The organism is Nostoc sp. DSM 114167, assembly GCF_052692655.1.
This window is the reverse complement of record NZ_CP195116.1, coordinates 4,858,700-4,916,370: the sequence shown is the minus strand read 5'-3', so window position 1 is coordinate 4,916,370 and position 57,671 is coordinate 4,858,700. Positions and strand designations below refer to the sequence as shown.

Sequence of the window (57,671 nt, the reverse complement as noted above, 5' to 3'; positions counted from 1 at the left end):
TCCATGAATTGATGCGTTGTCTGATCCTGCCATAGCGTTCCGAATAGAATTGATCCGCTCATGTGGATGAAATGGAGCATAAAAAGGCAGCAAAGTATGGTTATCGATGAGTTGGTCAACTGTATAGCAATATTGGGGTGGTAAGTTCGCAACAAGATACCCAAGATGAGTAGGGAAATCTATAGGTGCTTTAACAAGAACTCCAAAGAGTTCTCTTCCTACAGAACTGTGAGTTGGATACTTTACTCGATCTTGGAAACGGGCACAGATACTATAGAGCAGTTCATCAGGATAGGGATCTGGAAATAAACCAATCATTTTTCTACTTCCTCCGGCAGGTATTCAGTAGCGGAACAAATGTAATTTTCTTGCTTGAGAGCTTCATAGGCAGCAATTCCTTGTTTTGCACTCAAATTCACAACCTCTACTAAGGCTTTTTTTCCTGTAGTAGTTTTATGACGTTTTCTCTGCCTCTTATTAATCTCACTTTGCAAAGGAGATTGAGTAGTAACATCTGTTACTTCGCCTGCTAACTCTGTCACAGGGGAATCAAAATTAGGATTATCAGGGCTAACTTTAACTTCTTGTTCAACCTCTACCAAGCTTTTCTGAATTATGGGTGAAGAGCTAATTTTGCCAACAACTTTTATACTATTTTGAGCTTCTTGTATGAAAGATGTAATATCGATTGGATGAACATCCTCAAAATTTTGAAGAAATTGGATATCACCATTTTTTAAAGCTAACATAATTGGTTGTGCTAGGCGCAGGCTATCCTTAGCAACTGACCGAATGATGCTCTCAGTAACGGTTTCTTTTCCAGTTGCAATTGCCCGCACTTGCGCCAGCATATAAATTTTGACTGCAAAGTCGGTAATCCCCTGAGTTACTTCATAGAGAGCGTGGCATAGTTCTGGTTTGAGTGGGCAAAGTTTTTTGAGGTATTGATAGCGCCAAAGCGATTCGACAAAGAATTCCCAAACATCATCGTCTGCCATCCTGTCCCAAACAAGATCCCCTTGACCACTACCCCGACGGATTTGACGAAACTCACCACTTAAAATAGTCATGGCTTTATAGGTTCCTACAAGAACAACAGGAATGCCAATAGTATTAATAAGCTGGACAAAAAAGTTGAGCATTTTTTTTGAGCCACCACTTTTAGCTTCGTTCAGATGTTGAATTTCATCGATTACCAACACCCCGATGCAATGTAGCGAAGCTACACGAGCCATGTACGGAATTAACTCATCTACAGTGCGCCTACCTCCTCCTGTATAATTTTTGGAATAGTCTGTTCTTAAAAGGTCATCAACGGCTTGAAAGAAATTTAGACACAGGCCTTTAATCGAACCATCATTAGGACACTCTAGTTTTAGCCATACAATTTGCATGAGTATAAAATCACGATCGCAATAGTGGCCATGAACTATTATTTGCGGATAAAGATCCAATATTGCTTCTACAGATGTGGTCTTACCCACACCGCTAATGCCAATAATTGTGAAGCCTGTAGCCGTTGACCTGAATCGATGATTTTGAGTGACCGTGGTCACTTCAGAACCGAGAACATCTAATTGCTTTTGGAAATTTCTCCAAAAATCAGCTTTTAATGGATTGCGTGCTTGATACCCTGCCCGAATCATGCGTGAAAATCGCTGTTCTAAATCAATATGAATTGGAAGAGGTTCAAAAAATTGCAGTGCATTCTGCACCAAATGTAAACGCAGATGGGATGGCAGTTGGCGTTCTCCCTCGTCATAATTGGGATAATTTGCCAGAAACTGCATAACTTCCTCTTCTGATAGAATTGGGGGTAAGGCCTCTATCAGTGGATTACCACGGTAGCTTGAAATTAGTGGATCACGGTATGAGGCTGGTACAACTGCTCCCTTCCCTACTAACAGTGATGGCGTCAAATTGGTACTAGTCATTTTTCCAGTTCCTCTCTCTTAGCTTGCGTAATTTATCAATTGGCTTGGGTGGAGCTACATAACCTTCGTTCTCTTCTTCGGGTTGAGTATTTAAAGGTATTGGAATTACTTGCCCTAGCTCCTGGGAATTTTCTTTGGCTCCCAATTCCCATGCTCCTGTTTCTCGCTCACTTTCACGCTCTGATTTGCGATTTTCTTTAATATTTTTGGTACGCGATATCGCTTACTTTGGCCAGTGAGCGCTTTTTCAGTCTGTTCTTTGGCTTCACCCACAATCTGGTCTACTTGAGCTTGGAAAGTAGCTTTGGAAGACTGTTGGCGAGTCATAGCAATTTCTTTGCCTTGTTTTTGTAGCTCAAAGTAGTCAACGGTTTCATACCAATTTCGCCCTCTGAATGTTGTCTCAGTCTCAATAAGCTCGCAAGGTTCCAAGTGTCTACTGTCATCAAGGCGCAGATATATGGTATTCAATGAGCGGATATCATAGGCTATTGGAATTTTCCATCTTCCCTTGATTCTTGCCTTTACAAACCATTGCTCACATAGAGCTAGTTGGCAGGTATATAACAATCCTTTATAATAGATACCTTGTGCAGTGACTGAAGCCTCTGCTGTTGGCAGCAGATTTAGTTTGACAATTTCAGATGCCATTTGGCGAAGATGACCAACTCGGTTTCTGATGCCCCAATTCCAAAGGTCTAGTGGGTAAGGGTCAACATAATCTTGGATCATGAACTCGTCCATTCGATACCATTGCATCCTGTGGTCTTTGTTATGGTCAAGGACGCAGTAAATCATCAGCTTGCGGAATTGGTTAAGGTCTAGAACTGCATCAAGCCTATAGTCCTTGTCACCTCTTTCTCGTTTTTGGTAAACAGCTCCAGGCATCCAGTGAATCATTTTGTCATTGCTTAAGCGAAAGTTTCGCTCAACAATTGCTTTCCAATCAGCTCGGTAGGGAGGTGTGTTGGATATCCCAATGTCAAGAGCATTGACCAAATTGTCAGCGTTGTATCCTTCTAATTCACCTCGGTCTGCTAGAATTTTTTCAGGAAGGTGATGACTTGGCCAATCTGCTTGATCAATTTGAATTCCATACTCTTGGCAAAAAGCTACTTTATCCTTCGTAGCATTTTCAAGAGCTAACATTGCACCTAACCAACTTGGACCTTCTAAACTGACACTAAATCCTGTAATGAGTCGGCTAAAGGTATCGATAATAAAGTAAATTACAGGGCGACCAATAATACGATTTCGGTCTAGAGAACTAACTAGATAAATATCGCCGATAGTGGCATCAATTTGGTAGACTGACCCTGGTCCATAAGCCATTTGGGTTGAACTTCCAAGTATAGCCCGATAAGATAAATTAAATCGACGCTGACCTTCACGAGAAATTTTTTCCCTACTAATATCACGCTCTTTGTCATACCAATAGCGGAACTGAGCAAATGTAGGTAGTTCGCTAGCAGGTGGTAATACAGGCACTAATACTTTATCTCGAATTTCATAACCCTTATGAAAAAACTTTTTTAAGGTCTCGTCAAAGGCATTATTCAAAGTTATTCCCTGTTGCTTTTCATAAAATAATTTGATTCCACACTGAAAGCTGTGTCTTATTTCATCATCTACATTGACCCCTAGTGGTATATTTGTTACTTTTGAGAGCTTACTTGGGCGACCACGCTTACAATTAGAAGGTTTTTTTTCTTGCCCTTTTGCCCCACATCTATCAAACAAAGGAAGAAGGGTATTTTTTGCTTGTCCTCCCTGCCAGTAACGCCGCAAGTAATGATAAATAGTCTTTTTTATGCAACCTGTTCGTTTGACTGTATCCCTTATCAATTGACCACGAGTACGGGCATCAAAGATTAACTCTATTTCACCCTCAACTAGTGGGGCAATGACATTCCATGCATGGTCTCTATGCTGACGGTGATTCTCTGAAATAGCACTTTCGGGACGAAGTAACCCTGAATATGGATCAACTTCAAGGATACACATCTTCTTGGATATAATTGCTGTCTCCACCTCTTTGAATTTTTGCCATTTTGGGAGCGCTTTTGAGTTGTTAATCTCTATGGTCACCATGTCTTGACCAGACGGGTCAATCCACAGTACACGCTCAATTTTGTTTTCAGCCTCAGCGTTTTGCCATTCCAGCAGCATATTGACGAGAAGACTCATCCTACACCCTCTAATCCTTGATGTGATTGCTCTAACAGATTGGCCAGAAGAACTAAAGGCTCACTGGGTTGAATTGGTTTATTCATGTCAATCAACCACTTGCGGTTGGCAAGAAGATGACGAGCCACAGTAAGACAGATACCTGGTGATAGACCAAGTTTGTCATCACAATCAGCAGCTATTCTTGCTAATGATTGATTGTGTTTGACTATTCTCAGAGTTAGAGCTGTTTCAATTCGACGAATTTCAGATGCTGAAAGAGGTGATAGATTCTCAACTACCAGATAAGGGTGTAGCCACTCAACATTTCTGACTAATGCTTCAGAAATTTCATTTTCTGTGACGATTTTCCAATCGATACCTCTGGACTGCCAATATTGACGTTCAATGTCTAATTTTTGTAATGTCCTTTCTGACTGCAAATCTTGAGCATATTTGACTGTACGAATTTGCTCTACAACTCCAATTTTCTGGCGAACAGTAACACAAAAGTCAGTTGTCATTACAATTGGCTCTTGAGTTTTTGGGTGTTTCGGATGAGGAATTCCAGACTGTTCAGCGATCGCTAATGTTTCTTCTAAGGGTAGGAGGGGATACTGTTCCCGAATATCACAAACAATAGATGACCATTCCAGCACATAGAAATAGTTAAGTTCTAGGTTGCTGTGTAAATGATGAACTCTTCTGGTTTTCCAACCCTTAATTCTGGTAGCAAGACCTAGTGATGGTACATCTTGAATCAATAACCAGGGTTTGTATTCAGAAGCTATGCCTTGTCCACGACCTTCCTTGATGTACCTGTTGATAACTTCTGGATTTATAATTCTCTTCCGTTTAGCCATTCAATTGCCCTTCAATTAAATAAGTTGTGCTTTTCTTCAGCCTGTACGTCACATACATTGCCTTGTCGCAGTAACGATTAAGCGCTGCACCAAAAGCATTCTGCCTATGTACAAGTTCTGTCTGAAAAGGAAGGCTACTCAATGGCTTCTTCAAAGAGATGCTAAAAAATCTTTAATTTTTTTGAGTTGCTTTTCATCTAGAACTTGTTTGAATTTTTCTGCAACTATCTCCTTTTGTTCTGGCAAGGCAGACATAAGCAATGCTACCAGTTTGATGAAATCCTCCTCTTGAAAGGTTTTTTCAAGCTTCGTTGCTGCCCGAAGAGGATTTACAAAAACTGTTACTTGCTTAGTTCTTAATCCGGCTTGAACCATAGCAGCATTAACAGTTAACTCACCAGCCAGAACTTTAGCGTGTAATTCGGGATTTTTTTTACGAAGCTGGCGAAGTCCAGCTTGTTTGCTGGTGCCACTAGGTCTCTTTATCTTATCATAACTGTGTATATCATCAACAATTATTTCCTCACTATCAATCCTTTGATTTTTTTCAGGTGCTCCCGCTCCTCTCTGCACAGCACGGTCTAGCAAATCTAGAAGTAATGAGTCATGGGAGCACAGTCGCCAGAGTGTTTCAAAAGTTGTCCCTAGTCCTACTGGTGGGGAAGTTTGTATAAAATCAATAAAGGAATCAAATGTTGTAACCTGCTGTGTTTCTGGAATAATTCTTTTCCGCCATAATTCTTCTTCAAGGACTTGCTGAAGTAGTTCTGGCACGTTATTAAGCTCTAAAACTCCTTCAAAAAGTGCTGAATGAAGTAATGTAATGATTTGATTTTCGTCTAAATCCTTTCTTTTGGACATTTGGAATTTTGCTATTTTTATTTTTTGAGGACGCTCTTTTTATCTTCGCAATAGCAAGAAATATACGATCGCTTTGCTAGCTTCTCAATTGCTACCGAAACTACCGTTGACGGCTGAGACCAAAAATGTTTAGTGTTACATAACAAACAACAAGGATTGGAGGGATGAGCAAGTTTGGAGAAACAATCAGGCAACTTCGGGAGGCTCAAAATTTGGGACTTCGGGAGACGGCTACTATGGTCGGTATCTCGCCTGCTTACTTGAGTCGTATTGAGCGGGGTAAGGAGCATCCGCCAAAGCCAGAAGTTATAAAAGCATTAGCAAAAGTTTTAGCTGCTGATCCTGATGTACTATTTCGGCTTTGTCCTTCCACAGACCCAGATGTGGTGACTTTGCTGAAGGAAAGACCAAAGGTATTAGAACTGGTGCGTTTAGTGATGGCTCAGGAACTTTCTGATGAGCAACTTGGTAAAGTTGAGCATTTTATTAAGCGAGATATATTAGGAGAGCCATCCTCGGATACAATACTCGCTGTCTCTGAATAATAAAAGCCCACCTCTCCCTGCGGTAAGTGAGGAGGGGAATGAGGAAAATGTCATTAGCACATGAAATCAAAACAGTTGCCTATTCCTGATTTAGAAGTTGATACAGAAGATTTCACTATTTCTGATGGCTATATCCTTGACTTTATTAGTGGTGAGAAAAGTCTCAAAGATACGCCAAAAGAACAGGTGCGTCAACGGATTGCACGGGCGCTGTTTCACGAGTATGGAATTTCGGTGGAAGATATGGCGGCTGATTTTCCAGTTTCTATTAATGGGAAGCGGAAAAAGCTGGATATTGCCATTTTTCACCACGACCAGGAGCATACGGTTCAAAATTTAAGTCGGGTGGTGGTTTGTCGCCAAGAACCGAAGGTCGGCAGAAATGCGGTTAGGATTCGAGATTACGACCAAGCAGCGAAGGATTTAGAAGAACTAGAAACCATCATGGTGCATATTGACTCCTGTAAGTATGGTTTATGGACGAATGGTTTAGAGTTCTTTTATTTAGAGAAGCAAAAAACGCGGTTTGAAGACCGATTTGAGCCGATAGGAGATTGGCCCCCTGCTGATGAATCTTTGGACACACAGGAAGTAGTTTCTAGTGCGCGTACCCGCAAGGCTGATCCAGAAATGCTGCGTGTGGCTTTCCGGCGCTGCCATAATTTCATTCACGGGAATGAGGGAATGCCCAAGGATGCAGCATTTTGGCAGTTTTTATACTTGATTTTCTGCAAAATGCATGATGAGCAGAAATCGCCTCGCGGTCAACGGCGATTTTGGGCGGGGCCAAAGGAACAGTTTGACACAGAGGGACGCAAGGAAATCCGGAACCGACTTATACCGTTGTTTGAGGATGTGAAAAAAAATTACAGCAATCTTTTCAGGGGAAATGAGGAAATTACCCTTTCTGACCGCGCTCTTGCTTTTATGGTTTCTGAATTGGCAAAGTATGACTTTACACGCACAGATGTAGATGCTAAGGGTGGAGCTTATCAAGAAATAGTTGGTGCGAATTTGCGTGGCGATCGCGGCCAATACTTTACACCACGGGGTATTATCAAGCTGGCGGTGGCAATGCTTGACCCCCAGGAAAATGAGCGGATTTTAGACCCAGCCTGTGGAACTGGTGGATTTTTGGTGGCAGTGCTGGCACATATGATGAAAAAGTTTAGAAATGTACCAGTGGAAGATGAAACTACGGAGGAGTTTCTGTCTGTCAATAAACGCCTGCGCCAGTTTGCCGAGAAACAAGTGTTTGGTGCGGATTTTGACCCGTTTCTAATTAAAGCTTGCCAGATGAATATGGTGATGGCGGGAGATGGCAGGGGTCATCTTTATCACATCAACTCTGTGGATTTTCCCAATGGGCATTTAGACGGTTTAGAACCAGCTAAAAAAGAAATTCCTTTTGAATCAATTGATGTGTTGTTGACTAATCCGCCTTTTGGTTCTGATATTCCGATTACGGATCAAAATACACTCAAGCAGTTTGAATTAGCTTACGCTTGGGAACGTACAGAGGATGGTAGTTTTCGCAGGACTGGCAGACTTCAGGGGAGTGTTGCGCCGGAGGTGTTGTTTGTTGAACGTTGTCTGAACTGGCTAAAACCGGGGGGAAGGATGGGGATTGTTTTGCCAGATGGCATTTTGGGCAATCCTGGAACTGAATATATCCGGTGGTGGATTCTGCGTCATTCTTGGGTATTAGCTAGTGTAGATATTCCAGTTGAGGCATTTATTGTAGAGGCGAATGTAAATATCCTCACAAGTTTGCTGTTCCTCAAGAAGAAAACCAAAGAGGAAATTAGGGCTGAGGATTTGGGAGGTAAGACGGACTATCCTGTATTTATGGCAGTGGCAGAGAAGGTAGGATTTGACCGTCGAGGAAATACGCTTTATAAACGGACTCCTGATGGTGAAGAAATTGTGGTGGTGAAAGAGAAAATAGAAAGAATTCGCATTGGGGAACGTATTATTGAACGTCCTTTAAAACGAAAAGAAAAGATACTTGATGATGACCTGCCTGTAATTGCCGAAAAATATCGAGAGTTCCGCCAAGAATATCCAACTCCAGGTATATGATTTCTCGAATAGAAGCTTTTAATTATCGCTGCTTTGAAAGGCTTGATATTAAACTCGGTCAATATCATGTTTTGGCTGGTGCGAATGGCACGGGTAAAAGTACGCTGCTTGATATTCCTTTATTGTTAAGCGAAATTCTATCACAGGGATTAGTATCAGCTTGTTTGGAATCTCCTTCTATTGGCGGCAGTCCGAGAGCGCAAAATTTACAAGAATTGCTGCATTATGGCAAAGGGAATTATTTTGGTTTTGCCATAGAAGCTGATTTGCCTGAAGAAATTATTGTTAAATTGCTTAAATATGCACCATCCACAGTTATAGAACATAAAAATAGATATCCTCGGAGTATTAGGTATGAAATTCGGTTTCAAATTTTTAATAAGATTGAGCTTCATGTAACTGATGAATTTTTATATATTGTTCCGCAGAAGGTCTCTGAACCCAAAGAAGGCTGGGGAATAGGAGGTAAACGCCCTCGTTATTGGCAAACAATTATTGTGCGGGAATCCGGTTCAAGAACAATTTTTAAACAAGAAGACCGAAGCCGCTCTAAAATTAACTTGCGACTGGAACCTCAAGAATTAGCTTTAGCAAATTTACCTAATGATATTGATAAATTTTCTGCATCTATTTGGTTCAGAAATCTTTTAGAAAAAGGCGTAATGCGTTATGAACCAAGTTGGTCAGTGCTGCGGAAAGCTTGTCCGCCTGGTCAGCCTAAAACTTTGCGTAAAGATGGTTATAATCTGCCTTGGTTAGTGCTGAATTTGCAACAAGAACAGCCAGATTTATTTAAGTCTTGGGTAGAACACGTCAAAATGGCTTTGCCTAATGTTGTGACAATAAAAGCCATTCAACGTGAAGAAGATTATCATGCTTACCTCAAATTAACCTATTGGGGTAATCATGTTGTTACTTCTTCAGGATTATCTTATGGAACTCTGCATATTTTGGCGTTAACTATTTTGCCATATCTGCCTCAACCGCATAGTCTAATTTTTTTGGAAGAACCAGAAAATGGTATTCATCCCAGAGCAATTGAGGTAGTATTACAATCTTTGAGTTCGGTGTATGATTCTCAAGTTTGGGTATCTACACATTCTCCTGTAGTGTTGGCATATACTGAACTAGAATCAGTGATTGTGATGCGAAGTAGTAAAGAAAATGGTGCAGAGGCAATTCCCGGAAATAAACACCCACGTTTACAAGATTGGCAGGGAAGTATTGACCTTGGTTCCCTGTTTGCAGCAGGGGTACTGGGATGAGAGATTGTATCTTTTTGCTGGCTGATAAAAATATGGAGGCAGCTTTTACGGGTTTTTTGACAAGAAAGCAGTTCCATAGAAGTTTGGGAATTCGGCAGTTTGCATTCGACCCACAACAGGACATTATTGTTGAAGCCGGTAGTGATCCAGGTGTGTATAACCGCGCCCATGAATTAATTCGCCTTTACCAAAAAACTCATCGTTATGCTGTTGTGGTGTTAGATAATGCTTGGGATGGGTCGCCTGGGGTAGAAAGAATTTCTAATAATATTATGGAAAATCTTATTGAAACTGGTTGGGATGAAGAGAATTGTGCAGTGATTGTAATTGACCCAGAACTAGAGATTTGGATATTACAGGATAATCGTAACGTAGAAGAGGCTTTTCGATTTAAAAAAGATGTTCCTTTAAGAAAGTGGTTAGAAGAAAAAGGTTTATGGGATGCTTCTGCATTAAAACCTGCTGACCCGAAGAAAGCTGTTGAAGATGCTTTGAAATTCTCAAGAACTCCTCGCTCATCAGCTATTTATAAAAATATAACCAGCAAAGTCTCTGTCAAAGGATGTACAGATACAGCATTTGAAATGTTGTGCATTAAAATGCAGCAGTGGTTTCCATTTGAGGAGGATCAAGCATGAAAACTACCAAGCTAGACTTTCCAGTGATGTCCTCTTGGATGGAAAATAACGGGCGGCGTTTGGATTGTAACCCGTATCTTTCTGGGGCTTTTGAAGCGAAGGTGATACTTGAAAAACTGTCAGCCAAGAAACAGCCTTTGCATGAAGTTACGCAGGGAGGAATGAAAGGGATTTTTAATGGTCCCAGATTTGCTCGTAATTATGTTGAAGACCCAGAATACGGTATTCCTTTTCTTGGCAGTGTAGATATTTTGGCAGCAGATTTATCAAATCTTACTCTTTTATCTAAAAAACAAGTAGCTTCACATCCAGAGTTACTAATTGATGAAGGATGGACTTTGATAACTTGCTCTGGAACTATAGGTAGAATGGTTTATTCCCGTTCTGAGATGAGAGGTATGGCGGGTTCACAGCATTTTATGCGGGTTGTTGCAGACCCTGACAAGATTTTGCCAGGCTATTTATATGCTTATCTCAGTAGTAAATTCGGAGTTCCTCTTGTTATCTCAGGAACTTACGGTTCAATTATTCAAGGTATTGAACCTCAGCATTTAGCTGATTTACCAGTGCCAAGATTAGGTAAAGATATTGAAGAAGAAGTGCATAATTTAGTTTTAGAAGCTGCGAGAATACGAACAGAGGCAAATATTCAGCTATCTTCAGCTATTCATAAGTTGGAAAAATATTTTAACTTACCTCATCTACCCCGAACAATTAATAAAACAGAACCGGATACTTCTGTCACTTCCTCTGAATTGTTAAGCTCTCGTTTAGATGGATTATTTCACAGCAATTATCACAAATCTGCGCTAGAACCACTATTGAAACTTCCTGAGTCAATGAGGACAACTTTAGGTACTATAGCGGATGAGGTTGTAGAGCCATTAAGATTCAAGCGTACCCCAATTGATAATTCAGCTTACGGAATACCTTTTTTTGGAACTTCCACTCTAATGTGGCTTGAGCCAACACTCACATACTATATAGCTAAGAATAAGCCAGGAATTAAACAGTATATAGTAGATGATAAAACACTTTTGGTTCCTCGATCCGGTCAGCTTGCAGGCATAATTGGTCATGTTGTATTTCCTTATGGTTCTGTAGTTGGTGGAGCAGTCACGGAAGATGCTATTCGTATAAAGGCTAAATCACAAGCGATTGCAGGTTATCTCTTCATTGCTTTGTCATCTGAATATGGAAGACGACAACTAAAAGCACGAGCATTTGGTTCTTCAATACCACATCTTGATGTACGCATGATTAAAGCAACAGTTATCCCTCTGCTTTCAGAAGAAAAGATGCAAGAAATAGGTACTATTGGATATCAAATTTCCCAAGCAAGAAGCAAAGCTATTGAGAAAGAACAGCGAGCGAGAAACTTGGTAGAGCAATGGATTGAGTCTGAGGGGGTAGTTTAATGGTTGCTAAAGTCATTCGTATAGGTGAACCCGTCAACGACTCCGAACGCCAAGCAATTAAATTCCTCCGCGATAACTTACCCGATACTTACACCATAATTCATAACTTTGAAATCCCTCAAGGCAAAGAAAAATATGAAATTGATCTAGCCATCATCGCCCCTCACAGCATTTTTATTGTTGATGTTAAAGGTATTCCCGGACTAATTGATATTTATAATTCAAAATGGTATCCAGAAGGACGAGGTAATATTGGTGCGCCATTAGCAAAGTGCAGACAAAATGCTAGGGTTATCAAATCTTTAATTTGTGATACTCATCCCACCAAAACAGACCTCAAACAAATTCACGTCCACGCTGCGATTTTAATGACAGCCCCTAACTCTCATGTTGATGCTCATGGGAGTTCTGATGAAGATGATATCACTTACCTCAATCAAAAATGCCTGACTTATTTCAAAGGCAAAGGTCATATTCCTAGCCATCGTTCACAGGATATTCGTTCTTTTCACACTAATATCGAACAAGCAATTGTCGGGAAAGCCCGTCCCAAGTCTGCGCCTATTATTTACCGTGAATGGCAAATAGAAGAAGAACTGGGAGGAACCCCAGATAAATATACAGAATACCGCGCCAAGCATATTTTTCTCGGTAAACGCGGGGGAATAGCCCGACTGCGCGTTTATGAAGTTGACCCCTACCAAGAGCATAGCATTCGCGATCGCCAACGGAATCTGATTAGCAATGCTTATCGTTCAATGGTGCAGATGCCTGGCCATCCAAACATCTTAAAATTAACAGAATTTTTCCCTACCGAAGCAGAAGAGAAATTCATTTTAGTTATAGAAGATATCGCCGGAGAACCCCTTAGTCAGCACATTAGAAAACCCAATTTAGCACTTACTTTTGACCAGAAAATTGGCATAATCAGCGATATTCTCTCAGCCCTTGACCACGCTCATAAATACGAAGTAATTCACCGCAACCTTACACTAGATGCCATATTAGTCACTCCTGATGGCAATGCGCGGCTAACAGCTTTTGACTACGCTAGGGTGACAAAAAACCGCAGCAGTACCATTGCAGAAGATATTGTAGACGAGCTTGACTATAACTACCAAGCACCTGAGTGTTACCGCGACCCCACCCAAGCCAGTATCGCCTCAGATTTATTCTCGGCTGGGTTGGTCTTTTACGAATTATTAACGGGACAAACGGCTTTTGGGAATATTTCCCAAGTTTTTGACTGTGATGGTATTTTTCCAGAGAAAGCATCCGCCTATAAACCAGACCTCCCAGTAGGTATCGATGAATGGTTGCAAAAACTTTGCGCTTTTGACCCTGAAGAACGCTTTATAAGTGCAGCAGTTACACTGGTGGAACTCAACAATATCATTACACCCAAATCACCAGTGATACCTCCATCTAATACAGAGGAAAATCCTAAATCTTTGGCTGAAATAGACTTGTGTAATTTACCAGCGGATTATGTTCTTGATGAGCTATTTATTATTCAAAAGCGCCTTGGTCAAGGTGGATTTGGTGTAGCCTACAAAGTATTTGATTCGATGGGAGATAGGGATTTAGTAATGAAACTCATCACCCGTGACAAACAATCAATTTACCAACGTTTAATACGAGAATACAAAACACTGCTAAATATTCCCGAACATCGTTATATTGTGAAAGTCATTATTGCTGGTAAATTGCCAGATGATACACCATACATTCTATTTAATTATATTGATGGTGAAGATGTAGAAAAACTCCTAGAAACAGAAGCCCTTTCCTTGGAAGATGCAGTAACAATTGCACTGCAAACTGCCGAAGGGTTAGCACATCTGCACGAAAATCGTGTTTATCACCAAGATATCAAGCCTTCTAATCTCCTGTTGACAGACAAGGGAGTTCGCATCATTGACTTTAATGTTGCTGTCTCAGAAAGAGATGAAACCATGACAGGCGGCGGAACTAGGGCATATATCCCACCAGATTTTGACTTGACTCTAGATTTAGACCAAATTGATCAAGCCGAAAAAAGCGATCGCGACCTCTATGCACTGGGGATTACCTTTTATGAGTGCATTACAGGTAAATATCCTTTCGATGATCGAGATCCGAAGCTAAGGCGAGATAAACTACCCCACGATCCACGAAATTTTACTGCGTCTAAGGATTTGAGTGACGAATTAGCACAATTCTTGATGAAGGCTATTTCTCCCTACAGGGTTGATAGATTTTCTTCTGCTAAGGTATTCGGCGAAGCATTGGATGTAATCAAACACCCAAGAAAAATTTCCCAACCCACTCAGCTAACAACTGAATCCTTACCATCGGCATTAACAGATACTTCTAAACCTAATTTTAATCCCTTTGTTAGCCATTTGCTTACCCTGTACAGCCAAAGTCAGCAAACCAATGCAGGAACCAGAGGATTAGATAAAATAGGCAAGTTAACTTATGTCCCCACACTGTTAGACCAAGCATTGCAACCTGCAATTTTAGCAGGTGAATTTAGCTTAGTAATGATTTCCGGGAACGCAGGTGATGGTAAAACCGCTTTTATTCAGCAACTAGAAAACTATGCACAAGAGAAAGAAAACGTTCAATTAAAACGAGGATTAAACGGTTCCGAGTTTCAAATAGGAGGACGAACTTTCTTTACCAATTATGACGGTAGTCAAGACGAAGGCGATAAAGCTAATAACGATGTACTTTTAGAATTTTTAGCATCTTTCCAAGGGTCAAATACAAAAACTTGGCAAACCAACGAAACGCGGTTGATTGCGATTAACGAAGGTCGCCTAGTTGACTTTTTATCTGAACATGAAAACCGATTTCCCAAACTCGCCAAAATAGTCAAGAATGGCATAAAAGGTGCAGATCCAGAAAACGGTGTTGTAGTCATCAACCTCAATATCCGGTCAGTTGTCGCCGATTTAGGTCAAGGAAATCACTCAATTTTTGATAGATTAATTCGCCGCATGACTGAACCGCGCTTCTGGGAAGCTTGCGGTAGTTGCGACCTGAAAGAAAGATGTTACATTTACCACAATGCCCGCACTTTCATGGATGGCACAGCAAGTCCGAAAGTGATTGAAAGGCTTAAAACCCTATATACTATCACCCACCTACGCGGCCGCTTGCATATTACCTTGCGGGATTTGCGTTCAGCCTTAGCCTTTATGCTGGCGGGAACGAGAGATTGTGACGGCGTTCACGAATTGTATCGCCAAAGCACCCCCGAAGCACGACAACACATCCTTGATGGATTTTATTTTAATTCTTGGATGGGAGGTATGGGTGGTTCAGGCGATCGCTTAATTTCTCTGCTGCAAGAAATTGATGTTGGAGAAACCAGCAATCCTAGCCTTGACCGCAGCTTTGCCTTTTTAGAACCCGGTGCTAAAGAAATGGGGCGGTTTAACTTCTCAGACCGTAGCCGCAATGATGACCATTTGTTACAAAAGACATTTGAAAAACTACTTAATGACTATCGAGGTAAAATTGAAGATGATCGTCAAAAAGCATACAAGAAATATATAGCTATGCTACGACGGCGGCAATACTTTGAACGCCGAGACTCAGGATGGCAAGAAATGCTACCTTATTCTTATTTTGAAGATTTTCTCAGGCTAGTAACAGCAGAGGAAGACCTAGCCAAGGAAGTGCAACCTCTCTTACGAGCTATTAACAGGGGTGAAGGGCTAAGAAATCCATCTCGTCTTGGCAATAAACTAGCCCTACGAGTTCACCAAGTCAACAACGGTACTATCCGCAGTTACCGTATATTTGATAGTAATAGTTTTGGCATTCAACTTGGTAAAGCTGGGGGAATAACTCGCTTTATAGAATTTTTGCCACAAGCATTCTATCTTCAGTATCATTCTTTAATGAGACAGGATGCAGAGTTAAGTATAAACTTGGACGTATATGAGATGTTGAAAAGACTTGATGCGGGTTATCGTCCCAGTATTGAAGAACAACAGGGGCTTTACCGGAGTTTAGCTGTATTCAAGAATATCTTGGCTTCAGCCCCTTATCAAGAAGTTTTACTCACAGAAACCGGACAAGACTTTTATAGTATCAGCCGCGATGAAGTTGGTAATTTATCGCTGACGCAAGTCCAAGAGGGAATTTAATGGAACTGGATAAAAAAGACAAAGCCTTTGCACTTGGCAAAATAACTTATGTTGACTACACACATATTGAAATCGACAGGGCTTTACTCAATTTCTTTCCTAGACTGAAATTTGATGGCTATCCCGGTAGAGTTAGAAGTTCCAGCACTATATTGACTATAGATAAATTTTTAGAAGATTTTATCGAAGAAGAAAATCAGGATAAGTTTGTTGGCTTTGCAGCTCATCAAGATATCGTTTATAAGTGGCTAGAAACTGATTTATTGGATTTAGTTAATCGAGGAAAATCAAACCAAGCTGTTGTATCGCCTCGACCACTACACGGTAATGCATACAAATATAGAAATACAAAACACGCTAGAGATCATGGTTCATCTGAGCAAATTTATTGGATGATTTATTATGCCCGTAATGGTTTGGGTCAAGCTGCAAGGGATGCGTTGAAGGATTTTATTTTTGCTGGGCTTGACCAACAAACTGACCGTATTTTACTTTCAGACCAAAGAATTGATGTAGAAACTCAGGCAATTCTACATTTTGATAAGCAAGTCAAAAAAGACGCTGAAGACCGTTCCAAAGAACTTGAGAGATACTCACCCCTTTGTATTGGTCAAGCAGACTTGCTAGCAGACGATATTCTCCGTTTACTAACCTATGAAAGTTATATGCCTCGATCAGTTCTGGTGGATTACCTGAAAACGCTGTTGTCATTCCACTTAGGGCTGTACCACCTGCGCCTGATGAAACTTTTACCAGCGTTAGTAAAGCGGCGTGGAAGTGACCCAACGTGCGATCGCTGTCCTGTAAAACCCAGAATATCTTCACCGCATGGTGAGTGTCCGCACCGTATTGAGTTACTGGTTGATATGGGCGACCCTACCAATCCTCACATGACAGAGTTAAGTTGTCAAAGTGCAGATACCCATTACCGTCGTATCCAAACTTATATTGAAGCTCATTTCATCACCAAAAAATTAGATGAAATGGCTGAATATTTAAAAAAAAGAAACAAGTTATCACCTGCTGGAAATTATTTCTCTGTTGGAGAAGTTTTACAACTTTTGCATCCTTCTAAGAATAAAGAACGGGAGGATTATTTTAAATCAAGATTAACGGGACTTATAGAAAGATATCAGGAAGGAGGAGCAGAATCTTCAATTCCTCCAGAAGTTCAGCGCATTATTAATATGAATTTGGCAGAATTTGATACTTTTATAGAAATAATAGTAGCTTTAAAAGGCAGGAGTCATAGGGAGGCTATTACCAAATGCTTGGATTCTTTTTTCGTAAAAAATAGTGCTTCAGGTTTGCTACGTCAATTTCGTCCTAAGGGCAGCCCTCGCTGGTTTGCTTTAGGAAGTCGATTACTTGAAGTACTATTGCAAATTGCTGTTTTGGAACCCAATGGAACAAGCTTTGTGACCCGTGAAATTAGGGTTGATGAACTGCTTATATTTCTGCGCGATCGCTATGGTCTCTACATTGATCGTTTACCTCCTGCTGATGGCTTCGGACAACCCAGCATTGTAGATCAGCAGGCACTGCGGAAAAATGTTACAGCTTTCAAGACTCGTCTGCGAGAAATTGGATTTTTCCAAGACCTATCGGATGCCTATGTTACCCAAACAGTGACTCCTCGTTATACTATCAATACTGAGAATTCCAGAGGTAACAAATGAGCCAAGATTTTAAAGAGCTTCAGCATGAGGAATTAACTCAAGCTTTAGAATCATTATTGTTACCGCGCCTGAGAGATATTCTTGCTTCACGCAGTAAAGGTCATTGTATGCGAGTCGCAGATTTGGACTCACATCTGATGATAATACTGACGCGCAGCTTGCGTCGAGAAGTTCCAGAAGCGCAAGTTTTTATTTTGAATGGTAACGGACAAAATACTGACAACCCAGATTTATATATTTCGTCTACCAAGTTAATCGAACTACGTAACCCTTTACCTGATGGTTCGTTACGACCACCATTACTTATCTTTTTACCATCAAATCTGCAAACAAATGCAGAAGATTCCTTCAACGTTGCGTCGTTTGAAGAAATTTCTCTGGCTGATGTTTATCAGCAACTAGTTCAGAAACTCATTCAGCAAGTTCCGACACCTTTACAAGGTTATATTAAAGAAATTTTGAAGTATTTAACCCAAGAAAAATGGCGTTGGGCTAATGCAGTAAAGCAAGCGCGTTTTTTGCAAACCGCAGTTATAAATGGGATTGCTGGGGATACCCTTGGTGCTGCATTGTATGAATTGGGTTTGGTTCCAGATTTTCATTTGTTTGATCAACCTACAAATACCACTTTCAAAATTAGCAAGAATTTAGAATCGATGAAAAAGCTTACCTTAAATTTTGACAAATCGATTTTGGGTAGAGTTTTAGATTTAGAGTTAACTGATAAATCAGTTCAAAATAAATTAAATAAATATTTAGTTGAAGTAGGTGTAGAAGACCCATACGTGTGGACTAAGCAAGTTATATTAAACCGCAAAAATTGGGATATATCTTTTGACAAATGGAAGTTTCAGGAAGATGTTAGTCCTGATAAAATCTTAATAGAAGTTTTGGATATTGGACTAAGTTTTGTAAAAGATGATGAAACCAATCAAAGTTTACAAAGCCTAATTGGTCAACAAGTATTAGTTCCCAAAGAGCAAAAAAAATTCAAAGTTGAGTTTAAGGTAGACCCCCATCCTCAGCAAATAGAGGGGTTAGACCACTTTACTGTCCAAATTATGACGCAAGATGGTTGTACTGTTGGAAGTGCTAAAAAAGTTAAAGTATGGAAAACAAGAAGCCAAAATAAAAATGTTACTTTAGATAAACTCGATAAATTTGAATTTGAAGAAGGCTGGCATTTTGTTAGGGTTTTACCTTGGACAGAGAATGATGATTCAATACCTTTAGCTGAACCAGAGAATAGTTCAACTCTTGCCCAGATAAAGCCTTATGAAAGTGAATTATTTTATGTACTTCCCAATGCTGAAATTGATGCAGAACCACCAGAAATCAAGTTTTCTGAAGAAATTAGCTTAGAACACGCAAAACTAAGACTCCAGTTTAAGGCGATCGCTGAGGGTCGCGACCCCAATGTAGTTACTCTCAAAAATGTAGTTTGGGCTGAAAAAAGTAGCAAAACTCGCAGCACAGCCCAAGAAGCCTTAGAAGTAAAATTTGGTCGTGACGGCAAATTTCGTATCCCCATAGCGCAATGCTTAAAGGATTTAGAATTTGCAATATTAACATCTCCACAAAGTCCTGTAGGTTGGAAATTACAGGTCAAAATGGGTCAAGTTGGTTCGCCTTCAACAGATATTATTGATTTTCCGAAATCAGCAGTAGCATTAAGTTTTTTATCAACCCGTGCTGATTATTTCGCCGACATTCTTTCGGGAGATAAAAACCTTATTTCTCAGGCGGTTAATTTTATTGCTTTGAAAGACGTTGCTTATGAGTACGCTGCGGCATATCGAGAACTGTTAGTTGACTTGTGCCGTAAAGTAGAAAAAAGCAATGCTTCAGACTGGCAATCTCTCAGTGACCTGAAAAAAGTACTGTTGGTAGATACAGTGCGCTTGGAGATTACAGACTTCCGTGGACAAACACGGGAAGCTATATTATTAGGATCAACCCATCCACTACGTGCCTTATGGCTGACAACATGGAGTCAAATTGCACAATCTTGGGTTGCTGCTACCTACAATGGACAAAAAAAATATGTGGTTTCTGCGAGAGATGGCATTTTACAGGGGTTTCTACCTTTAAACGTACCTCCAACTTTGCCCCTAACTGACGGCAGAGTTTTTATCACGGTTGATAATATTAATCCATTCTGGTCGCTGTATGCTCCATCAACCGAAGAAAACACACGGGGCTTATTAGGGGAAGTCTGTGCTGCTTTAGGACTAACAGAACCTACTATTGGCGCTGCGGTCAATGCTGAAGTCTTAGCTTCTCGGATTGAAAGTTATTTGGCACAAAATCCATACATCCGCACGCTCAGTATTAATGCATTTAACTCAGGTCGTGCGACTGTTCTTGCAGATGCCCTTATTTTATTGCAAAAGCAGGAAGCATTTAGAGATTTACGGTATGACATTCGCTTATTTGTCCCTGATCCAGAAGCGCCTGGGGTTGGTGAAGCTATAGAACAGCTCCTTACACCAATTTCCACCGTAACGTCAGAGGTAGTTGATGCTTTTTCTACATCTAGCGGAAATTACTTGTTTCCTAAATTAAATCTGGCAGTTCATTCCGTTAATGATTTTCGTAACCCAGAATCAAAAAATAAATATCAAGCTCACATTAGTATATTAGTAGATTTATTTCCCGCAAAAGAAATCGGTTCAGCACCACCCTTCCGCTCGAAAGAGATTGCATCCTTATATGGTCTAGTTCAAGATTTTGTTGTCGAATTTCAAGATAATGAGAATGGTACTTTCTGGCGGCGACAACCCCGTCATGGCGAAGCGCGTTCTGTTGTTGGTGCAGAAAACTTGATTGATTTATTGGCTGAGTTGCCTAAAATAATGTCCGGCGCAACTGCTACTGTCGCTACAGGGGTACCAGCTTTTGAAAAACGTCCAGTGGTAACGTTAGGTCTAAATGCAGAACAACGGGAATTATTGCATCATATTCATAATGTCTGTGATTGGGTTTTCACCATTGATCGTAATATTGGCATTGAATTTTTCGACCACGGCGGTCAGAGCGATCGCCCACCTTACTTAGTTGACTATGTTCCTAATACTGCTGCTAGTCTTGGACATCGATTGGTGGTTACTTCGCGCTCTTTATCAGAACTGGAATCAGTTTTGTCGCAAGTTTTAGAGCAATATGGACTTAAGGCTGAAGGAAGTCATGCAGGGGTTATTCTTGAACAGCTGCGATCGCTCTCTGGACGACTAGCATTAAAACTAATCTCATCTGCTAATCAGCAAGCAGAAGCTCTTGGACTAGCTTTAGCTCGTCTATTTTTGCATTACCAAGGAGCATTATCAAACCAAATTATACTTCCTCTGGATGCCCATGTAGAATTGTTTCAAAAAGCGAAGCAGCAAGCAGATGAATTAGGTAACTCAGTCAGTTTGCAACGTACAGATTTAGCGCTTTTTGATCTCAATGCTAAAACTCGAACTATAGTTTGCAACCTAGTTGAAGTTAAATGCTATGCCCAGGTAGGAAGTATTAGCAGTTTCAATCGATTAAAAGAGCAAATAGCAGAACAAATTAATCAATCTCAAAACGTTTTATGCCTACACTTTGAGGTACAGCCAAGACCAGACATATTATTAAAAGTTCGTGAATTTGCGACTCTACTTGAATTTTACTTAGAACGAGCTTTGCGCTATGAAGTAATTGAGAAGGATGCCGCAGAAGAAGCAAGAATCTTAATCACAACACTAGAAGATGGTTACACGCTTACATTTACGCGAAGTGCGCTAGTTTTTGATTTTGGAAAAGCAGGCACAGAACCACCGGAATCTGACCAAGGAATTGAATATCATCGTATTGGTATTGATTTAATTAAAGAATTGATCGCTTTAGCAAAACCTATCGTAAAAATCACTCAATCTTCTGAGGGGAAAAATATTAGAAAAGAGTCACAGCCAAGGGATATTACAGACTCAATCCCTCGTTTGATATCAGCCGCTTTTCTTGTCCCATCAAGGAAACATTCTATAACTTGGGATAATTTGATAATGGATGAGCAACAAAGTCTTATTTTAGAAGAAGAACATCCTGAAACTTCTACTCCAGTAGTTTACTCTTCAGTAAATTCTTACGAAATCCCCTCAAGTATCAGTGAAGAGATAGAAGCTTCCGCAGTAAACAATCAAGAAACACAAGAGGTTCAGGATGTCTTAAAATCTGTTGAAGTTATTAACTCACAGCCACCAGATAATTTTGCCTTACCTTTACCATTACAGGTTGAAACTGATGAAGCACCTAAAAAGGAACTGGTTTATGATGTAATGCTTGGCGTTCAATCTTCAACCCCCCAGTATGGAATTCTAGGAGAAACATCTGGACGTAAGGTTGCTTTAGACTTGAATCAAACTCACACTATCAGCCTTTTTGGAGTTCAAGGAGCAGGAAAAAGTTACACATTAGGCAGTATTGTTGAAATGGCTTGTATACCTATTTCAAATATCAACATTCTACCAAGCCCCTTAGCAACTGTAATTTTTCATTACAGTCCAACCCAAGATTACAAACCTGAGTTTACTTCAATGGTTTCACCCAATTCCGAGCCTATTCAAGTAACTTTGTTGCGTGAAAGATTTGGGGCAGAACCAGCTGCGCTTAAAGATGTTGTGATCCTCGTTCCCGCTTCAAAAGTTGAAGAAAGAAAAGCTGAGTACCCAAATATAGAAGTTCTTCCTCTTACCTTTGCGGCATCAGAACTAAAAGCTACACACTGGAGATTTTTGATGGGTGCTGTTGGTAGTCAAAGTATGTATTTGCGTCAAGTAAACCAAATTATGAGAAGGTTGCGCGATCAACTAACACTTCAAGAAATTATTCAAGGTGTAGAAAACTCTTCTCTATCAGATCACCTAAAAGATTTAGCCAGAACTAGGCTAGAATTTGCGGCTGAATACATTGATGATACGCGTCGCTTAACTGATGCTGTTCGTCCTGGTCGCTTAATTATCGTGGATTTACGAGATGAGTTTATTGAAAAAGACGAAGCTTTGGGACTCTTCGTTGTTTTATTACAAATTCTTTCCGAGGCAACTCATAATGGACAGCTATTCAACAAACTTGTTGTTTTTGATGAAGCGCACAAGTACATAGAAAACCCAGACCTAGTAGCTGGACTAATCGAGGTGGTTCGAGAAATGCGACACAAGGGAACTAGTATCATGGTTGCTTCACAAGATCCACCATCAGTCCCCACATCGCTCATTGAATTATCCTCACATATAATAATGCATCGGTTTAATTCACCAGCTTGGCTAAAGCACATTCAAAAAGCTAATGTATCGCTTAACAGTCTGTCTCCAGAAAATATGAGTAATCTAGGTGCTGGTGAAGCTTATATTTGGTCGGCTAAAGCTAGTGATAATGCATTTACCAAAGGAACCGTAAAAGTCAGGTGTCGTCCCAGGTTCACTCAACATGGCGGTAGTACAAAAACAGCAGTTAATCTTTAGTTAATAACCATCGGTTTTTTGCCCGAATTTCAGAGTTGATATTTAATTTTTCTATCCCATAAGGACGGAAGAGTCTTATTCTCCTTTTTCAATTGGGCTATATCCATAGCCACAGTACCTGAATTTTCCCGTTAAGTCTCGAAAACCTTGCTGGTAAAGGATTTAAGAAACAGCACAGTAAATCCAGTACAGTAATTGAAATCGGGTGCTAAAGGTAACAAGCAATGCTGGACTGGTGGGAGAAAAATTTTGCAACTTTAGAATTAGGCGATCGCCGATTAAATGAGCGTGCAATGTCAATCGGCTATGCTCTAAGTCTTGGATTTGGCAAAGCACTGTCGGAAGTTTTTAAAAGTGGAACCGTACTCAAAACAGATCCGTGAGTTTTTGCTAACCCAAAAGTGGAATTTTCCAGGGTGATTGAGCCGCACTGTCAAATGACGGCGGAAACTGTTGCAGAACGCGATGTAGTGCTGTGCGTCGGAGATACAAGTTTTCTTGATTATGGCAGTATTAAAGCTAAAACAGAAGGTTACGGGCCAATTGGTAAGGCAGGTAATGGTCTAATATTACACAGTGCCTTAGCCATAGAGCCTCAGAATGGTCAATCAATAGGTTTGTTGTGGCAAAAACTTTGGAATCGGGAGCCAAAGCCGAAACCACCACAAGATGAAACCCCAACACAGAAGAAGAAACGGCAAGCAGCAGCCCGTAAAGAAGCCCGAAATCGCCCGTTTGAACAAAAAGAATCGTATAAATGGGTAGAGGCACTCACAACGGTAGAAAATCTTGTGAGCCAGCGCACAAGAGTGATTCATGTTTTCGACCGCGAAGGTGATATTACAGAAGTTTTTGATAAACTTCGCCAACTCAAGCACACCAGAGTTCTTGTTCGGGCAGCTCATAACCGCAGTTTAGATTCTAATAGTGAGCGTCTATGGTCGAAATTAGAAGCACAACCTATCAGTTTTGAACAGAAAATTGAATTACCATCCACGAACCAGCGATCTGCCCGGCAAACCAAATTAGCTATCAGATTTTGTCAAGTTAATCTCCGTACACCTTATCGTTTTGATAACCGTGACCCACAACAGGTCTACGCTGTTTATGCCACTGAGATTGGTTGTCCAGATAGTGAATCACCCGTGGAATGGATGTTGCTAACAACGGAAGTTATTGCAGATAGTCAGATGGCTTCTACGATTTTACACTGGTACACGTAACGGAAAGCGTGTTGAAGAATATCATAAAATTTTCTCTTTCGGGATGTCAGGTAGAAAAATATCGGCTTGCTGCTGAAGGCATGAAGGCTCTGATTGGATTCTTGAGTGTGATTGCTGTAGAACTGTTGCAGTTAAATTATTTACACCGCACTCAACCCTTAGCCCTGGCAATTGAAATTCTCAATCCTCTTGAACTTAAAATTTTAAAAGCTAAGTCTCCCAAAGCACCCACAGTCCTCACAGTTAGCTGGGCCGTTGAAGCCGTTGCTCGTCTTGGTGGCTACTTAGAACATCGAAGTAAAACACCCATTGGTATTCAAGTACTGTGGCGAGGTTGGTTAAAATTACACGACCTCTGTCAAGGCTGGCAGCTTGCAAAAGACACTTAACGGGAAAAGTCAGCCACAGTACAAGTACTAACTATAAACTTATACACTAAGCTAAAGAGTAAAGACAGATGTGCCAGTTGGTTTCTAACTTTATTCTCTAGTTTCCAACTTTATTATTCAGTTTCCAACTTTATTCTCGTTTTACAAAACCTACAGTTGATAAGAAGCCGTCAAAGCCACTGCTAAAGCATCCGCAGCATCATCCGGCTTAGGAATTTCATCTAAATCTAACTCCCGCGCCACCGCTTCTTGCACTTCTGACTTATCAGCATTGCCATAGCCTGTTAAAGCTTGTTTAATTTGAGCCGGAGTAAACTCTACATAAGGAAGACGACGCTGCCCCAACACTAAAATGACTATACCCCGCGCCTGTGCAACCAGGATAGTACTTGACATCCGATAGAAGAAGAGTTTCTCGATTGCCACTAAGTCTGGTTGAAATTCCTCTATCAGGGTGTGTAAATCATCAAACAAGGTACATAAGCGCTGGCCCATTTCTACATCTGCTGACGTTTTAATTACTCCAAAATCCAGCATATTTACTGTAGTCTCTTGCACCTTTTTGAGATTTTGTGTACAGCTAATTGCCCCAAATCCTAAAATTGCCAGTCCTGGATCTAATCCTAAAATTCGTTTTTCCATTAAATTCACTTTTATCAAGCCAGGGTATTGTTTAACTAGAAATCCTGGCAATGTTCACGACTTGCTCTTAGTCTAATAGGATTGATAAATATAATAGTTTCACGCCTGGTTTTTTAAACCAAGCGGTGTAAATTTTCTGTTAATTATTGTTTGTAGCACTGCTCCAAATCAGGTATGTCAATTGGTTTTCTCAGACAAGCCCTCAACGCCCTGCAAAAGCAGTCGCGCTCTCGTACTTCCTATCGAGTTAACCAGTGGTTCAAATGGTTATCCCCTGGACTATCGGTAAAACGTTGGTTGTTAATTAGTGTTGGGGGTGTACTGCTGGCGAGTTTGGGGTTAGCCATTTGGATTAAGCTAACCCCAATTTTTTGGATGATTGAGTTGGTTAGAGGTTTCTTGGGAGTAATCACCAACCTCTTACCGAACTATATCAGTGGGCCTTTGGTACTGCTTGGCGGCTTGCTGTTAGTGCTTTGGGGGCAAACTCGGACTGTCGGCTCAATTACTAAGGTACTAAGAGCAGAAGGCGGAGAGGAACTCATTGATGTCTTGCTGGCCCATCGTCGATTGTACCGAGGCCCAAAAATAGTGGTAATTGGTGGTGGTACGGGACTTTCTACGTTGTTGAGAGGACTGAAAACCTACAGCGCTAATATTACCGCGATTGTCACTGTCGCCGATGATGGTGGATCTTCTGGGCGTTTGCGTCAAGAATTTGGAGTGCTACCACCAGGAGATATTCGTAATTGTTTGGCTGCACTAGCAGATGAAGAAAAGTTATTAACAGAATTGTTTCAATACCGTTTTCGGGCTGGAGATGGGTTAACTGGTCACAGTTTTGGCAATTTGTTTTTAACGGCAATGAGTGATATTACTGGAGATTTAGAACAAGCAGTTGCAGCCAGTTCTAAAGTTCTAGCGGTGCGAGGACAAGTACTACCAGCAACTCTCAGTGATGTTCGCCTCTGGGCAGAATTAGCCGATGGTCGTCGGATTGAGGGGGAGTCTAGTATTCCCAAAGCTGGCGGTAAAATTGTCAAAATTGGCTGCATTCCGGCTAATCCTCCGGCGGTGCCAGCAGCTATTAAAGCAATTAAAGAAGCTGATTACATTATTATTGGCCCAGGTAGCCTTTATACAAGCTTAATTCCTAATTTATTAGTACCAGAAATTGCCGATGCGATCGCTCAATCAGATGCCCCCCGTATTTATATCTGCAATATCATGACTCAACCAGGAGAAACTGAAGGCTATACTGTTGCCGATCACATCAGAGCAATTGATGCTGCTTGCGGACAAAGACGACTATTCGATGCTGTATTAATACACAAAAAATCTCCTTCGGAGCAATCACTTATCCGCTACGCCCAACAAAACTCTCATCCCGTTTTCCTTGATAGAGAAGCCGTAACTCAACTAGGGCGACGGATTGTTCCAGCTAATGTTTTGTATGAAGATGAAACAGGTTTTGTACGTCACAATCCGCAGAAACTAGCACAAGTGTTATTACGGTGGTACGGTAGAGGTCATCACTTAAGATAAAAAATTAGTCATTTGTTCTTTGTTTAGACTAATGACTAATGACTAATGACTAATTATGAAAATTTTTCTTGCAGATACAGAAGCGACGCTGCGCTTAGGTATTACTCTTGGCGAATCCCTGACACCTGGCAGCGTGATTTTACTAGAAGGTGATTTGGGCGCTGGTAAAACTACTTTAGTTCAAGGCATTGGTAAAGGTTTAGGAATTGCTGAACCCATTGTCAGTCCTACTTTCACGCTGATTAATGAGTACACTGAAGGACGCTTTCCCCTTTACCATCTGGATTTATATCGCTTGGAACCGCAAGAAGTCGCAACCCTAAATTTAGAAAGTTACTGGGAAGGTGTTGAAGTGATACTAGGAATTGTGGCAGTTGAATGGGCAGAACGATTACCCTACAAGCCAGATAGTTATCTGAGCGTGAGTTTGACTTATGGATATGAAGGCACTCGTCAAGTCGAACTCACACCATTCAATTGTGCCATTAGCAAAATCATTGCCGCAATTTAAGCTCATTTCCCGCCTAAAGTACGAGGGATTTTAGTTTTTTGACCGCAACACTCAAAAATTCCTGCAAATAATCGAGAGAGAACTTTACACTCGTCCTATCTGCCACTACCACGTTCGCCACCGTCAGTTTCTAACATTGTTATCTCAACCAAAACAAAAATATTTAATCAGCTTTTCTTCAATAGAAAACTGGTAGTCAGCTTTGCTGACACCTGCTCCTATAAATTTAGGAGAGTTCCCAACACACTGGCTTTCTTTAAAAGGGAGACTATTTTTTCTTTCACTCCCTCAAATCCAGGCGGGGTTATCTTATCCGAATAGTATTGAACCTAAAGTGATTCTTAACTAAATAGGATATATGAATCAAGCAAGTGTAAATAAACTGTTGTTGGGGTCAATGAAAGTTTTGAGAGAACTTAGTCAGCTTCGATTGAATCTGATTAGTTCCCTACGTGGTTTAAAAAAGGAATCTAGATTATTTAGCAGCGAATGCTAGTAAAAAAGTTAAACAATCATCAGTTTATGTATAATTTTAACTTTTCTCACACTTAGTATTCCCAAGTTAAGTTCACAATCTATACAAAAAAATAAAGTATTTTATAAATTCACAAAATTAGTTCTAATAATTTTAACTAGCAATAAATTCTTATATTCACATCTGTAATTAACACCGATTTCAATAAAATATTTAACTAAAATATCTCGTATTTATACATATTTTATCTAGAAATACAAGACACAAAAAAAGCAAACCATCTAAAAATACGGGGTTTTATCTGTAGACTGAACTTTTTGTTACACCTATCACTTCAGAATCAAGTAAAAATGCTTAATTTACGACTAAACGCCGTAGATTAAGCATTTTTGCAATGGGTAGAGTCTCAATGCTTGTCGGGTTTTGGGAGGGGAAAGAAAAAACCTTTAACCTTTAGCCTTTAACCTTTTCCCCAAATCCAATTCCGAGTTAAAAATCCACAAAGCGTGCAGTATTGGGTAGAGTCTTTTGTCGAACAAGTGCAGACTCTTAACTAGTTGATGCTACTTTTGTTACAAATCTTAACCAAAATTCTATTCCGATATATCGGAATATATCGCGATATATCGTATATTAGAGAAAGTTGATTTGAGATTTACTTATGTTTAGACATTTTCGGTCACGTTTTGGCGCACCTGCATGGGCAGGAGTTAGCGAAGAGGATTCATTGCTTGTCAGGTCTTGGTTTGGACATGGCAAGCATCATGGTAGACATCATGACAAACGCTTTGATAATGAAATGTTTGGTCGTGGTTGGGGAGATGAATACCGGACTCGTCGGGGTGACATCAAGTTCATTCTGCTGGAATTGTTATCTGAGCATCCTAGTCATGGTTACGACCTGATTAAAGAGATGGAAACTCGCTATGGTGGTTTCCGTCGCCTCAGTCCTGGCTCAGTGTATCCAACACTCCAATTGCTGGAAGAAGGAGGTTATCTCAAGAGCGCACAGGAAGGGGGCAAGCGGATTTATACGATTACGGATGAGGGTAAACAATTATTGGCAGAACGTTCCCAACAAGAACCTTCAGACACTCCTTGGGATACCTTCAAAAGTTTTGTTACAGGTAAGCCCCAAGAGTTTATTGAGTTGCGGAATGCCGCCACAGAGTTAGCTGCTGCGGTGGCGCAGGTGGCTCGTAGTGGCAATATGGAGCGGATAAATCGGGTGCGCGAGCTTTTAGAGCAAGTTAAACGGGAAATTTACGCGATTCTGGCTGAAAAATAAGTAGAGGCTCGTAGTAAGACTTTAGTCCTTAGTTTCTAAGCAGCAAATTGCTTACTACAAACCCTCTAGTACTTTGCTCACGCTGTCGATCGCATTAGCGTTCGCTGTCCAACATCTGCATTTGATGTCGATCGTAACGAGTGCCTGCGATCGCAGATGCAGGAATTGCTGCTTCAATACGGGTTAGTCTTCTGGGGATAGATTTACATGGAGCTAGGGGAAAAATAGTTAGACCATTGAACCAAGTTGGCGATGTTGAATTTTATTTTGGGTAGTCATATAGGGCTTCTCAGTTGTTTTACTACTAGCTTAGATTCAAAATTCTTCGCATCTTTGCGTAACTATACGCTGCCTGTAGGACGCACGATAATCTCATTCACATCAACGTCATCCGGTTGTTCGATTGCAAAGGCGATCGCTCTGGCGATCGCTTCCGCCGGAAGCGCAATCTTGCGGAATTCCTCCATACCTTTGCCAGCTTCGGGGTCAGTAATGCTATCGGCTAGTTCCGACTCCGTTACACCCGGTGAAATAACTGTAACGCGAATGTCAGTATTTTCCTGACGCAGCCCCTCCGAAATTGCCAACACCGCGAACTTAGTTGCTGAATAAACAGCGCAGGTTGGCCAGACAGCATGTCCGCCGATGGAGGACAAGTTGACGAACTGGCCAAATCCCTGGCGTTTCATCAGCGGTAGCCCAGCAGCGATGCCATTGAGTACGCCACGGATGTTCACATCAATCATCCAGTCCCATTCATCAACTTTCAGCGCTTCTAGCTTCGAGAGCGGCATAACGCCTGCATTGTTAACGATGACATCAATGCGGCCAAATTTGCTCTGAGCAAATTCTACAAAGGCTTGGAAGTCGGCGCGATTAGTAACATCAAGAGTCTGATACTCCGCCGAGCCTCCCTCAGCGCGGATTGTAGCCACGAGCTTTTCTAGCCGCTCCGTGCGTCGTGCGCCCAGGATGACGTGGATGTCCTTACGAGCGAGTAGACGTGCTGTCGCCTCACCGATACCGCTACTTGCGCCTGTAATTAGTACGACTTTCTGTTGGTTGGTAGTCATAAAACCGGATCTCCAAGTTGTTGTATTCTCTAGCACACTCTTAATCTAAGGGAGTCAAAGCTTGATGCGGTAATCTGAACCTGCGAAATTCTTGCCTAATCCTGCATTTTTATTCATGTTTATCATAAAAAGATAAACTGACCTCAGCGGCTAAATAGATTGCGGCTGCCCTGAATGTTAGTTTAATAAAGGATTTCAAACAACATTATGGAACAGACTGTTAGAAAGCAGCAGTCCGAGCTAGCCGCTCTGATTGCACAAAACAGTAATGGAGATGGTGTCCATCCCACAGCGATCGAGCGGTTATTCCTGATCCGTTCATTACAACCTACTGCCCCTCTCCATACCCTGCATGAGCCTGCCCTTTGCATCGTCGCTCAGGGCAAGAAACAGGTAATGCTGGCAGACAATCTGTATGTTTATGGTCAAGACCAATATCTGGTGGTGTCGGTCGATCTGCCTGTCGTTGGGCAAGTGATTGAAGCGACACCAAGCCTTCCGTATCTGTGTCTTCGGCTCGATTTAGATCCCGGAGAACTCAGCACACTGATGATGGAGGCAAAACTAGACGCTCCCACTAACCAACCACTAAAACCGGGTTTGTCTATTAATCCTGTTAGCCCACAACTACTTGATGCTGCAATCCGACTTGTACGGTTGTTGGAAACGCCCCAAGATATTGCCATCCTCGCACCTTTGATGGTCCGAGAAATTTTCTACCGTTTGTTATCTGGCGAACACAGTGCTAGATTGCGACAGATTGCTTTAGTCGATAAACAATTCCAAGCAATTAGCAGAGCGATCAACTGGCTGAAATGGAACTACGAAAAACCATTTCGGATCGATACGATCGCTCGTGAAGCGCGCATGAGTCCCTCGTCGCTTCATCATCACTTTAAGTCTGTCACCACCATGAGTCCTTTGCAATATCAAAAACAACTTCGGCTTCAACAAGCCCGTCGTCTGATGCTGGGGCAAGGTATGGATGCAGCAACAGCTAGTCATTATGTGGGTTATGAAAGTCCCTCACAGTTCAGCCGTGAATACAGTCGCTTGTTCGGCGCACCACCGTTGCGTGATATGGCTCGGTTAAAAAGTGGAGTTTTTGGGGATGGGGAGAAATCAATTCAAAATTCAAAATTCAAAATTCAAAATTCAAAATTAAAGAATTTCTGCCTTCTGCCTCCTGCCTCCTGCCTCCTCTTCCCCATGTCCTCAAAAATTAGAAGCGATCGCACTTAAATCTGGCTCGATGAGTGAGTTTAGCAATGTCCATAACTGCAAATCAGTAAAGTCTGGAATTGCCATAAATGCACCGACTGACTGCAAAATTTGCGGATCGTGGGTGGAGGCGATGCCAATGGTGCGGATATCTGCACCCACTGCTGAACGAATCCCAGAGGGAGAGTCTTCTAAAGCGATCGCTTCTTCTGCTGTAATCCCCAATTTATTCAGGGCAACTTGGTAGGGCACAGGATCGGGTTTACCTGCAATACAATCATCCGCTAAAACAACTGTATGGAAAGCTTCTTTTATCCCCAAAACCTCTAGCATAAATTCTGCATTTAATCTAGGAGCATTAGTTACTAATGCTCGTTTTAATTGATGTGTTTCTGTCCATGCTAGTAGTTCAGAAAATCCACTTAGCGGTTTGAGATGTGGGGCTAGCTTGCGGAAGAACGCCTCTTTTTCGTCTGCAAATTGTTGCCCTTCTGCTGCCGATAATTGTGGCAGAATGTCTTTAACAATTTCTGGATTTAGCCTTCCACTAATTCGGGATTTATAAAATGTTTCATCTATTTCTATGCTGTAATTTAACAGCATTTCCCGCCAAGCTCGGTAGTGTATAGGATCGGTATTGACAATAGTGCCGTCTAGGTCAAAAAGAATTGCAGCCAGCATGATTTTTGGGTAAAATGTAAATAATTGTTAACTTAATTTAAATAGTTTACATTGTTTTTTGCCTTTAGTGATTGTTCCTTTGTTAATACGGGGATTGGGGACTGGAGAAGAAAATTTCAAGAGTCACAAATTACTTTGCTAAATCCTAAAATCTATACTAGATAGGGCATATAAGGGTAGACAGGTAAAACCTCTGGGCAAACTGCCGTATAATTGATAACCTTCTTCGTAAGCAAATGGTAGCCGCCACAAACTTTTTTCGCGTTGACGATTTATTAGTGCAGATTTACAACTCTGAAGTCGAAATGGCCGAGGATGTTGCCGTAATCGTGCAAAAGTATTTACAGCAAGTTCTTAATCTTCAGGATACAGCTGCTGTATTGTTAGCTACAGGTAACTCCCAACTCAAATTTCTTGATGCTTTGATTGCATTGGGTGATGTAGATTGGTCGCGGATTATTGTGTTCCATCTAGATGAATATTTGGGAATTACTGCCGATCATTCTGCTAGTTTTCGGCGTTATATGCGAGAACGTGTAGAAAATCGGGTTAATCCTAAGAAATTTCACTATATAGAAGGTGATACATTACAACCAGTAGCAGAGTGCGATCGCTACACTAAATTATTGCAAGCACAACCGATTGACTTATGCTGTCTTGGTGTTGGCGAAAATGGACATTTAGCTTTTAACGATCCAACTGTAGCAAATTTTCAAGATCCTTACAGCGTAAAACTGGTAAAGCTGGATACTGTAAACCGTCAGCAACAAGTAAGTACAGGTCACTTTCCGAATTTAGAAAATGTTCCACAGTATGCTTTTACTGTCACCATCCCAACAATTTGTTCGGCTAAAAAAATTATCTGTCTTGCTCCAGAAAAACGTAAAGCGAATGTGGTAAAAGATATGCTGCAAAGCTATATCGGTACAGACTGTCCAGCTTCTATTCTTCGTCAACAACCACAAGCAACGTTGTTTTTAGATGTTAATTCTGCTAGTAGACTAGAATAAATTTTGACTTATTAACACCTAAATATTCCAAGCTAATTATTGCAGCGATCGCTGGAATTGCAATTCAGAAGCTTTGCAAAGTGGCAGATTTTTCTTAGCTGACATTCAAAACAACCAATAGATGCTATTGGACAAGCTATTCTATGTTTTATCGCCGCTCAAGGGGAAGGGGCTATAGTCAGGCGCCAAACTCTATTGCAACAGTTCCCTGATGCTGATATTATTTTCAACTTGCTGTTGCAACGGAAGTTAATTGAGGAAGTTGACGACGGCTATCGCTTCCAAGTGGAGTTTATTCGTCGCTGGTTTATTTGAATTATGTCTGATAAGTTAACTTCTGACAAATACTACTTGTGCTGGCGTAATTGCTCTACTATATAATCTTCTAGTTCTTGTTTTTCTCTGTTACTAGCATTTCGTTGATAAGTTCTTCCAGTTTCTTGAATAAACCTACGTTTCTCGCTGGGAGAAGATTTGAGTTTACCTCCAGTTCCTTGCAACTTTTGCTGTAATTCTTCCCAAGTTTTTTCACCCACACTTTCACCTAGTTTGACCAGTGCCTTTGGGAGTAACATTTTTGCTTCTCTTTGAAAATCTTCTTCTGTCTCAAGGGAAGCTAAATCTATATTGCTAAAGTCGATATCGATTTGAAACTTATTCATACGATTGTATTTATTTTGTTCAAAATTATTATCAAAATCCGGTAAAGATGGGTTTTCACTTTTCAGTTACGATCGCCAGATAGTATGATTGTACTGTTTGATGTTGGTCACTGTTGAAAATATCAATTCCGAAAGTTGATTTAATACTTCCGGTAGTATAGCCTTACTTAATCATTCATCACAAGATTCTCGGCTTATTGAAACAAGTGGGAAATCTCAGCCTTTTGGTTTTCATTTATAAAAGAAGATTGCTATATATTCAAAAAGAATACACATAACTAATGACCGTACAACCAAGTTAGCAATATTAGAAATGCTATCTTAAAAACAAGGTCATTTGCTCAGTTTTTGAGGATAATACTATGACTACAACGCTCAAAGAGCCTAATTCTATTGAGTCATTGCTAGGTAAAGAGGCTGAAGACCTGCTTACTTACAAAGCAAAAGTTTCTCGTGATTTAATACATTTGCCGGGCCCAGACTTTGTAGATCGCATCTGGCTCAACAGCGATCGCAATCCTCAAGTATTGCGTAATCTCCACTTACTTTACTCTACTGGTCGTCTGGCAAATACAGGCTATCTCTCGATTTTACCAGTAGACCAAGGGATTGAACACTCAGCTGGCGCGTCTTTTGCGCCCAATCCAATTTACTTTGACCCAGAAAATATTGTCAAGTTAGCGATCGCCGCAGATTGCAATGCTGTTGCTACTACTTTGGGGACATTAGGTATAGTTTCGCGCAAGTATGCCCACAAAATTCCCTTTATTGCCAAAATCAATCACAACGAATTGCTGACTTTCCCCAATCAATTTGACCAGGTATTGTTTGCGGATGTCGAACAAGCTTGGAATTTAGGGGCGGCGGCGATAGGTGCGACAATTTACTTTGGTTCGGAGCATTCTACCAGACAAATTCAAGAAATCAGCAAAGCTTTTAAACGCGCCCACGAACTCGGTTTGGCAACAATTCTCTGGTGTTATCTGCGGAATAACGCCTTTAAACAAGATAAAGATTACCACCTTGCGGCTGATCTTACCGGACAAGCGAATCATTTGGGCGTAACGATTGAAGCTGATATTATCAAACAAAAGTTACCCGAAAATAACAATGGTTACGGTGCAATTGCCAAAGCCAGTGGTAAGAGTTACGGCAAAACCGATGAGCGGGTTTACACAGAGTTGACAACCGATCACCCAATTGATTTAACTCGTTACCAAGTACTAAACTGCTACTCTGGGCGTGTCGGGTTGATTAATTCTGGTGGCGCGACTGGTAAAAATGATTTCGCCGAAGCAATACGCACCGCCGTAATCAACAAACGCGCTGGTGGTTCAGGATTAATTTCTGGGCGAAAAACCTTCCAACGTCCTTTTGAGGAAGGTGTAAAACTGTTTCACAACATTCAAGATGTTTACTTGTCGCCAGATGTGACGATAGCTTAAGAAGTCAAAAGGTAAAAGGCAAAAGTAAAAAGAAAAGAATCTTTTGCCTTTTTACTTTTTACTTTTCAATGCCCCATTGTCCTACTTCAAGCCTAGAATATTCAAGACTATATACAAGCCACCTGCGTATGTAGCAGAACCAAGCAGTACACAAACCGGCAGTGTCAGCACCCAGGCTAGGAGCAGATTTCTTAGAGTATCCATTTGCAAACCCGAATGGTTCGCCGCCATTGTACCCGCTACACCAGATGATAGTACGTGAGTGGTGCTGACTGGTAGACCGAAATAATCCGCAGCACCAATGGTTGTCATAGCTACTAACTCGGCGGAAGCTCCTTGAGCGTAAGTAAGGTGGTCTTTGCCAATCTTTTCACCTACTGTTACTACAATCCGCTTCCAACCAATCATTGTGCCAAGACCCAGTGCAATGGCAACGGCAAATTTTACCCAATTGGGAATGAATTTGGTTACTTTATCCAACTGCGTTTTATAACTGGTAAGCACCTCTTCTTGTTTGGTATTAGTTAATTTTTTCTGTTTGTCCAACTTTGCAATTGTTCCAGCTACTAGATACATATCAGTTCGTAATGAGCCAAGCTCATCCTTTGAAAGCTGCTTGAAACTAGTCTTATCAGCAAGCTTATCTTTGATTGTACGACTCTTAGCAGCAAGAGCTGGTAATGTTTTTTCGGTGGCTTCGTTACTTGGTTTGAGGTAGTCGGAAAGCTCATCTGAGACGTTTTGGTTGTTTAAGAATGTTCCAGGTAGTGGTTGTTGCAGCACTGAAATCACAGAGTTGGACGTAGCGGCCAACTGAGCGATCGCTCCTGCATTGGTATCTATATTCAGTGCAAACATACCTGGTAGAATGCCTACCAAGATGAGCATGATCAAACCCATACCTTTTTGACCATCATTTGAACCGTGGGCGAAGCTCACACCAGTACATGTCAAGATTAACAAAGCACGTATCCAAGGCGGCGGTGCTTTACCATGATCCGGCGCACGGTATAACTCTGGTCGTTTAATCAGTATCTTCGCTAGTATTAACAGCAGTGCGGCGCAGGTGAATCCAATAATTGGCGAAATCAGTAAAGATGTAAAAACTTCCTGTGCCTTTGCCCAATTCACGCCCTCACCAAAAATATGACCCGAAGACAACATTGAATTTGCTAAACCAACACCTATGATCGAGCCAATCAATGTGTGTGAACTGGATGCAGGTAAGCCCAAGTACCAGGTTCCCAAGTTCCACATGATCGCTGAAATCAAAAGTGCAAAGACCATTGCGAAGCCTGCACTTGAGCCAACATTGAGTACCAACTCAACAGGAAGCAGGGCAATAATGCCAAAAGCAACAGCTCCGCTTGATGTCAGCACACCAATTAGGTTCCAACAGCCTGACCAAACAACGGCAATATTTGGCTTTAGGGTGTTAGTATAAATGACCGTGGCAACTGCATTTGCAGTATCATGAAAACCATTGACAAACTCGAAGCCGAGTGCAAGACTCAGCGCCAAAGCCAGAAATAAATATTCCATTTAGCACTCCTAGTAAAAGACAAGAATGCACCCTGACTAAAATAATTTGTGTTGCAAAAAACTATTAAAACTGGGAAAAAACTTGGAGTTATTGCAATTCAGTGAGCTACACAAAAAGTTATAATTAGAAATACAACTTTGTGCTAAACAGATTTTCTGATTGCATCTGTTATTTCAAAATAAGAATAGGTTCTAATTACAATTAGAAGATTAGAATAAATAGGTTAAGGAATAAATAAGAAACAGTAAAAAAGAAATTAAGGAACTTCAAATCATAGTTATGGGGAGCAAGGGAGCAGGGGAGCAGAGGAGAAGTTACAGTAAGTTTTTCCCCTCTGCCCCTCTGCTTCTTTCATGCCCCATGCCCAATACAACTCTTGGAGAGCCTACGCCCTAAGCGTAGCTATGCCACAGGCTTTACGGCTTTGCTCAGTACAAGTCCCCAATGACAAATGACTAATGCCCCATTCCCGATTTTTATCTAACGTTTCTCAGTAGAAAATCTGGCTGACCACAACTTTTTTGCGATCGCTTCAAAATTTCGGCGCTACAAATACCAGGTTCGCCGTTTTTGGAATAACAAAAGAAGACTTCTTGCAAAAATCTTCCCGAACCAGAACAAAAAGGTGCTATACCATCAGCAGTAATTTGATTATTTGCACTCAAAAATGAATTTTTAAAATTTGTAATTGTGGTACGCACGGGTTTGGCCGGGCGATTGTAAGCTGCGGGAATAGCGATCGCATCTTTTAATTTTTTACTCAATCCCAAGTATTCCGCAGGAGTTTTCCCCGAACAAGTACCATGTTTTTCCCATTCATGATCGTAAAGTTTATTACTAGGATACAAATTGGGAAATTGCCGCTTTACTTCCGACGGTAATTTTTGCGTAGAACAATTAGCAGGATAACCAGTTTGATACTGCGGCCACAAACCATGTAGTACAAAACCAAGTTTCCTTCCAGAACCACACTGCTGCTTGTCACGGCTACCATTTGCCGCACAATAATCTGGCGACCAAGAGAGTGTCAGTACATAAAAATCAAATTTACCCGGAGTACCGCGATTTTGAGCAATAGCAGCATTAGGTATAAAAAGACCAGTAATTAACAGAGAAGATGCAATTAAAAGTTTCTTAATCTGCATAAAAACAACTAGTTTACCTAAAAATAAAGTTATACATAATACATGGTTAAGAGTCAATAATCAAACTGCTTTGCGGAGTTATTGGGCATTGGGCATTGGGCATTAGTTATTAATTATTCTCCCCTGCTCCCTGCTCCCTGCTCCCCTGCTCCCTGCTCCCCTGCTCCCCTGCTCCCTCATCTCCCCGATTTTCAACGAATTCAGAAAAAGCAAATCTTGGTAGGGATTCTGGGATATCCTTAGATAAGTGAAAGATTTGCCAAAAATAGTAAGAATGAAGCTGGCAGCAAGAGTAAGTCAGGTAACACCTTCATTAACCTTAGCGATCGCAGCCAAGGCTAAGGCACTGAAGGCGGAAGGAATAGATGTTTGTAGTTTTAGCGCTGGAGAACCAGATTTCGATACCCCAGCGCATATTAAAGCCGCAGCAGTCAAAGCTTTGGATGAAGGCAAAACCAAATATGGTGCAGCAGCCGGAGAACCAAAGTTAAGGGAAGCGATCGCCCATAAGCTTAAAATTGATAACGGTCTTGATTACAAGTCTGAGAATGTCATCGTCACCAATGGCGGTAAGCATTCTCTGTACAACTTAATGGTGGCATTGATCGATCCAGGTGATGAAGTAATTATCCCTGCACCTTACTGGCTAAGTTATCCCGAAATGGTGACTTTGGTAGGTGGAGTCCCGGTGATTGTGACTACAGATGCAACGACGGGTTATAAAATTACTCCCGAACAACTCCGTAAAACCATCACGCCGAAGACGAAGTTATTTATCCTCAACTCTCCATCTAATCCGACGGGGATGGTTTACACGCCAGATGAAATCAAAGCATTGGCGCAGGTAGTAGTTGATGCAGATATCTTTGTTGTCTCAGATGAGATTTACGAAAAGATTCTCTACGACGGTGCAGAACATATCAGCATCGGTTCTCTGGGGAAGGCAATTTTTGACCGGACTTTGATTAGTAATGGGTTTGCGAAGGCTTATTCTATGACTGGTTGGAGACTTGGTTATTTAGCGGGGCCTGTGGAAATCATTAAAGCAGCGAGTTCCATCCAAGGACATAGTACATCTAACGTGTGTACCTTTGCCCAATATGGTGCGATCGCAGCGCTGCAAAGTTCTCAAGATTGTGTCGAAGAAATGCGCCAAGCCTTCGCCAAACGACGACAGGTAATGCTAGACGGACTCAACGCCATTCCCGGATTGAGTACTGCAAAACCAGATGGCGCTTTTTATCTGTTCCCTGATATCAGCAAAACCGGTCTAAAATCCCTAGAATTTTGTGACGCTTTACTGGAAGAATATCAAGTTGCTGTCATTCCCGGAATTGCTTTTGGCGCTGATGACAATATTCGCCTTTCCTACGCCACAGATATGGCGACGATTGAAAAGGGAATGGATAGATTAGAGAAATTTGTCAAGTCGCGTATTTAGTCGGTTGTCATTTGTCACTTGTCACTTGTACTGAGCGTAGTCGTTGGCGCAGCCTCTCGTAGAGAAGTATTTGTCATTTGTGAGGAGCATTTCTCTACTCTTCAACTTTTTAACTCCACCTTTTCGACTCAGAACTGGTGGAGTTCATTTTTAAACCTCAAGTTTCGTGTTCTGAAGTTCAAGTTTCGCGTTCTGAAGCTCAAGTTCCAGGGGTTTTTAGTAAAACATGGCTGGTTTCATTGGCTCTATCTCATCTAAAAACAACTCACGGGATTCAAGATAATATAAGATGGCTTCAATAGGATCTCGTGCTTCGATTGGATAATACCTTTGCTCGTATGCTTTCACAAGCGTAGTTAAAACTTCCAAGCGGTCAAACTCTGGTGTATTTAGTTCTGCATCAAACAATCTTTCAATTTCATCAAGTGCAGCACGATAATCAGCTTCGGTGTGGATAAGATGGGTTTCAAGCATAGGTATTACTTCCTCAGATACTTATTGCATCTACGTTGTCATATTCTTTAAAGAATTATGCCCGTGAAGGCAATTATGCTGCCAACATCACCGAATATGAACAAAATAAACGAAATAACTTTATCTCTTTATTCATAAAATAATGAAAAGTTTGATACTGCCAAAAGTTTTGATTTTAACTTTTGTGTTGGTATTTTTAGATTAGGTAACAATCGGGGAGAACTAGGGGAGGCAAGTCTTGAGACTATAAGTCAATACAGTTAACTTAACTGTATTGAACTATACTTCAGTTTGATGTTTTGTGTTTCCAGCTTCAAGTTTTTGAAGTTCCGCATATTCACACAAACAACCGCGCTACAGTGCAAACAAAATTTGGTAACAGAGGTGAAGAGAGGTCATCTGTTGGGAATAATGTTGCTACTAATTTCAGAACTGCTTTTTCTCGGCGATACACTTCAACTTGTTGTAATTGCCAGTTTAAAATCCAATATTCTTGAACTCCTCTAGAAGCATATAATTTTAGCTTGACTTCGCGGTCGCGTCGCTCGTTTTGGACTCCAGGGGAAAGTACTTCTACAACCAGTTCTGGCGCTCCCGTTAAATGTCCTTCTTGGTCAAGTAAAATGGCGAGGCGTTCTTTACTTACCCAAACCACATCGGGAATAACGTTATCTGCATCACTAAAAATAATTCCTGGTGTTGGGACAGCTTCACCAAGACCTGTTGAGAGTGACCAAGTTCTTAATTCTGCATAAATATTACCAATAGCTTTTTGATGTCCCCAATGCGGTGCCCTAGTCACAAATAATTCCCCATCGATAATTTCGTAGCGATTACCGTTATCTGGCAATAACTCTAAGTCTGCACTTGTCCAGCGTATCCGTTCATCAATGCTTTGGCTCATCGAAACCTCTGAATTTGTCATTTGTTATTTGTCATTTGTCATTTGTTATTTGTTATTTGTTATTCTCCTCCATACCCAATGCCCAATGCCCAATGCCCTATATCAACTGCATCTCTTGCAATCCCTGGCGTAGTCTCTTCGCTTCTTCGGGATTATATCTTTCGTGAAGGGCGATCGCTTTTCTAAAAGCTGCTAAACTATCTTGATGATTGCCAACTTTCAGCAACACTACCCCCAAATTTTGATATGCTTCGGCATAGTTGGGATTTAAGGTAATTGCATGTTGATAATATACGATCGCATCTGCAAATAAACCCAAAGCCTTAAATGTCATCGCCAAATTATAATGTCCAAAAACAAAAGTGGGATCGATTTTCAAAGCTGTGATATAAGCAGTTTTCGCACCGTTGAAATCTCCTGCTGCTTTGAGTAAGTTACCCAAGTTGTTGTATGCTCCTAGTTTGAGCATAGGATAAATTGGCAATTTGATGGCAGCTTGATAGTGATAAATAGCTTGTGGGGATTTTTGCAAGCGACTGTAGGCAATGCCTAAATGATAATGGAGTTCATATAAAATATCGTAGTTGTCTTCAGCAACGGTGATTCCATGTCTGAGCAAATCCATACCTTGAGAAATTTTCCCAGTTTGCACATACAACGCTCCTAATTTACTGCAAACATAGGGATCGTTGGGATGAGTTGCCAGAAACCCTTCCATCGCTGTAGCGGCTTTGGCATATTTGTTATTTTGAGCGATCGCACTTTTTTGATATCCTGTGTGTACAAGGGCAACCCCAGGTAAATAACCTATTTGCCAGTGGGGTTCTCTGGTTAAAATTTCTGACACACTATCATCTACCAAGGCATGGTAAGGACGGTCAAAACGAATATCTGGATGATTGCGGAATAGCCTGGAAACCAGAGAATAGGGAGATTGTTCTGCACCAACTTCTTGGCGGACGAGGTTGAGGAGCAAATATTCATCTCTTGCGATCGCCTCTTGTAACTGCGGTACAATTGCTGAAGTCAGAGTTTCATCAGCATCTAATACCAAAATCCAATCACCAGTGACATATTTGAGAGCTGCATTGCGGGCAGCACTGAAGTCATTACACCATTTAAAATGATGGACTTTTGCACCGAGTTGTTGGGCAATATTGGGAGTGCGATCGATTGAGCCTGTATCCAAGACTATCATTTCATCCACTACTTTTCTCACACTGCTTAGGCATTTAGGCAGTGTTGCTGCTTCGTTTTTCACAATCATGCATAGACTCAAACTCATAATTTAAAACTTGGGAGTGGGGAGTAGTGAATAGAGGGATAAGGGAGATGAGAAAACAACATCTTTACTTCCTATTCCTTTTAACAGTGATAAACTCTGCATAATGGAAAATTTGCTTTGATTGTGAAATGTTACAATCAGGGCTTTTGTATAGACCAGAAATACTGACATGTAGTGTCAATAATGACAGTGTAATGGATAAACTGCCAATCTATGCCGATCCATCTGAGTTTACAGGTAATATAAAATTGCTAGCGTAGACGTAGCCCTTCCTAGACATTAGACTTCTTGGCATTTGTCGGGGTAAAGGTGAAGGGGAAAAGGATAAAAAAACTCAAAATCCTTTCCCTTTACCTTTTTCCCTTTACCCTGAGAGTGCAAAAATATATTTTTGCAAGAGGTCTATTGCATCAGGGAGTATTACCTGAATCTGGATTGGACTAACTATTTAGCTGTATTACCCATTTTTTATGATTATATAACTATAATACACATTATCTAAAAGTCATATATGTAATGAAAAACTCACTTACCAGAACATTCCAAAAATATTTGCGATCGCTTAAGCGTTGGTTTTCAGATACGCCAGAAAGGGCACTTTTAGAAGCTTATCAAGCAGCTCAGAGAATTAAAAACATTGAGAACGAACATTTTGATAACAAAAAAATATCTTTACAATCAGTAAATTATACTGAAAATGTAATGTCTTATTGGCAAGTGTATCTTAATAAGAACCTAACTATTATTAAGATCAGGCTTGCAGAATTTCAGCTTAGTCGGGGAATTATCAATATTTCTAACTCTGTTTTATTAGAAAAGTTGAAGATTATTGATGAAGTAGTAGAGAAGTATGCTATCAAAGATGAAGTAATTAATAAGACTTCCTTAGTGCCCACTTATCAGCCTTTAAACATTAATGATAACGAAATCAAAAAACAGCTAAATTCAGCTAATGTAAACGATCCTCAAATTAACCCTCCAATTCCAAAACCTAAATTGCCTAAGAGTTCTATCGGCAGAAGGATTAATAAAATTCAAGCAGATTTTGCACCGCAGACAGAAGAAGAATTTGTCAGGAATTATCGCCTTTCTAAAGGTAGAACAATAATTGCTCTGCGATTTTTGATAGTTCTCATTCTTGTACCGCTTTTAACTCAATATTTATCTAAAGAATATATTGTAAGTCCAATCCTAGAAAGGGTTAGAGGAGATAATGCAACTACAATATTCATCAATTCTGATATGGAAAAAGAAGCTCTCCATGAATTCCATAGTTTTCAAGAAGCATTGAGATTTGAATATTTTATTAATCAAGCACCAGCACTTTCTTCAGAGTTAACACAAGGAAAAATTAAAAGTAAAGCAATTGAAATCTCGGAAGAATTTAGGAGAAAAAGCAATAGTAGTCTTAGTAATGTTTTTGCTGATTTAATATCACTATTTTCTTTTGGTATAGTTATCGCCATGAGCAAAAGAGAAATTGCGATCCTTAAGTCTTTTATGGATACCATTGTCTCTGGTCTGAGCGATAGTGCCAAAGCTTTTTTAATTATTCTGTTTACTGATATATTTGTCGGATTTCACTCACCAGACGGTTGGGAAGTCCTGCTTGCAGGATTGGCAGAACATTTAGGTCTACCACCCACTAGAAATGTAATCTTTTTCTTTATTGCTACATTTCCTGTGATTTTAAATACTATTTTTAAATACTGGATATTCCGCTATCTCAGTCGTTTATCTCCATCGGCATTAGCTACATTAAAAGAAATGGACGAATAGTTTTTCAGTAAGAATTCAGCACTCAGATGGTCGCCGAGCGTTGGTCATTGAATTTCGACTACGCGGTAATCGAGCGAAGTCGAGATTCAATTACCGCGTAGCCGAAATGAGCCGAGGTGAGTCAGGAGTCAGAATTTATCAGTAATGTAGAATGATTAGTATTTTCCCAAAAATCAATTAATTACAAATTACAAATTATTTTCACGCATTTGTCTTTTGATTCGCTAGGCTATGTATATCCTGGTTTTTCCGAAGTATACTATGGATTTTGAAAGCAAAGCTAATGCCTCAACTCCTACAGAAAACATAGAGTTTGCTCAACCAACTACTACCCGTAAACCACTAGAATTGCTGCGAGATACTGAGGCTTTACTTCGTCGCCCAACTGTAGCAAAACTGTCGCCAATTTTGCCATCAAAACTGAGTAATAGATTTCAAGCAGCCTCATCTTTAGCGGATGACTCCTTTAAGGAACTGGCAGAAATTGACCTAAATACTATTAGTGATTTTGAACTGCGTTCTGCACGAATTTTTATTGGCTTGAGCCTTGTTGGTTTTGGGGCACTGATGATATTGATGCTGCTGCTATACTTAAATACATTGCATCCAAAAACTAGTACAGTTGTACAGATTCGGCAATATTGGTATCAATATATTTGGTTTGTCTGTTTAGGTATCACAGGGATGTTTATCTTGGGACGTGAAGCAATGCGTCCGATGCCAAAGCGACGGAAGTAAGTAGATGAGAATAAATCGAAGTAGATTAAGTAATGTAATAAATCTTGAGATTAGTTTGCAGAGAGGCTAAAGTCCTCACTACAAACTTTTAATTATTTACGTTGCTTTACTTAACTTTCAGGAATCAACGCTTCAAAATGTGCTTTTGTATTAAATAGCTGTTAGGAGATTTGATAGATGAATCATGATGCTTTCATTGTTCCACCTGGTTCAAAGATTTCTTTGAAAAAAAACTATGACCCAGCTTATAAAACTGATTTCCATCAAAAAAGTGATGCTGCAACCAAATTAAAAGTAGATATTGAACGACTAGCTAATTACCAAAATATTCTCTATGCTCAAAACACCTATGCTCTGTTGATTATTTTTCAAGCAATGGATGCTGCTGGCAAAGACAGCACTATTAAACACGTAACTTCTGGTGTTAATCCACAGGGATTTCAGGTGTTTAGTTTTAAGGGCCCCAGTGCGGAAGAATTAGACCATGACTACTTGTGGCGCTCAATGAAAGCTCTGCCAGAAAGAGGAAGAATTGGCATATTCAACCGTTCATACTATGAAGAAGCGCTAGTGGTTCGCGTCCATCCAGAAATGCTTCAGAAACAACAACTTCCTCACATTCCTAATGGAAATAAGATATGGAAACAGCGTTTTGAAGAAATCAATAACTTTGAAAAATATTTGGTTGATAATGGCGTAATCATTTTGAAGTTTTTTCTAAATGTCTCTAAGTCAGAGCAGAAAAAACGCTTTTTAGAACGGATTGACTCTCCTGATAAAAATTGGAAGTTTTCAGATAATGATGTCCGAGAACGAGCTTTTTGGGATGATTATATGAATGCTTATGAAGAAGTTTTTAATAATACTAGTACTAAATGGGCACCGTGGTATATCATTCCTGCCGATCGCAAATGGTTTACACGGCTGATCGTTGCCAATATTATCTGCACAAAATTAGAAGAACTAAATCTGCAATACCCAACAGTTAGTGAGGAACATAAGCAGCAACTTTTGAAAGCGAAATCTATTTTAGAGCAGGAAGATTAACCTGTGAATTTGATCGGTAAAGGCAAAAAATACTGAAGTAGTTAAAATATATTGTATGATATATGTAAATAAGAAAAAATTGCAACTTAATTAATGTAATACTATTTGTAACTAAAGAAGTTATGCAGATAGTCATAGGGGCAAAATCATGATTGAAATGGCAGAAAATGCCAAAAATCATCCACCTCACTTTACTAATGCTGTTTTTGATATAGTGGCGATCGCAGCCTCGGCAGGCGGACTGACTGCTATAATTCAAGTGCTATCGACTCTAAAAGCAGAATTTCCTGCCGCGATCGCCATTGTGCAACACTTGGCTCCGGAACATCCGTCGTTTATGGCAGAAATTCTCAGTCGGCGCACAAATATTACTGTCAAACAGGCACAAGAAGGAGATTCCCTGACCCCAGGAACGGCTTACGTTGCTCCACCCGATCGTCACTTGTTGGTTAATGGTGACGGTACACTTTCTTTATCACAATCTGAATTAGTACATTTTTTACGTCCTTCGGCTGACTTATTATTTGAATCGGTTGCAGCCACTTACAAAGACAGAGCGATGGCCCTTGTGCTAAGTGGAACAGGTAGCGATGGCGCAATCGGAATAGAAGCAATTAAAAAAATGGGTGGTACTGTCATTGTCCAAGACGTAAAAACCGCCGAATTTGCAGGGATGCCCTCCGCCGCAATTAACACTGGCAATGTAGATTTTATTCTACCTCTTGATGAAATTTCTACCACCTTGGTAAGTTTAGTCATGGCAAAATTTAACTAAACTGAGAGGCATAGGGACAGGGGAGTAGAGGAGATATGTATTAAAGTGCAACCAACTTAGTGTCAACATAGTTTAATGAGGCTTTGAACTCCATTAATGAAGCTCACAACTCCGTTAATGAGGCTTTGAACTCCATTAATGAAGCTCACAACTCCATTAATGAGGCTTTGAACTCCGTTAATGAGGCTTTGATACTCGTGGAAGCATAATGAACTCCACTCCTTTATTCCTGCCCCCTGCCCCCTTAAACTATGACTTCCGCAGAAAAAGATCCTAAATTTGAAAATTTATTGGTTTATCTCAGACAAAGCCGGGGATTTGATTTTACAGGCTATAAGCGCTCGACTTTGATACGTCGAGTACTCAAGCGGATGCAGTCATTAGCCATAGAAAGTTTTGAAGAGTATCAAGACTATCTAGAAGTTTATCCAGAAGAATTTAATCATCTTTTCAATACGATTTTAATTAACGTGACCGCTTTTTTTCGAGATTCATCAGCTTGGGAAGAGATAGCAGAGCAAATACTGCCTAATCTGATTAACAATAAACAAGCTGCCGATCAAATCCGTATCTGGAGCGCTGGCTGTGCTTCTGGAGAAGAAGCTTATACCCTGGCAATGTTGATGGCCCAAATATTGGGAGCAGAGGAATTTCGTCAACGAGTGAAAATCTACGCCACAGATGTAGATGAAGATGCTCTCAACCAGGCTAGGCAAGCTGTGTATTCAGTAAAAGATGTCCAATCTATACCAGATGAACTGCGGCAGAAATACTTTGAACTTGTGGGGAACCGCTATGTTTTCCGCCAAGACTTGCGCCGCTCAGTGATTTTTGGTCGTCACGATTTGCTTCAGGATGCACCCATTTCGCGTTTAGATTTATTAGTCAGCCGCAATACATTAATGTATTTTAATTCTGAGACTCAAGGGCGAATTCTAGCCCGGTTTCATTTTGCACTAAATGATAATGGCTATCTGTTTTTAGGAAAAGCAGAGATGCTATTGATGCATTCTAATTTGTTTATGCCGCTGGACTTAAAAAATCGAATATTTACTAAAGTATCGATGGTGAATTTACGCGATCGCCTCTTAGTTATGGCAAATCCTGCAGATGACGAATCTAGCAACCGTTTGGCTCGAAATCTCCGATTGCGAGAAATGGGTTTTGACACAACTCCAATCGCCCAAATAGTCATTGATACCAATGGCACTCTGGTAATGATGAACGAGCAAGCGCGGATTTTGTTCGGTCTTTTCCCCAAAGATTTAACTCGTCCCTTCCAGGATCTAGAACTTTCCTATCGACCTGTTGAATTGCGATCGCTAATTGAACGGGCTTATACCGAACGCCGCCCTGTGAGCATAACAAATGTAGAGCGCTATGTGTCTAACACAGAAATTCAATATCTAGATGTACAAATTACACCTTTACAAGATACAGATGGCAGCTTTTTAGGAGTCAGTATTTCTTTTCATGATGTCACCCGTTATATTAAACTCCAAGATGCCTTGAAACGTTCCCAACAAGAATTAGAAACTACCAACGAAGAATTACAATCTACCAATGAAGAGTTAGAAACTACCAACGAAGAATTACAATCTACCAATGAAGAGTTAGAAACTACTAACGAAGAACTCCAATCTACCAATGAAGAATTGGAGACGATGAATGAAGAACTCCAATCTACTAATGAAGAATTACAGACAATTAATAGCGAACTGAGCCAGCGCACCACAGAACTTAATCACACAAATATTAGTCTCATTTCTATTCTCAGAAGTCTGCAAACGGGAGTAGTGGTAATTGACGGCAGCTTTAATATCTCTATTTGGAATTACATGGTCGAAGATTTATGGGGCTTGCGGACTGATGAAGTGATCGGCAAGTCTATCTTCAGCTTAGATATTGGGCTACCCGTCGAGCAGTTGCGATCGCCTATTCGTGAATCCCTATCCGGGAAAAAGCAGTTTCAAGAAATGATCCTCAATGCTACCAATCGTCGGGGTAGACAAATAAAATGTTACCTAGCAATTACTCCCCTGCTTGGAATTGAAATGCAAGGAGCAGTTTTGATGATGGTAGATGTAGAGAAAGTCAACAGTATGATTTCTACTCAAGAAATGGAGAAACGGCAGCGGCAGGAATGAGGGAGGTAGGGGAGTAGGGGGCAGGGGGCAGGGGGCAGGGGGCAGGGGGCAGGGGGCAATACTTGTCGGTTAAGGGGAAAAGGGGAAAGGGGAAAGGGGAAAGAAAAAACCTTTAACCTTTACCCTTTAACCTTTTCCCCAAACCCAATTCCGAGTTAAGAATGCACAAAGCGTGCAGTATTGGGGCAGGGGGCAGGTGGTCACTGAGCGTAGCCGAAGCGGGAGTAGGCAAGGTAGGGAGAAAAGACTTGATTTTCTGACGATAAATCCCGCAAAGTTTCTTTGGTGGACTAATAGTTTAAACTATTGAAAAATCCAAAATCCAAAATCCAAAATCCAAAATCCAAAATCCAAAATTGATTGACTCTGTGCTTACTCAGTTATCGACTATCAACGCCCTGAAACAGCCCACTAGTTCTGCTTGGTTAGAACAAGCGATCGCTAATTTAGATATCATCTTACTCGACCACTCCCACTGCGAACGCAAAGCAGCAGGGGTGGCCTTAAACATGATGTTTCGCTACCCTTCCAATACTAAAATGGTACGGGAGTTAACTGCGATCGCCCGCGAAGAACTAGAACATTTTGAGCTAGTCAACCAATGGTTAGAACGCCGGAATATTCCCCTAGCTCCTCTACCACCCCCTCCTTACGGCGCTCTTTTAAAAGCTCAAGTACGCCCCAAAGAACCTGAGCGATTTCTGGATTCCTTACTAGTCACTGGTTTAATTGAAGCTCGCTCTCACGAACGCCTGGGACTATTAGCTGCTCACTGTCCAGAGCCAGAGTTAGCAAAATTTTATCGTGGGCTAATGGCATCCGAAGCGCGTCACTACGGTATATATTGGGTTTTAGCTGCTACTTATTTCGACAAAGAAATTGTTATGCAGCGGCTTGATGAATTAGCAATTGTCGAAAGCGAGTTGCTGGCGACTTTGCACCCAGAACCTAGAATTCACAGTTAGTAGACTAACCCAACAGATATGAAGCTTCAGCTAACACACCTGAGACTGCTTGTCTCCAACTACAAAGATTCTTTTCTGTTCTACCGGGATCTGCTGAAATTTGATGTCGATTGGGGCGATGAAAATACCGGATATGCTGAGTTTAATACCGGATATCTCAAGCTGGGTTTACTCAAACAAGAATTAATGGCTGAAGTAGTCCCAAGAATTGAACAGCCTTCATACGTTGTCAATCGAGATAAAATAGTCTTGATTTTGGCAGTGGATAACGTGGATGAGGTCTATGAGCAAGTAAAGGCTCAAAATGCGCTCGTTGTGACTCAACCACGAGATCGCCCAAGCTGGGGAATCCGCACAGCTCATTTGCGCGATCCCGATGGCAATCTCATCGAAATCTACAACAATCTCGGAATTATCAGTTAAAAGTTCCTGCCAACAACGTTATGAAGTAATTAATCATGAATTAGCATGATACAGAAATGGCTTTCTATTGTTGGCATTGGGGAAGATGGATTACAGGGGTTAAGCGCGATCGCTCTTTCTTTACTCGATCGAGCGAAAGTAATTGTGGGAGGCGATCGCCATTTAGCAATGCTTCCTACAGACGATCGACGTGAGAAACTAGTCTGGACATCTCCCATTAGTGCTTCAGTAGAGGAAATCATTCAGCGCCGGGGTCAGTCAATCTGCGTACTCGCAAGCGGCGATCCGATGTGTTACGGCATTGGTGTCACCTTAACGCGGCGAATTCCCGTCTCTGAAATGACGATTATCCCCGCACCTTCAGCCTTCAGCCTCGCCTGTGCCAGGGTGGGATGGTCTTTGACTGAGGTAGAAACCTTGAGTTTGAATGGTCGTCCATCCTCCATACTCCAGTCCTACATTTATCCGGGAGCGCGACTGTTGATTTTGAGTGAGGGTAAAGACACCGCAGCGGTCGTTGCTCAAATTTTGACAAATCGCGGCTATGGTGGCAGTAAAATCACCGTATTGGAGCGTATGGGCGGCGCTCATGAAAGAATTGTGGAAGGTACGGCTGCATCCTGGAGTGAAATCGAAGTTGCGGCTTTGAATGCGATCGCAGTTGATTGTATTGCTGATACTGGGGTTATCCCATTGCCAAGATTACCAGGATTACCAGATAACGCCTACCGCCACGATGGACAGTTAACGAAGCGTGAAGTTAGGGCAATCACCCTAGCAGCTTTAGCACCCACACCAGGAGAGTTATTGTGGGATGTGGGCGCGGGTTGCGGCTCAATTTCAATTGAATGGATGCGGAGTAATACGCGATGTCGAGCGATCGCGATCGAACAAAATTCCTCTAGACTACTGTATATTGCTGACAACGCTGCTACTCTCGGTACTCCAAATCTGCAAATCATTGAAGGTAAAGCGCCCCATACCCTGAAAGATTTGCCAGCACCAGACGCTATTTTTATTGGTGGTGGGGTGACAGCAATCGGACTTTTTGATGTTTGCTGGGAAGCACTGCGGCCGGGTGGACGTTTAGTGGCCAATGTTGTCACAGTAGAGGGCGAGCAAACTTTATTTCAATGGTATGAACAAGTCGGTGGCAATTTAACTCGTATTGCCATTCAGCGAGCGGAACCTATTGGTAAATTTTTAGGTTGGCGAGCAATGGCGGCTGTGACGCAATGGGTAGTAGTGAAGTCTTAAAAATTGAATAAAGTTATGAGTGCGATCGCTTTTGTAATTTGGTGATAACTTACGTAAATTTTAATTGTTTTATACACATTATACTCTGTCAAATGTATCTTGCTGTCAAAACTATGAACAATTTTGAGTATATCCTCTACCTTTAGATACAGCAAAATGAATATCTGTCTGCGGTTAAAATGTCTAATATTTATGTGCGATCGCAGCATTTTTCAATTTTCGCTTTTTGAAGAAACTAAACATAAATAGCCACTCATTACCCGTTAATACACTGATCTTCTTATAGCTCAGTTACCTACAATCTGCTGCCAATTGGTGATTAATAATTCTAATTTTTAGCACATTACAAAATTACATGACTCACTGATAGTAGCTACTATGCTCTGGGTATACTAAACCAGAGAAAGAAAATTATCATAGCTAAATGCAATGTTAGTAGAATCAGATAAATTATTTTCTATACTTGGCTATCGCATTATTAAGCAATTATATTCAGGGAAAAAAACCTTAGTTTATCGAGCTATCAATGAAAAAGATCGGCAATCAGTTATTTTAAAATTGATGCGTAATGAAGATCCTAGTTTTGCTGAAATTAATCAGTTTCATAATCAGTACACTATTACCCAAAATCTTCAAATTCCAGGCATAGTCAAACCAATAAATCTAGAAAAATATCACAATAGGTATGTGATAGTAATGGAAGACTTTGGTGGTATTGCCCTGAATCTTTGGCAACAAGAAGAGCAGAAAAAAGGAAATCATTCTGTTTCATTGAGTGAGTTTTTCGATATTGCTATTGAAATTAGTGCAACTTTAGAACAATTACATCGCCATCGCATAATTCACAAAGATATCAAACCCGCTAACATTTTGATTCATCCGATAACGGGTAAGACTAGAATCATCGATTTTAGTATTGCAACTCTATTACCAAAAGAAATTCAATTTCTCACAAATCCCAATGTCCTAGAAGGTACTCTAGCTTATATTTCCCCTGAACAAACAGGACGCATGAATCGAGGTATAGACTACCGTACCGACTTTTATTCCTTGGGTATCACCTTCTTTGAACTCCTGACAGGGCAGTTACCATTTAGTACTACTGAACCGATGGAGTTAGTCTACTCTCACATTGCCAAAGAGCCGCCAAAAGCTAGTCATATTAACTCTAATATTCCCACAATTTTATCTGATATTATCAGCAAGCTGATGGCAAAAAATGCCGAAGACCGATATCAGAGCGCTCATGGATTTAAGCATGACTTAGAGAAATGTCAAAACCAATGGCAAGAGAAACAAAATATTACAGCCTTTGAATTAGGAAGTCGGGATATCTCAAATCATTTTGCTATTCCTGAAAAACTTTATGGTCGTCAAAGAGAGATTGAAATTCTCCTTACTACTTTTGACCGAGTGACAAAGGGAAGCACGGAAATGATTTTAGTCTCTGGTTACTCAGGGATTGGTAAAACTGCTGTGGTTAATGAAGTCCACAAACCCATTGCTAGACAGCGTAGTTACTTCATCAAAGGTAAGTTTGACCAATTCCAACGTGACATTCCGTTGTCAGGATTGGTGCAAGCCTTGCGAGATTTAATTAGTCAAATACTCTCCGAAACAGACGCCCAAATTCAACAGTGGAAAACCAAAATTTTATCGGCATTGAGTACGCAATCTCAGGTAATAATTAATGTAATTCCTGAACTGGAAATAATTATTGGCAAACAACCCCCATCTGCTGAACTTACTGGTAGCGCCGCTCAAAATCGCTTCAATTTATTGTTTCAGAGATTTATCCAGGTCTTCACTACGAAAGATCATCCTCTAGTCATTTTTCTAGATGATTTGCAATGGGCAGATACGGCTTCTTTGAAATTTATTCAACTATTAATGGATGGAACTTCTTCTCACCTTGCTAAAGATACAGAGAAAACATCTGAAAGTCAAGGTAGCTTGCTACTAATTGGTGCCTATAGAGATAATGAAGTTTCAAATCTACACCCTTTAAATTTGACACTGCAAGAAATTGCCAAAGTTGGAGGAGTAATTAATACATTTAAACTCTTACCTTTAAGTCAACTTGATTTAAACCATCTGATTGCCGATACGCTACGTTGTCCAGAAGTCATTGCTGTACCTCTGACTCAAATGGTGTTTTTCAAAACTAAAGGCAATCCATTCTTTACATCTCAATTTCTCAAATTATTATATGATGATGGACTAATTGAATTAAATTTTGATGCTGGCTATTGGAAGTATGATATTACCAAAATTAAAACCTTATCTTTTACAGATGATGTAGTAGAGTTTATGGGCATACAAATAGGAAAGTTGCCCCAGAATGTACAAAATGTATTAAAAATATCTGCTTGTATTGGTAATGAGTTTGACTTAAAAACATTATCACTTGTTAATGAAAAATCTGTAATAGATACAGCATCAGAATTATGGCAAGCATTACTTGAAGGACTGATTATACTTCAAAAAGATAGTTATAATTTGGCACCAGAAAATGATAGACAACTATTAAGCTTTTCAAGTAGAGAATCAGAAAATTTCTCAGCAACTAATTCTCAACTTCCCAGATATAAATTCGTACATGATAGAGTTCAGCAAGCAGCTTATTCTCTAATACCCGAAGACCAAATCAAGCAAATGCACTTAAAAATTGGGCTGCTTCTCTTGAAAAATACCCCAATTGCCGAACGGGAAGAAAATATTTTTGAGCTTGTCAATCATTTGAATATTGCAGCTGAATTTATCATCCATCAAGCTAAACGTAATGAGTTAGCTGAAATGAATCTAATCGCTGGACGTAAAGCTTTAGTATCAACAGCTTATTCATCGGCACTTAAGTATTTAACTACTGGAATTGAGCTACTAGCAGATAATAGTTGGGAGATAAAATATGACCTAACTCTAGCTTTGTATGAAATAGCAACAGAAGCAGCATACTTGGCTGGCGACTTTGAGCAGATGGAGAAATTGGCAGAGGTGGTATTAGTAAGAGCTAAAACACTCTTAGAAAAAGTGAAAGTCTATGAAGTAAAAATTCAAGCTTATGGCGCACAGGGTCAAGCACTAGAAGCTGTTAATCTTGCACTAGGATTTTTAAAATTATTAGGAGTAGACTTTCCCTGTAATCCTCAGCAGTCTGATATTGAAATAGCATTAGCAGAAACAGCATCACATCTAAGCGGCAGGAGTATTGAAGATTTAATTAATTTACCCCAAATGACGGACTCTCGGTCATTAGTAGTGATACGTATATTATCTAATATAACTGCTTTTACCTACACAGTTGTTCCCACATTGTTTCCATTAATAGTTCTGAATCAGATCAACTTATCGATTAAATATGGCAATGCATCTTTATCTGCATTCGTGTATGTTGCTTATGGGATTATATTGTGCAGTGTAGTGGGAGATATTGAGTCTGGCTATCGATTTGGCAAACTGGCTGAAAGTATGTTGAGCAAATTCCAAACTCAAGAAGTTATGTTGAAGGTAATTCAAACATATAATCAACTGATCAAACCCTGGAAAGAACATGTTAGAAATACTTTAAAACCTTTGATAGAAGTTTACTCTAACAATTTAGAAACAGGAGATTTAGAATTTGGGGCTTATTGTCTTTATACATACTCCTATTATGCATATTTTATTGGTAAGGAATTAGTTCCTCTTGAGCAGGAAATGGCAACGCATAGCAATGCTATCAAACAAATAAAACAAGAGCGGGTTTTTCATTGGAATGAAATATATCGCCAGATGGTATTGAATTTGTTAGGTTCTTCAGAAAATTCTTGTTGTTTAATTGGTGACGCATATAATGAGCAAACAATGTTACCGATTCATATGGCGGCTAATGATGGAGTTGCAATTATTTGCTTGTTTATTTGTAAACTGCAACTATGTTACCTATTTACAGATTATTCCCAAGCACTTGAAAATTCTCTGAAGGCAGAACAGTATTTATCTGCTGGTCTAGGAATGATAATCAGTGCTCAATTCTATTTTTATGATTCATTAGTACAGCTTGCTTTGTATCCTGATGTTGATGAAGATCAACAAGAAATAATTATCAAAAAAGTTAGAGAAAATCAGGCAAAAATAGCACATTGGGCACATCATGCTCCAATGAATTACTTACATAAATTTCATTTAGTAGAGGCGGAACGGCATCGAGTTCTTGGTCAATATCTTGAAGCGATAGATAATTACGAGAAAGCTATTTCCCTTAGCAAAGAAAATGAATACATTAACGATGAAGCTCTGGCTTGTGAATTAACAGGAATATTTTATCTCAAATGGGGTAAACAAAAAATTGCTCAATTATACCTCACTGATGCCTATTATTGCTATGTTCGTTGGGGAGCGTTAGCCAAAGTTTATGATTTGCAAAAACGCTATCCTCAATTACTTCTCCCCACGATTCAGCAAGAAGAACTTAGCTATTCTTACAGTGAAAATAATTTACCTGAACTGAGTCTACACCTATCTACACTTAGCAATAAATCTACTTTGGTGACGAATGAAACTGTCATTGGCTCCAACACTAGTATTTCAGATATGTTAGATTTGGGAACTGTCATTAAAGCTTCTCAAGCTGTATCTGGAGAAATTGAATTGGAGGCACTTCTTTCTACTTTAATGGAAGTTGTGATGGAGAATGCAGGAGCTTCTAAATGTGTGCTGATATTGAGTGAAGCTAATAATTTAGACTTAACTATTGCTGCAATTAGTTCTGCTTCAACTTTTAGAGATACTCACACAGAGTTTTTATCTATTCCTTTCGAGTCTAGCGATATTGTTCCTATTTCTCTGATTAATTATGTCAAACGAACCCAAGAAATATTAGTAATTGATGACATTACAGATCGAGCTTCTTTTGCGATAGATAGTTATATTAACCGCGAGCAACCAAAAAGCATATTATGTATTCCAATGCTTAATCAAGGGAAATTGCTGGGGCTAATCTATCTAGAAAATAATTTAACTACAGCAGCATTTACACGCGATCGCCTAGAAGTTCTCAAGCTTTTAACTATCCAAGCTGCAATCTCTTTAGAAAATGCCATTCTCTACAATAATTTGGCTAAAGCGAATGAGCAGTTGGAGGAATACAGCCATATACTAGAGAAAAAGGTGCTAGTAAGAACAGCAGAACTAAACGAAAAAAATCAGCATTTGCAAGAAGCTCTAGAAGAATTACAAAGTACCCAAAGTAAATTAATTCAAAGTGAAAAAATGTCTTCGTTAGGGCAAATGGTGGCGGGAATTGCCCATGAAATTAATAACCCTATCAATTTTATTCATGGTAATATCACTCACGCAAGTGATTATGTTCAACAATTCCTAGATTTGATTAATATTTATCAGCAACAATATCCCCATCCCTCAGCAATAGTAAAGCATAAAATCGAGGAAATGGATCTAGAATTTATGACAGAAGACCTGCCAAGGGTTCTCGATTCGATGAAGTTGGGAAGTTCCCGTATCCGAAATATTATTCTGAGCTTACGTAACTTCTCTCGTCTAGATGAATCGGAAATGAAACCTGTCAATATCCATGAAGGCATCGACAGTACCCTAATGATTTTGCAGCACCGACTCAAAGAAAATAATAATCGCGCGGAAATTGAGGTATTTAAAGAATACGCACAACTGCCGAATGTTATTTGCTATGCTGGTCAACTCAACCAAGTGTTTATGAATATTTTAAGTAATGCGATCGATGCTTTAGAGGACTACAACAATGGAGAAGATTCTCCAAGGAAAAATCCTCAGATTCGTATTCGTACTGAACTAGGAGAAGTAAATACATTGAAGATTCGGATTGCTGATAACGGTTATGGGATGACTGCACAGGTACAGCAAAAAATATTCGATCCATTTTTTACCACTAAGGCAGTAGGAAGTGGTACGGGGTTGGGGTTGTCAATTAGTTATCAAGTGGTAGTGGACAAACATAAAGGTCAGTTAAGCTGTGAATCAACTCCAGGAAAGGGAACTGAGTTTGTGATTGAGATTCCAATGCAACAGTAAGACAAGCTGTTAATACTGAAAAATTTACAATACTCAGCACTATCCATAATACGGTTCGGTTTAGAACTTCATCGAACCGTATTATGGAGATATCAAAGAACGCTTTTTACCTTTACACTTGCCGCGATCGCAGAATCATTAAGAGATGGCTGTTGTTTTGCTTGTAATTCCTGTCGAAGATTCTTGTAGGCAGATGGATCTGCTGGCATCATCAACTCTCCAAGCAGGTTTCCTGGTTTGCGGCGGGTGCCAAGACCCATATCCTGAAGCAACTCATCAATGTAATGGAATGTAAAAGGAGTCACACATGCTCCACTAACGAAAGCATAGGGCCTATCTTTCTTTCTCCATTCCAACTCTGCTGTTACATCCTCTAACATTTGTTGCGGGGATGGTAAAGATATATTTCCTTTGACATACTCTGATAACCATCTAGCACCAATTTCTGCTGATAAC

At 40.4% G+C, this 57,671-nt stretch carries 39 protein-coding genes and 1 pseudogene (2 of these 40 running past the window's edge); 25 read left to right on the top strand and 15 right to left on the bottom strand.

The genetic code is table 11. The features are described from left to right. From NSTC731_RS20860 to NSTC731_RS20840, 5 genes are all read right to left on the bottom strand, one after another. Positions 1-318, bottom strand: the 5' portion of a protein-coding gene (locus NSTC731_RS20860; RefSeq protein WP_445626608.1) for a TnsD family Tn7-like transposition protein. 3,621 nt of this gene lie to the left of the window's left edge; 318 of the gene's 3,939 nt are visible here — the first part of the coding sequence; it begins with the start codon at positions 316-318; its stop codon lies off the left edge, out of view. Further along, complete coding sequence (locus NSTC731_RS20855) at positions 315-1,934, bottom strand: ATP-binding protein (protein WP_445626607.1); 1,620 nt, start codon at positions 1,932-1,934, stop codon at positions 315-317. Before NSTC731_RS20855 ends, NSTC731_RS20860 begins: the two co-directional genes overlap by 4 nt. A 114-nt stretch (positions 1,935-2,048) precedes the next feature. Continuing rightward, positions 2,049-4,121: a Mu transposase C-terminal domain-containing protein gene (locus NSTC731_RS20850; protein ID WP_445626606.1), complete on the bottom strand. Its 2,073-nt coding sequence runs from the start codon at positions 4,119-4,121 to the stop codon at positions 2,049-2,051. Beyond that, on the bottom strand, positions 4,118-4,963 hold the full coding sequence (locus NSTC731_RS20845) for a TnsA endonuclease N-terminal domain-containing protein (protein ID WP_445626605.1): 846 nt from the start codon (positions 4,961-4,963) through the stop codon (positions 4,118-4,120). The genes NSTC731_RS20850 and NSTC731_RS20845 overlap by 4 nt, the downstream gene beginning before the upstream one ends. A gap of 150 nt (positions 4,964-5,113) precedes the next feature. Next, positions 5,114-5,824 (bottom strand): hypothetical protein, encoded by a 711-nt coding sequence (locus NSTC731_RS20840; protein ID WP_445626604.1) that lies wholly within the window; start codon positions 5,822-5,824, stop codon positions 5,114-5,116. 164 nt (positions 5,825-5,988) lie between these two features. Here NSTC731_RS20840 and NSTC731_RS20835 point away from each other — a divergent pair, with 164 nt between their 5' ends. From NSTC731_RS20835 to NSTC731_RS20795, 9 genes and pseudogenes are all read left to right on the top strand, one after another. Beyond that, complete coding sequence (locus NSTC731_RS20835) at positions 5,989-6,369, top strand: helix-turn-helix domain-containing protein (protein ID WP_322669256.1); 381 nt, start codon at positions 5,989-5,991, stop codon at positions 6,367-6,369. A gap of 60 nt (positions 6,370-6,429) precedes the next feature. Continuing rightward, positions 6,430-8,451 carry a methylation-associated defense system DNA methyltransferase MAD2 gene (gene mads2 / locus NSTC731_RS20830; RefSeq protein ID WP_445626603.1) on the top strand — a complete coding sequence of 674 codons (2,022 nt, stop codon included), beginning with the start codon at positions 6,430-6,432 and terminating at the stop codon, positions 8,449-8,451. Beyond that, on the top strand, positions 8,448-9,716 hold the full coding sequence (gene mads3 / locus NSTC731_RS20825; RefSeq protein WP_445626602.1) for a methylation-associated defense system AAA family ATPase MAD3: 1,269 nt from the start codon (positions 8,448-8,450) through the stop codon (positions 9,714-9,716). Before mads2 ends, mads3 begins: the two co-directional genes overlap by 4 nt. Next, positions 9,713-10,354 carry a methylation-associated defense system protein MAD4 gene (mads4, locus tag NSTC731_RS20820; RefSeq protein ID WP_445626601.1) on the top strand — a complete coding sequence of 214 codons (642 nt, stop codon included), beginning with the start codon at positions 9,713-9,715 and terminating at the stop codon, positions 10,352-10,354. Before mads3 ends, mads4 begins: the two co-directional genes overlap by 4 nt. Then, the gene (mads5, locus tag NSTC731_RS20815) at positions 10,351-11,772 is read left to right on the top strand and encodes a methylation-associated defense system restriction endonuclease subunit S MAD5 (RefSeq protein ID WP_445626600.1); all 1,422 of its coding nucleotides are present in this window, start codon (positions 10,351-10,353) and stop codon (positions 11,770-11,772) included. The genes mads4 and mads5 overlap by 4 nt, the downstream gene beginning before the upstream one ends. Beyond that, positions 11,772-15,914, top strand: a complete 4,143-nt coding sequence (gene mads6, locus NSTC731_RS20810; RefSeq protein ID WP_445626599.1) for a methylation-associated defense system protein kinase MAD6 — start codon at positions 11,772-11,774, stop codon at positions 15,912-15,914. Before mads5 ends, mads6 begins: the two co-directional genes overlap by 1 nt. Next, complete coding sequence (mads7, locus tag NSTC731_RS20805; protein ID WP_445626598.1) at positions 15,914-17,593, top strand: methylation-associated defense system protein MAD7; 1,680 nt, start codon at positions 15,914-15,916, stop codon at positions 17,591-17,593. The genes mads6 and mads7 overlap by 1 nt, the downstream gene beginning before the upstream one ends. Next, the gene (gene mads8 / locus NSTC731_RS20800; protein WP_445626597.1) at positions 17,590-23,079 is read left to right on the top strand and encodes a methylation-associated defense system ATP-binding protein MAD8; all 5,490 of its coding nucleotides are present in this window, start codon (positions 17,590-17,592) and stop codon (positions 23,077-23,079) included. Before mads7 ends, mads8 begins: the two co-directional genes overlap by 4 nt. A gap of 224 nt (positions 23,080-23,303) precedes the next feature. After that, positions 23,304-24,691, top strand: a pseudogene (locus NSTC731_RS20795) (IS4 family transposase). 150 nt (positions 24,692-24,841) lie between these two features. Here the strand turns inward: NSTC731_RS20795 and ruvC are convergent. After that, positions 24,842-25,333, bottom strand: a complete 492-nt coding sequence (ruvC, locus tag NSTC731_RS20790; protein WP_322668374.1) for a crossover junction endodeoxyribonuclease RuvC — start codon at positions 25,331-25,333, stop codon at positions 24,842-24,844. Between the two features lie 174 nt (positions 25,334-25,507). Here ruvC and NSTC731_RS20785 point away from each other — a divergent pair, with 174 nt between their 5' ends. From NSTC731_RS20785 to NSTC731_RS20775, 3 genes are all read left to right on the top strand, one after another. Next, positions 25,508-26,878 carry a gluconeogenesis factor YvcK family protein gene (locus NSTC731_RS20785; protein WP_445626596.1) on the top strand — a complete coding sequence of 457 codons (1,371 nt, stop codon included), beginning with the start codon at positions 25,508-25,510 and terminating at the stop codon, positions 26,876-26,878. Between the two features lie 55 nt (positions 26,879-26,933). After that, positions 26,934-27,389 (top strand): tRNA (adenosine(37)-N6)-threonylcarbamoyltransferase complex ATPase subunit type 1 TsaE, encoded by a 456-nt coding sequence (gene tsaE / locus NSTC731_RS20780; protein ID WP_445626595.1) that lies wholly within the window; start codon positions 26,934-26,936, stop codon positions 27,387-27,389. A gap of 1,136 nt (positions 27,390-28,525) precedes the next feature. Beyond that, positions 28,526-29,152: a PadR family transcriptional regulator gene (locus tag NSTC731_RS20775; protein ID WP_445626594.1), complete on the top strand. Its 627-nt coding sequence runs from the start codon at positions 28,526-28,528 to the stop codon at positions 29,150-29,152. Between the two features lie 341 nt (positions 29,153-29,493). Here the strand turns inward: NSTC731_RS20775 and NSTC731_RS20770 are convergent, their stop codons facing one another. Continuing rightward, complete coding sequence (locus NSTC731_RS20770) at positions 29,494-30,225, bottom strand: SDR family oxidoreductase (RefSeq protein WP_445626593.1); 732 nt, start codon at positions 30,223-30,225, stop codon at positions 29,494-29,496. 207 nt (positions 30,226-30,432) lie between these two features. On the opposite strand from NSTC731_RS20770, the gene NSTC731_RS20765 reads away from it, so the two are divergent. Next, positions 30,433-31,467 (top strand): AraC family transcriptional regulator, encoded by a 1,035-nt coding sequence (locus tag NSTC731_RS20765; RefSeq protein ID WP_445626592.1) that lies wholly within the window; start codon positions 30,433-30,435, stop codon positions 31,465-31,467. Here NSTC731_RS20765 and NSTC731_RS20760 read toward each other — a convergent pair. Then, the gene (locus NSTC731_RS20760) at positions 31,441-32,127 is read right to left on the bottom strand and encodes an HAD family hydrolase (protein ID WP_445626591.1); all 687 of its coding nucleotides are present in this window, start codon (positions 32,125-32,127) and stop codon (positions 31,441-31,443) included. The two genes, NSTC731_RS20765 and NSTC731_RS20760, sit on opposite strands and share 27 nt — an antisense overlap. Before the next feature lie 236 nt (positions 32,128-32,363). On the opposite strand from NSTC731_RS20760, the gene NSTC731_RS20755 reads away from it, so the two are divergent. After that, positions 32,364-33,137, top strand: a complete 774-nt coding sequence (locus NSTC731_RS20755; protein ID WP_445626590.1) for a glucosamine-6-phosphate deaminase — start codon at positions 32,364-32,366, stop codon at positions 33,135-33,137. Between the two features lie 347 nt (positions 33,138-33,484). Here the strand turns inward: NSTC731_RS20755 and NSTC731_RS20750 are convergent, their stop codons facing one another. After that, entirely contained in the window at positions 33,485-33,799 is a 315-nt protein-coding gene (locus NSTC731_RS20750; RefSeq protein WP_445626589.1) for a hypothetical protein, read from the bottom strand. A gap of 362 nt (positions 33,800-34,161) precedes the next feature. Here NSTC731_RS20750 and NSTC731_RS20745 point away from each other — a divergent pair, with 362 nt between their 5' ends. Then, on the top strand, positions 34,162-35,244 hold the full coding sequence (locus NSTC731_RS20745) for a class I fructose-bisphosphate aldolase (protein WP_445626588.1): 1,083 nt from the start codon (positions 34,162-34,164) through the stop codon (positions 35,242-35,244). An 81-nt stretch (positions 35,245-35,325) separates the two neighbouring features. Here NSTC731_RS20745 and NSTC731_RS20740 read toward each other — a convergent pair whose 3' ends face one another. After that, positions 35,326-36,786: an inorganic phosphate transporter gene (locus NSTC731_RS20740; protein ID WP_445626587.1), complete on the bottom strand. Its 1,461-nt coding sequence runs from the start codon at positions 36,784-36,786 to the stop codon at positions 35,326-35,328. Between the two features lie 477 nt (positions 36,787-37,263). Beyond that, positions 37,264-37,932 (bottom strand): ribonuclease T2 family protein, encoded by a 669-nt coding sequence (locus NSTC731_RS20735; RefSeq protein WP_445626586.1) that lies wholly within the window; start codon positions 37,930-37,932, stop codon positions 37,264-37,266. A gap of 274 nt (positions 37,933-38,206) precedes the next feature. Here NSTC731_RS20735 and NSTC731_RS20730 point away from each other — a divergent pair, with 274 nt between their 5' ends. Then, entirely contained in the window at positions 38,207-39,373 is a 1,167-nt protein-coding gene (locus tag NSTC731_RS20730; RefSeq protein ID WP_445626585.1) for a pyridoxal phosphate-dependent aminotransferase, read from the top strand. Positions 39,374-39,589: 216 nt separating this feature from the next. Here NSTC731_RS20730 and NSTC731_RS20725 read toward each other — a convergent pair whose 3' ends face one another. The 3 genes from NSTC731_RS20725 to NSTC731_RS20715 form a co-directional block, all read right to left on the bottom strand. Continuing rightward, positions 39,590-39,847 carry a helix-turn-helix domain-containing protein gene (locus NSTC731_RS20725; protein ID WP_445626584.1) on the bottom strand — a complete coding sequence of 86 codons (258 nt, stop codon included), beginning with the start codon at positions 39,845-39,847 and terminating at the stop codon, positions 39,590-39,592. A gap of 337 nt (positions 39,848-40,184) precedes the next feature. Further along, positions 40,185-40,751, bottom strand: a complete 567-nt coding sequence (locus NSTC731_RS20720; protein WP_445632136.1) for a Uma2 family endonuclease — start codon at positions 40,749-40,751, stop codon at positions 40,185-40,187. A 97-nt stretch (positions 40,752-40,848) separates the two neighbouring features. Then, complete coding sequence (locus tag NSTC731_RS20715) at positions 40,849-42,018, bottom strand: tetratricopeptide repeat protein (protein ID WP_445626583.1); 1,170 nt, start codon at positions 42,016-42,018, stop codon at positions 40,849-40,851. A gap of 534 nt (positions 42,019-42,552) precedes the next feature. Between NSTC731_RS20715 and NSTC731_RS20710 the strand changes: the two genes are divergently transcribed. The 9 genes from NSTC731_RS20710 to NSTC731_RS20670 all read left to right on the top strand — a co-directional run bounded on the left by NSTC731_RS20710 (position 42,553) and on the right by NSTC731_RS20670 (position 57,215). After that, on the top strand, positions 42,553-43,815 hold the full coding sequence (locus NSTC731_RS20710) for a proton extrusion protein PcxA (protein WP_445626582.1): 1,263 nt from the start codon (positions 42,553-42,555) through the stop codon (positions 43,813-43,815). A gap of 261 nt (positions 43,816-44,076) precedes the next feature. Continuing rightward, complete coding sequence (locus tag NSTC731_RS20705) at positions 44,077-44,553, top strand: hypothetical protein (RefSeq protein WP_445626581.1); 477 nt, start codon at positions 44,077-44,079, stop codon at positions 44,551-44,553. Between the two features lie 177 nt (positions 44,554-44,730). Further along, positions 44,731-45,600 carry a polyphosphate kinase 2 family protein gene (locus tag NSTC731_RS20700; protein WP_445626580.1) on the top strand — a complete coding sequence of 290 codons (870 nt, stop codon included), beginning with the start codon at positions 44,731-44,733 and terminating at the stop codon, positions 45,598-45,600. A 148-nt stretch (positions 45,601-45,748) separates the two neighbouring features. Next, positions 45,749-46,375 (top strand): chemotaxis protein CheB, encoded by a 627-nt coding sequence (locus NSTC731_RS20695; protein WP_445626579.1) that lies wholly within the window; start codon positions 45,749-45,751, stop codon positions 46,373-46,375. Between the two features lie 251 nt (positions 46,376-46,626). Next, positions 46,627-48,522, top strand: a complete 1,896-nt coding sequence (locus NSTC731_RS20690) for a CheR family methyltransferase (RefSeq protein ID WP_445626578.1) — start codon at positions 46,627-46,629, stop codon at positions 48,520-48,522. A gap of 368 nt (positions 48,523-48,890) precedes the next feature. Then, positions 48,891-49,487 (top strand): tRNA-(ms[2]io[6]A)-hydroxylase, encoded by a 597-nt coding sequence (locus NSTC731_RS20685; protein WP_445626577.1) that lies wholly within the window; start codon positions 48,891-48,893, stop codon positions 49,485-49,487. 18 nt (positions 49,488-49,505) lie between these two features. Then, the gene (locus NSTC731_RS20680) at positions 49,506-49,910 is read left to right on the top strand and encodes a VOC family protein (protein ID WP_445626576.1); all 405 of its coding nucleotides are present in this window, start codon (positions 49,506-49,508) and stop codon (positions 49,908-49,910) included. 45 nt (positions 49,911-49,955) lie between these two features. After that, the gene (gene cbiE, locus NSTC731_RS20675) at positions 49,956-51,167 is read left to right on the top strand and encodes a precorrin-6y C5,15-methyltransferase (decarboxylating) subunit CbiE (protein ID WP_445626575.1); all 1,212 of its coding nucleotides are present in this window, start codon (positions 49,956-49,958) and stop codon (positions 51,165-51,167) included. Positions 51,168-51,596: 429 nt separating this feature from the next. Next, entirely contained in the window at positions 51,597-57,215 is a 5,619-nt protein-coding gene (locus NSTC731_RS20670) for an ATP-binding sensor histidine kinase (RefSeq protein WP_445626574.1), read from the top strand. A 92-nt stretch (positions 57,216-57,307) separates the two neighbouring features. Here the strand turns inward: NSTC731_RS20670 and NSTC731_RS20665 are convergent, their stop codons facing one another. Next, positions 57,308-57,671, bottom strand: partial view of a flavin-containing monooxygenase gene (locus NSTC731_RS20665; protein ID WP_445626573.1) — the end only. 1,184 nt of this gene lie beyond the right edge of the window; the window shows 364 of its 1,548 coding nt (coding positions 1,185-1,548); its start codon lies beyond the right edge, outside the window; it ends in the stop codon at positions 57,308-57,310.

Bases quoted from the DNA above. Each gene is read 5' to 3' on its own strand.
- NSTC731_RS20855 (WP_445626607.1), bottom strand. From the start codon at position 1,934: ATGACTAGTACCAATTTGACGCCATCACTGTTAGTAGGGAAGGGAGCA.
- NSTC731_RS20850 (WP_445626606.1), bottom strand. From the start codon at position 4,121: ATGAGTCTTCTCGTCAATATGCTGCTGGAATGGCAAAACGCTGAGGCT.
- NSTC731_RS20845 (WP_445626605.1), bottom strand. From the start codon at position 4,963: ATGGCTAAACGGAAGAGAATTATAAATCCAGAAGTTATCAACAGGTAC.
- NSTC731_RS20840 (WP_445626604.1), bottom strand. From the start codon at position 5,824: ATGTCCAAAAGAAAGGATTTAGACGAAAATCAAATCATTACATTACTT.
- NSTC731_RS20835 (WP_322669256.1), top strand. From the start codon at position 5,989: ATGAGCAAGTTTGGAGAAACAATCAGGCAACTTCGGGAGGCTCAAAAT.
- mads2 (WP_445626603.1), top strand. From the start codon at position 6,430: ATGAAATCAAAACAGTTGCCTATTCCTGATTTAGAAGTTGATACAGAA.
- mads3 (WP_445626602.1), top strand. From the start codon at position 8,448: ATGATTTCTCGAATAGAAGCTTTTAATTATCGCTGCTTTGAAAGGCTT.
- mads4 (WP_445626601.1), top strand. From the start codon at position 9,713: ATGAGAGATTGTATCTTTTTGCTGGCTGATAAAAATATGGAGGCAGCT.
- mads5 (WP_445626600.1), top strand. From the start codon at position 10,351: ATGAAAACTACCAAGCTAGACTTTCCAGTGATGTCCTCTTGGATGGAA.
- mads6 (WP_445626599.1), top strand. From the start codon at position 11,772: ATGGTTGCTAAAGTCATTCGTATAGGTGAACCCGTCAACGACTCCGAA.
- mads7 (WP_445626598.1), top strand. From the start codon at position 15,914: ATGGAACTGGATAAAAAAGACAAAGCCTTTGCACTTGGCAAAATAACT.
- mads8 (WP_445626597.1), top strand. From the start codon at position 17,590: ATGAGCCAAGATTTTAAAGAGCTTCAGCATGAGGAATTAACTCAAGCT.
- ruvC (WP_322668374.1), bottom strand. From the start codon at position 25,333: ATGGAAAAACGAATTTTAGGATTAGATCCAGGACTGGCAATTTTAGGA.
- NSTC731_RS20785 (WP_445626596.1), top strand. From the start codon at position 25,508: ATGTCAATTGGTTTTCTCAGACAAGCCCTCAACGCCCTGCAAAAGCAG.
- tsaE (WP_445626595.1), top strand. From the start codon at position 26,934: ATGAAAATTTTTCTTGCAGATACAGAAGCGACGCTGCGCTTAGGTATT.
- NSTC731_RS20775 (WP_445626594.1), top strand. From the start codon at position 28,526: ATGTTTAGACATTTTCGGTCACGTTTTGGCGCACCTGCATGGGCAGGA.
- NSTC731_RS20770 (WP_445626593.1), bottom strand. From the start codon at position 30,225: ATGACTACCAACCAACAGAAAGTCGTACTAATTACAGGCGCAAGTAGC.
- NSTC731_RS20765 (WP_445626592.1), top strand. From the start codon at position 30,433: ATGGAACAGACTGTTAGAAAGCAGCAGTCCGAGCTAGCCGCTCTGATT.
- NSTC731_RS20760 (WP_445626591.1), bottom strand. From the start codon at position 32,127: ATGCTGGCTGCAATTCTTTTTGACCTAGACGGCACTATTGTCAATACC.
- NSTC731_RS20755 (WP_445626590.1), top strand. From the start codon at position 32,364: ATGGTAGCCGCCACAAACTTTTTTCGCGTTGACGATTTATTAGTGCAG.
- NSTC731_RS20750 (WP_445626589.1), bottom strand. From the start codon at position 33,799: ATGAATAAGTTTCAAATCGATATCGACTTTAGCAATATAGATTTAGCT.
- NSTC731_RS20745 (WP_445626588.1), top strand. From the start codon at position 34,162: ATGACTACAACGCTCAAAGAGCCTAATTCTATTGAGTCATTGCTAGGT.
- NSTC731_RS20740 (WP_445626587.1), bottom strand. From the start codon at position 36,786: ATGGAATATTTATTTCTGGCTTTGGCGCTGAGTCTTGCACTCGGCTTC.
- NSTC731_RS20735 (WP_445626586.1), bottom strand. From the start codon at position 37,932: ATGCAGATTAAGAAACTTTTAATTGCATCTTCTCTGTTAATTACTGGT.
- NSTC731_RS20730 (WP_445626585.1), top strand. From the start codon at position 38,207: ATGAAGCTGGCAGCAAGAGTAAGTCAGGTAACACCTTCATTAACCTTA.
- NSTC731_RS20725 (WP_445626584.1), bottom strand. From the start codon at position 39,847: ATGCTTGAAACCCATCTTATCCACACCGAAGCTGATTATCGTGCTGCA.
- NSTC731_RS20720 (WP_445632136.1), bottom strand. From the start codon at position 40,751: ATGAGCCAAAGCATTGATGAACGGATACGCTGGACAAGTGCAGACTTA.
- NSTC731_RS20715 (WP_445626583.1), bottom strand. From the start codon at position 42,018: ATGATTGTGAAAAACGAAGCAGCAACACTGCCTAAATGCCTAAGCAGT.
- NSTC731_RS20710 (WP_445626582.1), top strand. From the start codon at position 42,553: ATGAAAAACTCACTTACCAGAACATTCCAAAAATATTTGCGATCGCTT.
- NSTC731_RS20705 (WP_445626581.1), top strand. From the start codon at position 44,077: ATGGATTTTGAAAGCAAAGCTAATGCCTCAACTCCTACAGAAAACATA.
- NSTC731_RS20700 (WP_445626580.1), top strand. From the start codon at position 44,731: ATGAATCATGATGCTTTCATTGTTCCACCTGGTTCAAAGATTTCTTTG.
- NSTC731_RS20695 (WP_445626579.1), top strand. From the start codon at position 45,749: ATGATTGAAATGGCAGAAAATGCCAAAAATCATCCACCTCACTTTACT.
- NSTC731_RS20690 (WP_445626578.1), top strand. From the start codon at position 46,627: ATGACTTCCGCAGAAAAAGATCCTAAATTTGAAAATTTATTGGTTTAT.
- NSTC731_RS20680 (WP_445626576.1), top strand. From the start codon at position 49,506: ATGAAGCTTCAGCTAACACACCTGAGACTGCTTGTCTCCAACTACAAA.
- cbiE (WP_445626575.1), top strand. From the start codon at position 49,956: ATGATACAGAAATGGCTTTCTATTGTTGGCATTGGGGAAGATGGATTA.
- NSTC731_RS20670 (WP_445626574.1), top strand. From the start codon at position 51,597: ATGTTAGTAGAATCAGATAAATTATTTTCTATACTTGGCTATCGCATT.